At 66.9% G+C, this 57671-nt stretch carries 38 protein-coding genes and 2 pseudogenes (2 of these 40 running past the window's edge); 27 read left to right on the plus strand and 13 right to left on the minus strand.

Going from position 1 to position 57671, the window contains the following annotated elements:
* On the plus strand, positions 1 to 132 hold the 3' end of the coding sequence (locus PHLH3_RS13705) for a glycogen/starch/alpha-glucan phosphorylase (protein ID WP_213629874.1). Its footprint begins 2337 nt before the window's first position; 132 of the gene's 2469 nt are visible here — the last part of the coding sequence; the start codon falls outside the window, past its left edge; it ends in the stop codon at positions 130 to 132.
* Positions 133 to 341: 209 nt separating this feature from the next.
* Here PHLH3_RS13705 and PHLH3_RS13710 read toward each other — a convergent pair whose 3' ends face one another.
* Entirely contained in the window at positions 342 to 776 is a 435-nt protein-coding gene (locus PHLH3_RS13710; protein ID WP_213629875.1) for a hypothetical protein, read from the minus strand.
* A gap of 17 nt (positions 777 to 793) precedes the next feature.
* Positions 794 to 1030, minus strand: a complete 237-nt coding sequence (locus PHLH3_RS13715; RefSeq protein ID WP_213629877.1) for a DUF1652 domain-containing protein — start codon at positions 1028 to 1030, stop codon at positions 794 to 796.
* Between the two features lie 380 nt (positions 1031 to 1410).
* Between PHLH3_RS13715 and PHLH3_RS13720 the strand changes: the two genes are divergently transcribed.
* Together PHLH3_RS13720 and katE are read left to right on the plus strand one after the other, a co-directional pair.
* A complete protein-coding gene (locus PHLH3_RS13720; protein WP_173174131.1) occupies positions 1411 to 1593 on the plus strand; it encodes a general stress protein in 183 nt (60 codons plus the stop codon).
* A gap of 133 nt (positions 1594 to 1726) precedes the next feature.
* Positions 1727 to 3862 (plus strand): catalase HPII, encoded by a 2136-nt coding sequence (katE, locus tag PHLH3_RS13725; RefSeq protein ID WP_213629878.1) that lies wholly within the window; start codon positions 1727 to 1729, stop codon positions 3860 to 3862.
* Between the two features lie 9 nt (positions 3863 to 3871).
* On the opposite strand, the gene PHLH3_RS13730 is transcribed toward katE, so the two are convergent.
* On the minus strand, positions 3872 to 4525 hold the full coding sequence (locus PHLH3_RS13730; protein WP_213629880.1) for an NAD(P)H-binding protein: 654 nt from the start codon (positions 4523 to 4525) through the stop codon (positions 3872 to 3874).
* 185 nt (positions 4526 to 4710) lie between these two features.
* Here PHLH3_RS13730 and PHLH3_RS13735 point away from each other — a divergent pair, with 185 nt between their 5' ends.
* The 6 genes from PHLH3_RS13735 (at position 4711) to PHLH3_RS13760 (ending at position 10108) form a co-directional block, all read left to right on the plus strand.
* Positions 4711 to 4863: a PSPA7_2676 family Cys-rich small protein gene (locus PHLH3_RS13735; protein WP_213629882.1), complete on the plus strand. Its 153-nt coding sequence runs from the start codon at positions 4711 to 4713 to the stop codon at positions 4861 to 4863.
* Positions 4860 to 5351 carry an MgtC/SapB family protein gene (locus PHLH3_RS13740; RefSeq protein ID WP_213629884.1) on the plus strand — a complete coding sequence of 164 codons (492 nt, stop codon included), beginning with the start codon at positions 4860 to 4862 and terminating at the stop codon, positions 5349 to 5351. The genes PHLH3_RS13735 and PHLH3_RS13740 overlap by 4 nt, the downstream gene beginning before the upstream one ends.
* A 67-nt stretch (positions 5352 to 5418) precedes the next feature.
* Positions 5419 to 5661: a hypothetical protein gene (locus tag PHLH3_RS13745; RefSeq protein WP_173174122.1), complete on the plus strand. Its 243-nt coding sequence runs from the start codon at positions 5419 to 5421 to the stop codon at positions 5659 to 5661.
* Between the two features lie 20 nt (positions 5662 to 5681).
* Positions 5682 to 6581, plus strand: coding sequence for a Ku protein (locus PHLH3_RS13750; protein ID WP_213629886.1), 900 nt, complete (start codon positions 5682 to 5684; stop codon positions 6579 to 6581).
* A 27-nt stretch (positions 6582 to 6608) separates the two neighbouring features.
* A complete protein-coding gene (ligD, locus tag PHLH3_RS13755; RefSeq protein WP_213629888.1) occupies positions 6609 to 9170 on the plus strand; it encodes a DNA ligase D in 2562 nt (853 codons plus the stop codon).
* Positions 9171 to 9250: 80 nt separating this feature from the next.
* Positions 9251 to 10108, plus strand: a complete 858-nt coding sequence (locus PHLH3_RS13760) for an SDR family oxidoreductase (RefSeq protein WP_213629890.1) — start codon at positions 9251 to 9253, stop codon at positions 10106 to 10108.
* Between the two features lie 407 nt (positions 10109 to 10515).
* Here PHLH3_RS13760 and PHLH3_RS13765 read toward each other — a convergent pair whose 3' ends face one another.
* The 5 genes from PHLH3_RS13765 to PHLH3_RS13785 all read right to left on the minus strand — a co-directional run bounded on the left by PHLH3_RS13765 (position 10516) and on the right by PHLH3_RS13785 (position 14104).
* Positions 10516 to 10743 carry a hypothetical protein gene (locus tag PHLH3_RS13765; protein WP_213629892.1) on the minus strand — a complete coding sequence of 76 codons (228 nt, stop codon included), beginning with the start codon at positions 10741 to 10743 and terminating at the stop codon, positions 10516 to 10518.
* A gap of 587 nt (positions 10744 to 11330) precedes the next feature.
* The gene (locus PHLH3_RS13770) at positions 11331 to 11570 is read right to left on the minus strand and encodes a hypothetical protein (RefSeq protein WP_213629894.1); all 240 of its coding nucleotides are present in this window, start codon (positions 11568 to 11570) and stop codon (positions 11331 to 11333) included.
* Between the two features lie 150 nt (positions 11571 to 11720).
* Positions 11721 to 12704 carry an MDR family oxidoreductase gene (locus PHLH3_RS13775; RefSeq protein ID WP_213629896.1) on the minus strand — a complete coding sequence of 328 codons (984 nt, stop codon included), beginning with the start codon at positions 12702 to 12704 and terminating at the stop codon, positions 11721 to 11723.
* Positions 12705 to 12743: 39 nt separating this feature from the next.
* The gene (locus PHLH3_RS13780; RefSeq protein ID WP_213629898.1) at positions 12744 to 13376 is read right to left on the minus strand and encodes a TetR/AcrR family transcriptional regulator; all 633 of its coding nucleotides are present in this window, start codon (positions 13374 to 13376) and stop codon (positions 12744 to 12746) included.
* A gap of 80 nt (positions 13377 to 13456) precedes the next feature.
* The gene (locus tag PHLH3_RS13785; RefSeq protein WP_213629900.1) at positions 13457 to 14104 is read right to left on the minus strand and encodes a DsbA family oxidoreductase; all 648 of its coding nucleotides are present in this window, start codon (positions 14102 to 14104) and stop codon (positions 13457 to 13459) included.
* A 244-nt stretch (positions 14105 to 14348) separates the two neighbouring features.
* On the opposite strand from PHLH3_RS13785, the gene fusA reads away from it, so the two are divergent.
* Positions 14349 to 16451, plus strand: coding sequence for an elongation factor G (fusA, locus tag PHLH3_RS13790; protein WP_173174103.1), 2103 nt, complete (start codon positions 14349 to 14351; stop codon positions 16449 to 16451).
* 140 nt (positions 16452 to 16591) lie between these two features.
* Positions 16592 to 17590, plus strand: a complete 999-nt coding sequence (locus tag PHLH3_RS13795) for a GNAT family N-acetyltransferase (RefSeq protein ID WP_213629902.1) — start codon at positions 16592 to 16594, stop codon at positions 17588 to 17590.
* 146 nt (positions 17591 to 17736) lie between these two features.
* On the opposite strand, the gene PHLH3_RS13800 is transcribed toward PHLH3_RS13795, so the two are convergent.
* The gene (locus tag PHLH3_RS13800; RefSeq protein WP_213629904.1) at positions 17737 to 18315 is read right to left on the minus strand and encodes an RNA polymerase factor sigma-70; all 579 of its coding nucleotides are present in this window, start codon (positions 18313 to 18315) and stop codon (positions 17737 to 17739) included.
* Between the two features lie 313 nt (positions 18316 to 18628).
* On the opposite strand from PHLH3_RS13800, the gene PHLH3_RS13805 reads away from it, so the two are divergent.
* The 4 genes from PHLH3_RS13805 to PHLH3_RS13820 all read left to right on the plus strand — a co-directional run bounded on the left by PHLH3_RS13805 (position 18629) and on the right by PHLH3_RS13820 (position 34850).
* Positions 18629 to 18847: an MbtH family protein gene (locus PHLH3_RS13805; RefSeq protein WP_044404743.1), complete on the plus strand. Its 219-nt coding sequence runs from the start codon at positions 18629 to 18631 to the stop codon at positions 18845 to 18847.
* A 1-nt stretch (position 18848) separates the two neighbouring features.
* Positions 18849 to 19607 carry a thioesterase domain-containing protein gene (locus PHLH3_RS13810; protein WP_213629906.1) on the plus strand — a complete coding sequence of 253 codons (759 nt, stop codon included), beginning with the start codon at positions 18849 to 18851 and terminating at the stop codon, positions 19605 to 19607.
* 84 nt (positions 19608 to 19691) lie between these two features.
* Positions 19692 to 32714, plus strand: a complete 13023-nt coding sequence (locus PHLH3_RS13815) for a non-ribosomal peptide synthase/polyketide synthase (RefSeq protein ID WP_213629907.1) — start codon at positions 19692 to 19694, stop codon at positions 32712 to 32714.
* Between the two features lie 243 nt (positions 32715 to 32957).
* Complete coding sequence (locus tag PHLH3_RS13820) at positions 32958 to 34850, plus strand: methyl-accepting chemotaxis protein (RefSeq protein ID WP_213629910.1); 1893 nt, start codon at positions 32958 to 32960, stop codon at positions 34848 to 34850.
* A gap of 253 nt (positions 34851 to 35103) precedes the next feature.
* On the opposite strand, the gene PHLH3_RS13825 is transcribed toward PHLH3_RS13820, so the two are convergent.
* Complete coding sequence (locus PHLH3_RS13825) at positions 35104 to 35421, minus strand: DUF1484 family protein (protein WP_172433522.1); 318 nt, start codon at positions 35419 to 35421, stop codon at positions 35104 to 35106.
* A 763-nt stretch (positions 35422 to 36184) separates the two neighbouring features.
* On the opposite strand from PHLH3_RS13825, the gene PHLH3_RS13830 reads away from it, so the two are divergent.
* From PHLH3_RS13830 to PHLH3_RS13850, 7 genes and pseudogenes are all read left to right on the plus strand, one after another.
* Positions 36185 to 37078: a hypothetical protein gene (locus PHLH3_RS13830; RefSeq protein WP_213629912.1), complete on the plus strand. Its 894-nt coding sequence runs from the start codon at positions 36185 to 36187 to the stop codon at positions 37076 to 37078.
* Positions 37079 to 37751: 673 nt separating this feature from the next.
* Positions 37752 to 40726, plus strand: a pseudogene (locus PHLH3_RS30390) (calcium-binding protein); the annotation flags it as partial.
* Positions 40658 to 40806, plus strand: a pseudogene (locus tag PHLH3_RS30395) (hypothetical protein); the annotation flags it as partial. The pseudogenes PHLH3_RS30390 and PHLH3_RS30395, both read left to right, overlap by 69 nt.
* A gap of 67 nt (positions 40807 to 40873) precedes the next feature.
* Positions 40874 to 45487, plus strand: coding sequence for a calcium-binding protein (locus tag PHLH3_RS13835; RefSeq protein ID WP_213629913.1), 4614 nt, complete (start codon positions 40874 to 40876; stop codon positions 45485 to 45487).
* 110 nt (positions 45488 to 45597) lie between these two features.
* Positions 45598 to 46554, plus strand: a complete 957-nt coding sequence (locus tag PHLH3_RS13840) for a hypothetical protein (RefSeq protein WP_213629915.1) — start codon at positions 45598 to 45600, stop codon at positions 46552 to 46554.
* 76 nt (positions 46555 to 46630) lie between these two features.
* On the plus strand, positions 46631 to 47023 hold the full coding sequence (locus PHLH3_RS13845) for a lysozyme inhibitor LprI family protein (RefSeq protein ID WP_213629917.1): 393 nt from the start codon (positions 46631 to 46633) through the stop codon (positions 47021 to 47023).
* A 266-nt stretch (positions 47024 to 47289) separates the two neighbouring features.
* Positions 47290 to 49506 (plus strand): ankyrin repeat domain-containing protein, encoded by a 2217-nt coding sequence (locus PHLH3_RS13850; RefSeq protein ID WP_213629919.1) that lies wholly within the window; start codon positions 47290 to 47292, stop codon positions 49504 to 49506.
* Between the two features lie 2 nt (positions 49507 to 49508).
* Here the strand turns inward: PHLH3_RS13850 and PHLH3_RS13855 are convergent, their stop codons facing one another.
* The 3 genes from PHLH3_RS13855 to PHLH3_RS13870 form a co-directional block, all read right to left on the minus strand.
* Entirely contained in the window at positions 49509 to 50246 is a 738-nt protein-coding gene (locus tag PHLH3_RS13855) for a transporter substrate-binding domain-containing protein (RefSeq protein ID WP_213629920.1), read from the minus strand.
* A 46-nt stretch (positions 50247 to 50292) separates the two neighbouring features.
* Positions 50293 to 50778 carry a hypothetical protein gene (locus PHLH3_RS30400; RefSeq protein ID WP_244863033.1) on the minus strand — a complete coding sequence of 162 codons (486 nt, stop codon included), beginning with the start codon at positions 50776 to 50778 and terminating at the stop codon, positions 50293 to 50295.
* A gap of 237 nt (positions 50779 to 51015) precedes the next feature.
* Positions 51016 to 51786 carry an AraC family transcriptional regulator gene (locus PHLH3_RS13870; protein WP_213629926.1) on the minus strand — a complete coding sequence of 257 codons (771 nt, stop codon included), beginning with the start codon at positions 51784 to 51786 and terminating at the stop codon, positions 51016 to 51018.
* A gap of 277 nt (positions 51787 to 52063) precedes the next feature.
* Here PHLH3_RS13870 and PHLH3_RS13875 point away from each other — a divergent pair, with 277 nt between their 5' ends.
* The 5 genes in view from PHLH3_RS13875 to PHLH3_RS13895 are tightly spaced (at most 57 nt apart) and all read left to right on the plus strand, a layout consistent with a single transcriptional unit that may run on beyond the window.
* Entirely contained in the window at positions 52064 to 53686 is a 1623-nt protein-coding gene (locus tag PHLH3_RS13875; RefSeq protein ID WP_213629928.1) for an APC family permease, read from the plus strand.
* Positions 53687 to 53725: 39 nt separating this feature from the next.
* Complete coding sequence (locus tag PHLH3_RS13880) at positions 53726 to 54772, plus strand: Ldh family oxidoreductase (RefSeq protein WP_213629930.1); 1047 nt, start codon at positions 53726 to 53728, stop codon at positions 54770 to 54772.
* Positions 54769 to 55695, plus strand: coding sequence for a 4-hydroxyproline epimerase (locus tag PHLH3_RS13885; protein ID WP_213629932.1), 927 nt, complete (start codon positions 54769 to 54771; stop codon positions 55693 to 55695). The genes PHLH3_RS13880 and PHLH3_RS13885 overlap by 4 nt, the downstream gene beginning before the upstream one ends.
* A gap of 46 nt (positions 55696 to 55741) precedes the next feature.
* On the plus strand, positions 55742 to 56689 hold the full coding sequence (locus PHLH3_RS13890; protein WP_213629934.1) for a dihydrodipicolinate synthase family protein: 948 nt from the start codon (positions 55742 to 55744) through the stop codon (positions 56687 to 56689).
* A 57-nt stretch (positions 56690 to 56746) separates the two neighbouring features.
* Positions 56747 to 57671, plus strand: partial view of an aldehyde dehydrogenase (NADP(+)) gene (locus tag PHLH3_RS13895; protein WP_213629936.1) — the 5' portion only. It continues 653 nt past the right edge of the window; 925 of the gene's 1578 nt are visible here — the first part of the coding sequence; its start codon is at positions 56747 to 56749; its stop codon lies off the right edge, out of view.

Consider the following 57671-nt stretch of genomic DNA (forward strand, 5'->3'; position numbering starts at 1 on the left):
GCCTGGCAGAAGCCCGCGCAATGGTGGAAGTCCGCGGTGCTCAACACCGCCCGCGCCGGCTGGTTCTCCTCCGACCGCACGATCGGCGAATACGCCGCCGACATCTGGAAGGTGCCCACCAACCGGGATTGACCCGGAACAAGGGGAGGGCGGCGGGCGTCTGCAACAGGCACTGCCGGTGGAGGTGAAAAGCGACCTCCACCCTACGCAGTGGTCACGCCTCGGGCGGGGTTGCCTGCAGGGGCGACTTCAGTCGCCAAGCGGCGCACAGCGCCGCCAACACTTCATCCGTCCGCCGTCCGAAGCCCCCGTTGGCACGTCTGGAGAGGTGAAATGCAGCCCTACCAGAACCCCGCCTGGCGGCGTTCGGTGACGTAGTCCAGGGGCAGGGCGAAGGCCTTGAGGAAGAAGGCGGCGAGGCGGGTGTCGATCACCGTTTCGTTGATCGAGGCCAGTTGGGCGGGGAGGGTGCGGGTCTCGTCGTTGCAGGCGTAGAACTCTTCGTGCACCACGCCCCGGTTGCCCACGTCGGCGATGATCCGGTAGCTGCTGGTGCGCGTCCCCGGGTTGCTCGCGGCGAGGCGCAGCTGGGGTTGCAGCGGGTCGCTGCTGTCCATCTCCACGGTCACTTCGACGCCGCCACGGCGGGCGTGGCGCGCCGCCTCCTCGAACAGCGGCAACGCCTGGTCGACCAGGGCCGCCTCGAAGTCGCGGAGAAAGTGGCGGGCGTCCTCGGGGAGAGGGGAGTTGCTCGGTTCCGGGGCGGCTGGATTCATGGCGGTGCTCCGTCGGGTCATGGCCTGAGGGCCTGCCACTCTTCGAGCAGCGTGGGCCCCAGTTCGAATAGAGCCTCGCGGTCGGCATAGGTTTCACGCGTGATGCCCACCACCGTCAGCTGGCGGTCGCCGTCCTGCAGGCGGATGGTCAGGGTGCCGTCCGCTTCGATCACGCAGCGGCCATGGTGGATCGGCTGCAGGCGCTGGTTGAAGCGGTCTTCGATTTCCCGGGCACTGGGCGGATTGCTGGGCACGGCAGCCACCTCGTATCGCTGGGTGAGTGAAGGCTTCCATGCGCTGTGACGTTGCCTCCCAACCTTAAACCCCCAGGCCCGGGCGTAAATGCTGGCCAACGGCCCAATGACCGGTAGGGCCGGGAATCGCCCCTGTTTACATCGGCTTGCGTGGGTGAAAAAAAGCCTGGCGGTTAATTGGCGGCGGCGCCTGTGATTGCGCACGCCTATCGGCCGCTCTGGGCCCGCCATTGAGCCGCTCAATCGTGGCCGCGCGCCCCGGGGCTGCGAGGCGCAAATAGATAGAACCTCTGCGCAGCGGTGCCCTCAGACCTAGTAGGCGCCGGATTGGCGTCTGCTCCACGACAACGTCAGATCAATGACCAGAGAGGACTCGTGCAATGGCTCAACACCGAGGTGGCAAAGGCAACTTCGCAGAAGACCCGCAACGCGCATCCGAAGCCGGCAAGAAGGGCGGACATGTAAGTGGCGGCAATTTCAGGAACGATCCGGCGCGCGCCTCCGCGGCCGGCCGCAAGGGAGGACAGCGCAGCCACAGCAATAGCAACAGCAGCAGTGACTGACGCCCAACGGGGGGCGGCGGCATGCGGCCGCCGCCCCCCACCCTGCCGCACCACGCCGTGATTCGCCGAGCACGCGCAACGCGTCGCCAGAATGAGCGCCTGACTGGGCGCCGTATCCCGCCAGGAGATCCCCATGCCCACCCAGAAGCAGACCGTTAGCCAGCTCGCCGGTACCGACACCCCCGACCGTGAGAACGACAATCGCAAGCTCGAGCAGTTGGAGGCGTTCCGCGAGGACGCCACCGACGAGGCGCTGACCACCAACACCGGCACGCGCATCGCCGACAACCAGAACAGCCTGAAGGCCGGCGAACGCGGGCCCTCGCTGCTGGAAGATTTCATCCTGCGCGAGAAGATCACCCACTTCGACCACGAACGCATTCCCGAGCGCATCGTCCATGCGCGCGGCGCGGCGGCCCACGGCTACTTCCAGGTCTACGAGCCGCTGGCCGAGCTGACCAAGGCCGACTTCCTCAACGAGCCGGGGAAGAAGACCCCGGTGTTCGTGCGCTTCTCCACCGTGCAGGGCCCGCGTGGCTCCGCCGATACGGTGCGCGACGTGCGCGGCTTCGCGGTGAAGTTCTATACCGATGAAGGCAATTTCGATCTGGTGGGCAACAACATGCCGGTGTTCTTCATCCAGGACGCCATCAAGTTCCCCGACTTCGTCCATGCGGTGAAGCCCGAGCCGCACAATGAGATCCCCACCGGCGCCTCCGCCCACGACACCTTCTGGGACTTCGTCTCCCTGGTGCCCGAGTCCGCGCACATGGTGCTCTGGACCATGTCCGACCGCGCCATCCCGGTGGCCTATCGCGGCATGCAGGGCTTCGGCGTGCACACTTTCCGCCTGGTCAACGCCGAAGGGCGCAGCGTCTTCGTCAAGTTCCACTGGCGGCCGCTGTCGGGCGTCTATTCGCTGGTCTGGGACGAGGCGCAGAAGCTCGCCGGCAAGGACCCGGATTTCCAGCGTCGCACGCTCTGGGAAGACATCGAGAAGGGCGACTACCCGGAATGGGAGCTGGGCCTGCAGGTGATCCCCGAGGAGGATGAGCACAAGTTCGACTTCGACCTGCTCGACCCCACCAAGCTGGTGCCCGAGGAGCTGGTGCCGGTGCGCAAGGTGGGGCGCATGGTGCTCAACCGCAACCCGGACAACTTCTTCGCCGAGACCGAGCAGGCGGCCTTCCACCCCGGCCACCTGGTGCCGGGCATCGACTTCAGCAACGACCCGCTGCTGCAGGGGCGGCTGTTCTCCTACACCGACACGCAGCTCTCGCGCCTCGGCGGGCCGAACTTCAACGAGCTGCCCATCAACCGCCCGCTGTGCCCGTTCCACAACAACCAGCGTGACGCCCAGCACCGGCAGACGGTGAACAAGGGGCGAGCCGCCTACGAGCCCAACTCCATCGATGGCGGCTGGCCGAAGGAGACGCCGCCGGCGCCGCGCCATGGTGGGTTCAGCAGCTACCCCGAGCCGCTGTCGGGCACCAAGCTGCGCAAGCGCGCCGATTCCTTCGCCGATCACTTCTCCCAGGCCCGGCTGTTCTACAACAGCCTGAGCGAGACGGAGAAGGATCATGTGGTCGCCGCCTACAGCTTCGAATTGGGCAAGGTCGAGCGGGTGCACATCCGCGAGCGCCAGGTGCACGATATCCTCGCCAACATCGACCTCGACCTGGCCCGGCAGGTGGCGGAGAACCTTGGCCTGACGCCGCCCCAGGCGCCCACGGTGCAGGTGCCGGAAGGCTCGTTGAAGGCCTCGCCCGCGTTGAGCCAGATGAACCTGCTGTCGGGTGACATCAAGTCGCGCAAGGTGGCGATCCTGATCGCCAACGGCGTGCAGGGCAGTGACGTCGAGTTCCTCCAGGGCGAGCTGGCCAAGGCCGGTGCCAGTGCCAAGCTGCTGGCGCCCAGCTCGGCGCCGGTGAACACCGCCGAGGGCAAGCAACTGGTTCCCGACGCCACCATCGCCGGGTTGCCTTCCATCGCCTTCGACGCGGTGTTCGTGCCCGCCGGCGACAGCGCGGCGAAGACCCTGGGCAAAGATGGCGATGCGCTGCACTACGTGCTGGAAGCGTACAAGCACCTCAAGGCCATCGCCCTCTGCGGGGCGGCGGGCGACCTGGCCAGCCAGCTCTACCTGGAGGCCGACGAGGGGCTGATCAGCGGTGCGACCGCCAAGGATGTGGTCAAGCCGCTCTTCGAGGCCATCGCCCGGCACCGGGTCTGGGCACGCGAGCCCAAGGCCAAGGCGGTGCCGGCCTAGCGCCGGCCATCACGGGGCGGCGCGAGTCGCCTCGTGTTCCACCTGGACGTGCACGCGCTGGCGCACGTGTGCGGACAGGCGGGCTTCATCCAGTACCGCAGCGGCGAAGCGGCGCAGGGCGCTCACGGCGTCCGGCTCGTTGCTGTGCGCTGGCTTGAGGAAGTCGTCCTGGCCGAACAGGTCGTCGCCACCGATGCCGGGTGCGTCCACCAGGGTCCAGTCGATGTCGCTGTCCACCAGGCGTCGCTGCAACTGCTCGCCGGGCTCGGCGGGGTGGCCCGATTCCTCGTCCAGCCAGTGGAAGTCGGCGATCACCAGCAGGCGCCTGACGCCGGCCACGGCCAGGCCGTCGAGCAGGGCGGTGATGGCGCTGAATTCCACATCGAAGCCGGGGCCATTGCGGCGTGAGGCGAGCAGGGGCTGGCTGCACAGGTTGCACAGCACCAGGTCCATCCCCGCCACCGCGTGGCTGACGCCGAGGGCGTCGAACGGATCGCCGGGCTTGGCGCGGATGCCGGGCCGCGAGGGGATGGCGTTGAGGTCGTCGAGCAGCGCCATCGTTTCCCACTGACGGCTCAGGGCCTCGACCATCAGTGCGCTGCCCAGGCTGCCGAGCGCGCCGAACAGGGCGACCTTGCAGGCGGGTGTTTCGAGGTTCTTCATCAGGGTTCCTCGGTGGGTTGCGGAGGCGTTGCATCTAGACCCCGGCCCCCGCTGCATTGGTTCAGCCAATCGCCCCATGCGGCGCGCGGCGCGGCCTGGCGGAAAAAAGAGCAAACCTTTCGAGGCGCCGCCCCGTCGAAAAAGATGAGTCCGGTTTCATACGGCACCCTGCCGGTGGAGGTGACATGACTCTCTTCTGTCTGATCGGTGGTTGTTCCTGGTCGCCCAGCACCTCGGTGCACATCGGCAAGGAAGACTTGCTGTGCCAGGTCTGCGCACGTTGCGGTGCCTGCCGCTACACGCCCGCCAACGCCGTGCTGGAGCGCGGTGGGTCGTGACCTGGTGGGACCAGGTGCTGGCGACGCTGGCCAACGAGTTCTCCGACCTCGACGACCCGACCCAGGCGACCCGGGTGACCCTGCGCGTGTTGCTGGCCGCGCTGCTGGGCGGCCTGCTCGGGTTCGAGCGCGAGCAGCACGGCAAGGCCGCCGGCATCCGCACCCACATGCTGGTGGCGCTGGGCGCTGCGCTCTTCGTCCTGGCGCCGCAGATGGCGGGGGCCGAATCCGATGCCCTCAGCCGGGTGATCCAGGGGATCGTCGCCGGCATCGGCTTCCTCTGTGCCGGCACCATCCTCAAGCGCGACAGCGAGGCTGAAGTGAAGGGGCTGACCACCGCCGCAGGGCTGTGGCTGACGACGGCCATCGGCGTCACGGTGGGCCTCGGGCGAGAGGCCACCGCAGTGCTGGCGACCCTCCTGGCCCTGGTGATCCTTAACCTGCTGCCGCACCTGGTGTCGCGCCTGGATGGGCGCGACAAGCGATAGGCGAAACTCTTTTCCATCGTCGCGACTCAGAACCTTGTGTGGCAGCCAGCAACAAGGAGTTTTCGCCATGTTCAGAGACTTCAAGCACTGCACCGCGTGGACCGATGCCATGAAGGAAGGGCAGAGCTACGTCGGCCTGATCGAGTACCAGCCCAAGCGCGAGGGCGCCGGCGTGCGGGTGCTCTGGGTGGTGGCACCGGGCTGCGTGTGCGAGAACGAGGCGGAGACCGCCGCCGACAACATGCTGCGGCAGATCCGCGACATCACCGTGGAAGGCAGCGTGATCTACAGCGACGGCGTGGCGCTCTGAGCGCCCCCGCGAGGTGACCCATGGCACGTGCGATCTGGAAGGGCGCCATCAGTTTCGGCCTGGTGCATATTCCCGTGGCGCTGGTTTCGGCCACGTCGTCCCAGGGGGTGGACTTCGATTGGCTGGACAAGCGCAACATGGACCCGGTGGGCTACAAGCGGATCAACAAGCGCACCGGCAAGGAAGTGACCAAGGACGACATCGTCAAAGGCGTGGAGCTGGAGAAGGGCCGCTACGTGGTGATCAGCGAGGAGGAGATCCGCGCCGCCCACCCGGAAGCGACCCAGACCATCGACATCTTCGCCTTCGTCGACAGCGCCGCCATTCCTCTGCAGAACATCGATACCCCCTATTACCTGGCGCCGGTCAAGCGTGGCGAGAAGGTCTACGCCTTGCTGCGCGAGGCGCTCGCCGGCACCGGCAAGGTGGCCCTGGCCAACGTGGTGCTGCACACCCGCCAGCACCTGGCGGCGCTGATGCCGCTGGAGTCGGCCCTGGTGCTGGTGATGCTGCGCTGGCCCGCCGAGGTGCGCGGCCTTGAGAGCCTGGAGCTGGGCACTGCGGTGACCGAGGCCAAGCTGGCCAAGGCCGAGCTGGACATGGCCAAGCGGCTGATCAAGGACATGAGCGCGGACTGGCAGCCGGAGGAGTACGTGGACACCTTCACCGACCGCATCATGGAACTGGTGGAGCGCAAGGCCAGCCAGGGCCGCATCGAGGCGGTGGAAGCAGCGGCCGGCGAGGAGGAGCGGCGCAGCGCCGACGTCATCGACCTCACCGACCTGCTCAAGCGCAGCCTGGGCGGCAAGCCAGGCGCCAGGCCCGCCGCCAAGTCCGAGGCCAAGGCGGCCAAGGGCGCTGCCAAGCCGGCGCGCAAGACCCGAGACAAGCCCACGCGGACCAAGGCCAAGGCCGGTTGAGTCCGCATCCACGCCGAGGTGTCCGCCATGGCCCGCCGTTCCAGCGACTACAACCGCAAGCGCAATTTCGACATCACCTCCGAACCTTGCGAAGAGGCGCGGCCCCGCGGGCGCAGCAAGGCCGGCGCCCTCGGTTTCGTGATCCAGAAGCATGACGCCCGCCACCTGCACTACGACTTCCGCCTCGAGCTGGACGGCACCCTGAAGAGCTGGGCGGTACCCAAGGGCCCGAGCCTCGACCCCAAGGACAAGCGCCTGGCCGTGCACGTCGAGGACCACCCGCTGGGCTATGCCGATTTCGAGGGCAGCATTCCCGCCGGGCAGTACGGCGCGGGGGATGTGATCGTCTGGGATCGCGGCATCTGGCAGCCCCATGGCGACCCCAGGGCCGCCTATGAAGCCGGCAGGCTGAGGTTCACCCTGGTGGGCGAGAAGCTCAGTGGCGACTGGAGCCTGGTGCGCACCCGCCTGCGTGGCAGCGGCGACAAGGAGCAGTGGCTGCTGATCAAGCAGGACGACGAGGTGGCGCGCCCGGCGGAGGAGTACGACATCGTTTCCGCCGAGCCGGCCAGCGTGCTCAGCGGGGCCGATGTCGGCAGCGACGCGCCAGGCGCACGGCCGGGTGCCACACGGCGCGCCGCGAAGGCTGGTGGCAAGACACGCAAGGCTGCGGCGAGCGAGGAGCGCATGCCCGACAGCCTGGCGCCGCAACTGGCGACGCTGGTGGATGCGCCGCCGGCGGGTGACTGGCGCTACGAGATCAAGTTCGACGGCTACCGCATCCTCGCCCGCATCCGTGACGGCGAGGTGCGGCTGTTCACCCGCAACGGCAACGACTGGACCGCGCGCCTGCCCCTGCAGGCCCGTGACCTCGCGGCGCTGGAGCTGGGCGACAGCTGGCTGGATGGCGAGGTGGTGGTGCTCGACGAGGACGGCCTGCCGAGCTTCCAGGGCCTGCAGAACGCATTCGACATCGGTCGCAGCCACAGCATTCTCTATTACCTGTTCGATGCGCCCTTCCTCGATGGCCGTGACCAGCGCCAGCTGCCGCTGGAGGAGCGCCGTGCCGCCCTGGAGAAGGCGCTCAAGGGTCAGCGGCGCAGCCTGCTGCGCTTCTCCGAGGCCTTTTCCGCCAGCCACGAATCGATCCTGGAGAGTGCCTGTTCCATGTCCCTGGAAGGGGTGATCGGCAAGCGCGCGGGAAGCCCCTATCGCTCGGCCCGCAGCCCGGACTGGATCAAGCTCAAGTGCCGTCGGCGCCAGGAGTTCGTGATCGTCGGCTACACCGCGCCCAAGGGCAGCCGCAGCGGCTTCGGTGCCTTGCTGCTGGCCGTCCATGACGAGCCGGGTGGTGAGGAGCTGCGCTATGCCGGGCGTGTCGGCACCGGCTTCGACGAGGCGCGTCTGGCCGACATCCACGGCCGCCTGCAGGCCATCGCACGGGATGACAGCCCGCTGACCAGGGCTCTGCCGGCGGCCCAGCGCCGTGGCGTGCACTGGGTGGAGCCGCAACTGGTGGCCGAGGTGGAGTTCGCCGAGTGGACGGGCGATGCCATCGTGCGCCAGGCCGCGTTCGTCGCCTTGCGCAGCGACAAGCCGGCGGAGCAGATCGTCCGCGAGCAGCCACGCAGGGTTGCCAAGCCGAAGAAGGCCCCCGCGCCCGCCGCCGAGAAGGCCGGCGAGGGAGGGCGCCAGACGCTGGCCAAGGTCTCCATCAGCCACCCGCAGCGGGTCATCGATGACCAGAGCGGCACCCAGAAGCTGGAGCTGGCGCGTTACTACGCGGATGTCGCCGAGTGGGTGCTGCCGCACCTGAAGGGGCGCCCGGTGTCGCTGCTGCGGGCGCCGGAGGGCGTCGGTGGCGAGCTGTTCTTCCAGAAGCACGCCGAGCGCCTGGCGATCCCCAATATCCGCCACCTCGACCCGGAGCTGGACCCGGGGCACGCGCGGCTGATGGAGATCGACACGCTGGAGGCTCTGGTGGGCGCGGTGCAGATGGGCGCCATAGAGCTGCACACCTGGGGGGCCACCAGTGACCGCATCGAACGGCCGGACCGTCTGGTGCTGGACCTGGACCCCGACCCGAAGCTGCCCTGGAAGACCATGCAGGAGGCGACGCGCCTGACCCTATCCGTACTCGACGAGCTGGGCCTGCAGGCCTGGCTCAAGACCAGCGGTGGCAAGGGCATGCACCTGATCGTCCCGCTGGCACGGCATGCCGGCTGGGACGAGGTGAAGGGATTCGGCAAGGCCATCGCCTCCTTCCTCGCGCGCCAGTTGCCGGAACGTTTCGTCGACAAGATGGGGCCGAAGAACCGTGTCGGGCGCATCTTCGTCGACTACCTGCGCAACCAGCGTGGTGCCAGCACCGTCTGCGCCTATTCGGTTCGGGCCCGGCCGGGCCTGCCGGTGTCGGTGCCCATCGAGCGCGATGAACTGGAGCGCCTCAAGGGGTCGGCGCAATGGACCCTGGCCACGCTGCGCCAACGCCTCGACGGCCTCGAGCGCGATCCCTGGCACGACTACCTCGCCCGTCAACGCATCACCCGCGCCATGTGGGATCGCCTGGAAACCGGCCCTGAGGAGTGATGCCGCTGGAGGGGATTTCCTGAACCCCCTGGCGCGGCGCCAGTCCTGTTGAGTAGCAGGCAACGATTCAGGAGATGACCATGAGCGACGAACAGACCCTTCCACCCCAGCACCAGGACCGGCAGCCGGGTCACGAAACGGAGATGCGACCACAGCCGCTGACCATTGGCGAGTACTACCAGGCGGCCGGCAAGCTGGAGGGCATGACCGCGATCGTCACCGGCGCCGACAGCGGCATCGGCCGCGCCGTGGCGGTGCACTACGCCCGTGAAGGGGCCAATGTCGCGGTGCTCTACCTGGACGAGGTGGAGGATGCCGAGCAGACCCGCCTGGAAGTGCAGGCGGCAGGGCGCGACGCGCTGCTGTTCGCCGGGGACGTGGCCGACGGCGGGTTCTGTCGCGCGGTCCTTGAGGCGGTGATCGCCAAGTGGGGCAGGGTGGACGTGCTGGTCAACAATGCCGGCGAGCAGCATCCCCAGGAGCGCCTGGAAGACATCAGCGAGGAGCAGTGGGAGAAGACCTTCCGCACCAACATCTTCGCCATGTTCCAGCTGACCAAGGCGACGTTGCCGCACCTGCGCCCGGGCGCCAGCATCATCAACACCACCTCGGTGACGGCCTACAAGGGCAACCCGACGCTGCTGGACTATTCCTCCACCAAGGGGGCGATCACCTCCTTCACCCGCTCCCTGGCGCTGAACCTGGCCAAGCGCGCCATCCGCGTGAATGCCGTGGCTCCGGGGCCGATCTGGACGCCGCTCATCCCCTCGACCTTCGATGCCGAGAAGGTCGGCCATTTCGGTGCCGAAACCCCGCTGGGCCATCCCGGCCAGCCGGCGGACGTGGCACCGGCCTACGTCTACCTGGCGAGCGCGGACTCGGCCTACGTCAGCGGCCAGGTGCTGCACGTGAATGGCGGCATCGTGGTGAACGGTTAGGGCACTGCGCGTGGGTTGGCGCCGCGAGGTCCAACGCAGCGAAGTCCGCAGTTACAGGCCCTCCCCGTGGGAGCGGCCTCAGCCGCGAAAGACCCGGCGCAGGCACTGGGCCGCGAGCTGGCCGGGCACTCCATCGCGAATGAATTCGCTCCCACAAATTGGCACCGCGCGTAGGTTGGTGCCGCGAGGCCCAACGCAGCGACGTCCGCAGTTGCAGGCCCTCTCCGTGGGAGCGGCTTCAGCCGCGAAAGACCCGGCGCAGGCACTGGGCCGCGAGCTGGCCGGATGCTCCATCGCGAACGAATTCTCCCTCACAAGATGCACCACGCCCGGCGGCACCGAGCGGGGTAAATCGCAGGCAATAAAAAGCCCCGCTCATGCGGGGCTTTGGGTCGACGTGCCGGGCGTCAGGCGGTGAGGGCGCGCTGGGCGCGGTCGATCACCTGCTGGAGCTGGCTGGAGTTGCTGTACTGCTCCGGGTAGAGGCGCTGGCTGTGGCAAGCGACACCGTACTCGCTGACGATGGTGAAGCTGAAGCCGCCCTTGCGGGAAGGCGCGTTGATCTGGCACTGGAGCGGTGCGAAGGCGCGGGTGAGTGCGCTGATGGCTTGTTCTGCCTGGTGATGGATAGTCATGTGGTTAGGTCCTGCAAAATGCGGCAATCGGGCCGCGAAATAAAACTCCGAATCCGTCGCCCACCGTGGGCACACAGGATGATCCTTATCGGAGCGAATGAGCTGGCGGAAAGTTCCGCCTGTCAGCGGAGCGAGCCAGCCAAGTACTTTGGATGCCAGGTTGTAATCGTGGGCAAGGTTCTGGCCCGTTGATTGTCCTGATCAGACTTCTGGATGGGAGGCCAGGACGGATGCGTTGCCAGTGGGTGGCGGGGGCATCGGTCAGGTAACCATCAAGGAGACCGGTATCGCGTTGCGCCTGGGTGGCGCTGCCTGCGAGTGGCCGGATTGACTTACAGCTAGGTACTAGGTGCGAGATCATACGGCAAGCTCCGATGATTGGATAGGGCCACAGGAGCCCGGTTGTATCCGAATCCTTCTGTTTTTTAGCGCCTCTTCATGACAATCCGTCGATTCTGGCTTCCGTGCCCCCTGCTGCCCATCTGACTTGTCCGATTCGCGGGCAAAAAAAAAGCAGCTCGGGGGGCGAGCTGCATATTGGCCAAAGGGGGGGATGGCCATGGGAGGAGCATGCAATCTGGGGTGACTCAGCCCTTGCTGGGCTGCATGTCGCGGATGGCGTTGGACATCCCTTGATCCTGTTTCACCAGCGCCCGCCGGACCTTGGCCAACTGCTCGGGCGGCAGGCCGCTCTTGCCGAACATCTCCAGGGCGAACTGGCGGACCTGCGCATCGGTGTAGGGCGTCTCCTCGCTGTACTGCGGCGAGGTGCAGCCAGCCAGGGCGAGGGCGGCGAGCAGGGCGAGGCGTGTGATCGACGTGTGCATCCGGCCCTCCTGTTCGGCTGTCTGCGTGGCGATGGGCGCAGATTAGCCAAGCGGCGGCGGAGGCAGAAATCATCAGGCTTGATAGTGATTATCGGGGTGGCGCATCGCGCGCCGGGGGAGGGTGCCGCCGGTTGGCGGCACCCGGCGGGATCAGCGGTTGACGTCCACCACCACGCGGCCGCGCACCCGGCCTTCGAGCAGCTCGCCGGCGGTGAGCACCGCCTCGCCCAGGCCGATCTCGCGGGTGATCGCGTTCAGCAGCGCGAGGTCGAGGTCACGGGCCAGGCGATCCCAGGCCTCGATGCGGTCGGCGCGCGGGCGCATCACGCTGTCGATGCCCGCCAGGGTCACGCCACGCAGGATGAAGGGCGCGACGCTGGCGGGAAAATCCATGCCCTGGGCCAGGCCGCAGGCAGCGACCGCGCCGCCGTAGCGGATGCCGGCGCAGACGTTGGCCAGGGTGTGGCTGCCGACCGAGTCGATGGCACCGGCCCAGCGCTCCTTGCCCAGCGGGCGGCCGGGTTCGGCGAGGCTGGCGCGGTCGATGATCTCGCTGGCGCCCAGGCGCTTGAGGTAGTCCGCTTCCTGCGGTCGGCCGGTGGAGGCCGCCACCTGGTAGCCGAGGCGGGCGAGCAGGGCGATGGCGAAGCTGCCGACGCCGCCGTTGGCGCCGGTCACCAGCACCTGGCCCTTGTCCGGGGTCACGCCGTTGCGCTCCAGGGTCAGCACCGAAAGCATCGCGGTGTAGCCGGCGGTGCCGATGGCCATCGCCTGGCGCGAGGTGAAGCCGGCCGGCAGCGGGATCAGCCAGTCGGCCTTGAGACGCGCCTTCTGAGCCAGGCCGCCCCAGTGCGTCTCGCCCACGCCCCAGCCGTTGAGCAGCACCTTGTCTCCGGCCTTGAAGGCGGGGCTGTCGCTGGCCTCCACGGTGCCGGCCAGGTCGATGCCGGCGACCATGGGGAAGCTGCGCACCACCGGGCCCTTGCCAGTGATGGCCAGGCCGTCCTTGTAGTTCAGGGTGCTGTAGTCGACCTTCACGGTGACCTCGCCCGCGGGCAGTTGCGCCTCGTCCAGCTCGGCCAGCGTGGCGCGGTAGCCGGTGTCGTCCTTGTCGATCAGGATGCCTTTGAACATCGGGTGTCTCCTCATGCGGAACCTAGGGAAAGGGACGGGCTAGCGCGGCAGCCCGGCGAGAAATCCTTCGATGAAACAGTCCAGCGGCGCGTTGCCCTGCACCAGCCGGGCGCGCAGCACGGCGCCTTCCCAGCCGATCCAGAAGAACGCGGCCCAGCGCTCGCAATCCGTGTCCGGAGCCAGCTCGCCCTCGGCCTTGGCGGCCTCCAGGCACAGGGCCAGGCGCTGCTGCCAACTGAGCAGGATGGCCTCCAGGGACTCGCGGAAGGCCTCCGGCAGCTGGGTCACCTCCTGGCCCAGGTTGCCCACCAGGCAGCCTCGGCGGAATTCGAAACGCAGCATGCCGGCCTTGGCGTCCTCGACGAAGGCGGCGATGCGCGCCAGCGGAGGGCGCGACGCGTCCAGCAGGCAGCGGTCCAGCTTGCGCGCGAAGTAGTCGGCGTAGTTCGCCAGCACCGCGTGGCCGAAGTCTTCCTTGCTCTGGAAGTAGTGGTAGAACGAGCCCTTGGGCACGCCGACGCGGCTCAGCACCGCATCGATGCCGGTGCTGAGGAAACCCTGCTCGGTGAGGATCTCGGTGCCGCAACGCACCAGGGCGTCGCGGGTGTCGGGGTTGTCGCGATTGACCTTGGGCGGTCGGCCGCGACGGGGCGGGGGTATGGAATCGGTCATGGCGGGGGGATATTAGACCGATTGTCTATAAAATCAATGGCGGGTGCGTCGCATCGCTCGCACCCGCCTCGCGCAGCCCCTTATCCGGCAGCGACGAGCTGGCGGATCGCCTGTTCGAAATACTCCGCCGGCTGGCCACCGCTGATCAGGTGGCGGCCGTTGAGGATCACCGACGGCACCGAGCGGATGCCGTGGCTCGTGTAGAAGTGTTCCTCCTCGCGCACCTCCTCGGCGAAGCGGCCGGACTCCAGCACCTCGCGCGCCGCCGCCGCGTCCAGCCCGGCGGCTGCGGCCACTTCCACCAGCACCGCGCGGTCGCTGGGGTTGCGCCCCTCGCTGAAGTAGGCGGCCAGCAGGCCCTGCTTGAGCGCCAGTTGGCGGCCTTCCAGCCCTGCCCAGTGCAGCAGGCGGTGGGCGTCGAAGGTGTTGTAGATGCGCCCGCGCGCCTGCATGTCGAAGCGGAAGCCCACCTCGGCGCCGCGCTGGCGGATGTGCTCGCGGTTGGCCGCCACCTGCTCCGGCGTGCTGCCGTACTTCTGCTGGATGTGCTCGACGATGTCCTGGCCTTCCGGCGGCATGTCCGGGTTCAGCTCGAAGGGCTTGAAGGCGAGCGTGACCTTCACCTCGTCGCCGAGGTTGGCGATGGCCTGCTGCAGCGCGCCCAGCCCGACCGCGCACCAGGGGCAGACCACGTCGGATACGAAGTCGATGCTGATGGCCTTGCTCATGGGAAATGCTCCGTGATGGGGGAAGGCGCCCAGTCTATGCCTCGAAAGCGTGCACCGCGACGTATCGCACGACTGTCATCGGCCGGCGGTAAAAAAACAGCGGCCTGACGACGCTTCCAGGCTTGCGTCGGCGGCATCTTCAACCATGCTTGGTAATCCGCCCCGGCTGCTTCGCCGCTCGCGTCCCCGAGCGGCCGTGCCGTTCCCGTTCCGAACCCATCCCGACCATTACGAGGTGTAGACAATGGCCCGCGCGACCCCCATCAACCGCTACCGCAACATCGGCATCGTGGCCCACGTGGATGCGGGCAAGACCACCACCACCGAGCGGATCCTGTTCTACACCGGGGTCAACCACAAGATGGGCGAAGTGCACGACGGCGCCGCCACCATGGACTGGATGGTGCAGGAGCAGGAGCGCGGCATCACCATCACCTCGGCCGCCACCACCGCCTTCTGGTCCGGTTCGGCCAAGCAGTTCGACAAGTACCGCTTCAACATCATCGACACCCCCGGGCACGTCGACTTCACCATCGAGGTGGAGCGCTCCCTGCGCGTGCTCGACGGCGCGGTGGTGGTGTTCAGCGGCGCCGACGGCGTCGAGCCGCAGTCCGAGACCGTGTGGCGCCAGGCCAACAAGTACGGCGTGCCGCGCATCGCCTACGTCAACAAGATGGACCGCGCCGGCGCCAACTTCCTCTGGGTGGTCGGGCAGATCAAGCAGCGCCTCGGCCACACCCCGGTGCCCATCCAGCTGCCCATCGGCGCCGAGGAGAACTTCGAGGGCCAGATCGACCTGCTGAAGATGAAGGCCATCTACTGGAACGATGCCGACCAGGGCACCAGCTTTCGCGAGGAGGAGATCCCCGCCAACCTGCTCGCCGAAGCCCAGGAATGGCGCGAGAAGCTGGTCGAGGCCGCCGCCGAGTCCAGCGAAGAGCTGATGAACAAGTACCTCGAGGGCGAGGAGCTCTCCATCGAGGAGATCAAGGCCGGCCTGCGCCAGCGCACCATCGCCTGCGAGATCGTGCCCGCCGTGCTCGGCTCCTCGTTCAAGAACAAGGGCGTGCCCCTGGTGCTCGACGCGGTGATCGAGCTGCTGCCGGCGCCCATCGAGATCCCCGCGATCAAGGGTACCCACCCGGACGACGAAAACCGCCACGACGAGCGCCATGCCGACGACGACGAACCCTTCTCGGCGCTGGCCTTCAAGATCGCCACCGACCCCTTCGTCGGCACCCTGACCTTCACCCGCGTCTACTCCGGCGTACTGAGCTCCGGCGACTCGGTGCTCAACTCGGTCAAGGGCAAGAAGGAGCGCGTCGGCCGCATGGTGCAGATGCACGCCAACACCCGCGAGGAGATCAAGGAAGTGCGCGCCGGCGACATCGCCGCGCTGATCGGCATGAAGGACGTCACCACCGGCGACACCCTGTGCGACCTCGACAAGCCGATCATCCTCGAACGCATGGACTTCCCCGAGCCGGTGATCTCGGTGGCGGTGGAGCCCAAGACCAAGGCCGACCAGGAGAAGATGGGCATCGCCCTCGGCAAGCTGGCCCAGGAAGACCCGTCCTTCCGCGTGCGCTCGGACGAGGAGTCCGGCCAGACCATCATCTCCGGCATGGGCGAGCTGCACCTGGACATCCTCATCGACCGCATGAAGCGCGAGTTCAACGTCGAGGCCAACATCGGCAAGCCCCAGGTCGCCTACCGCGAGAAGATCCGCAATCGCTGCGAGATCGAAGGCAAGTTCGTCCGCCAGTCCGGCGGCCGCGGCCAGTTCGGCCACTGCTGGATCCGCTTCGAACCGGGCGAGGAGGGCAAGGACACCCTGGAGTTCGTCAACGAAGTGGTGGGCGGCGTCATCCCGCGCGAATACATCCCGGCGATCCAGAAGGGCATCGAGGAGCAGATGAAGAACGGTGTGCTCGCCGGCTACCCGCTGCTCGGCCTCAAGGCCACGGTGTTCGACGGCTCCTACCACGACGTCGACTCCAACGAGATGGCGTTCAAGATCGCCGCCTCCATGGCCACCAAGCAGCTGGCGCAGAAGGGCGGCGCGGTGCTGCTGGAGCCGATCATGAAGGTCGAGGTGGTCACCCCCGAGGACTACATGGGCGACGTCATGGGCGACCTCAACCGCCGGCGCGGCCTGATCCAGGGCATGGACGAAGCGCCGGCCGGGCGCATCATCCGCGCCGAAGTGCCGCTGGGCGAGATGTTCGGCTACGCCACCGACGTGCGCTCCATGTCCCAGGGCCGCGCCAGCTACTCCATGGAGTTCTCCCGCTACGCCGAAGCCCCGGCCAACATCGCCGACGCCATCGTCAAGAAACAGGGCTAGCCTCGCGCATGGCCCTCTCCACGGGGAGGGCCATCCTGTAGCCCGGGCTTCAGCGCGGGAACTCCCCGCGACAATCCCCTAATTTTCCCTCGCGCCCCGACGTCATCTGTTGCACAGACCTCCCATTTCGCGAGCCTCCCATGCCCCAGCTGACCCCCCTGTCGAACCTCCCGCTGCCCGGTGGGCAGAGCCTCGGCGCCGACGAGACCGACACCCGCCTGCACCTCACCCTCGACGGCCGGGCGCTGATCGACCTGGTGCTGCAACGCGGTGCAGAACCGCGCCTGCAGGTGCTCGGCACCCAGCCGGATGTGCACGCCCTGCACGCCGCCTGCTACTGGTTGCTGGCCCGCGACCCGGCCTGCCAGCGCCTGCACTGGCAACTGCCCCAGGTGCCCACCGAGGCCCTGGCCAGCGGCCTGCTGCTGGCCAGCGGGGCAGGGGAGTACCGCTGCGAGCGCGGCCAGTTCTGGCAGCTGCCGGCGCCCTGGATCGCCGCCGCCAGCCCCTACCCGGAGCGCATGGTCGTCAGCGACGGCAAGCGCCACCCGCAGCGCCCGCCCAAGCCCGGCGGCGAGCTCTACCGGCGTTTCGACGCGCGCCTGGGCAGCTGGATTTCCCTGCGCGCGCTGGATATCGACAGCGACCTGGAACGCTTCAACCGCTGGCAGAACTCGCCCCGCGTGCTGGCGTTCTGGCAGGAAGGCGGCGACCTCGACCAGCACCGCGCCTACCTGCAGAAGCTGCACGACGACCCCCACGCGCTGACCCTGATCGGCTGCTTCGACGACCAGCCCTTCGCCTACTTCGAAGCCTACTGGGCCAAGGAAGACCGCATCGCGCCGTTCTACGCGGTGGACGACTACGACCGCGGCATCCACATGCTGGTGGGCGAGGAGAGCCATCGCGGCCCGCACAAGGTGGCCAGCTGGCTGGCGGCGCTGACCCACTTCCTCTTCCTCGACGACCCACGTACCCGCCGCGTGGTGGCCGAGCCCCGCGCCGACAACGCGCGGATGATCGGCCACATGCAGCACCTGGGTTACTACCGGGAGAAGGAGTTCGACTTCCCGCACAAGCGCGCCGCACTCATGGCCATCGGCCGCGAGCGCTTCTTCGACCATTGCGTGCTGGCCTGAGCAAGCAACGTTCTCCCTAGGTAGCCCGGGCTTCAGCCCGGGACCGTGGTCGCAGCAATCCCCGGACTGAAGTCCGGGCTACGGGGCTGGCCTGAGGCGTGGAATCTCCGGGGCCTTCGCCCCGGGATGACGATCCGGGGGAAGGATCAGGCGGATTTTTCGCGGCGCTCCCCGTCGTTGCCGGCGGCCTTCTCGGCTTCGGCGCGGGTCACCTTGCGGCAATGCACCAGGGCATCGCGGATCATGAAGTTGACCAGGGTCGGGGAGACGCCCAGCTCCTTGGCGATGTCCTTCTGCGGCACGCCGTGCAGGCGGTACATCTCGAAGGCGTAGCGGGTGCGCGCCGGCAGTTCGGCCAGGGCATCGGCTATGTGTTCGAGGGTCGCGTAGTTGATGTGCGAAGCCTCGGGCGAAGCCCCCAGGGTCACCACCACGTTGAGGCCCTCCTCCTCGGTGCCGGAATATCTCTGCTCCAGGGCCTGCTTGCGGTAGTGGTCGATGGCCAGGTTGCGCACGATCTGGAACAGGTAGCTGAGCTGCGCCTTGAACGACGAGGTGATCTGCGGGGCCGAATGCAGCCTGAAGAACGCATCCTGCACCACATCCTCGGCGCGGGAACGGCATCCGGTGATACGCGCGGCGATCTTCACGAGGATCGAGCGGTTATCGATGAATGCCTGGAGTAAGGGTGAATCGCACCTGCTTGTGGACAGTTGATCCGTCATGGAAATCACCTTGCGCTTGGGGAGGCAGAGGGCGCCGGGAAGGGGGCGGCCTGTTCAGCGGGGTAACAAATTATGTCCAATGATAATCATTGTCAAATGCGATGAATAATTAATATTCGACTTTCTGCAGCAGAGCACGGGCAGGCTTCAGCTCTGTTGCAGCGCCGCTCTGCGTCGGCACTTCCGATCAACGGCGCAGCGCGGCCCCGGGGCGGGGACGATCCGCTAATTATTTTCGGGCTCCATCCGTTCTCCTCTGTGAAAGCGCGGGCAGGTGGCCCCGCTGCATGGGTTTCGCAGACAGGAGAACGACATGGTGTTCGATCGTGATGACGTGGTGTTCCAGGTGGTCATCAACCACGAGGAGCAGTACTCGATCTGGCCGGACTACAAGGCCATCCCCGCCGGCTGGCGCGCCGCCGGCAAGAGCGGGCTGAAGCAGGAGTGCCTGGCGTACATCGAGGAGCACTGGACCGACATGCGCCCCCTGAGCCTGCGCAAGCAGATGGAACAGGCCGAAGGGGTGGCCTGAGGTGAGCGCGCCGATCAGCCTGCGCCTGTTCTGCCTGCCGTACTCCGGCGCCAGCGCCATGGCCTACAACCGCTGGCGGCGCATCCTGCCCGCCTGGCTGGTGGTGCAGCCGCTGGAACTGCCGGGGCGCGGCATGCGCATGGACGAGCCGCTGCACACCCGCCTCGACACGCTGGTGGCGCAGCTCGCCCGCGAGGTCGCGCCCCAGGTGCAGCAGCCCTACGCGCTGTTCGGCCACAGCCTGGGCGGGCTGCTCGCCTTCGAGCTGGCCCACGCCCTGCGCGAGAAGGGGCTGCCCGAGCCCCTGGCGCTGTTCCCCTCGGCCACCGCCGGCCCGGCCCGGCGCAATGTCGATGACTACCGCGACGCCAAGAGCGACGCCGAGCTGATCGCCAGGCTGCGCAGCCTCCAGGGCACCCCGGAGGAGGCCCTGGCCAACGAGGAGCTGCTGCGCCTGACGCTGCCCATCCTGCGCGCCGACTTCCTCGTTGCCGGCAGCTACGCCTACCGCCGGCGCGAGCCGCTGTGCTCGCCCATCCACGTGCTCGGCGGCAAGGCCGACGAGCTGCGCGTGGACCAGCTGCTGGACTGGCAGGACGAGACCGCCACCGGCTTCTCCCTCGATATGTTCGAGGGGCACCACTTCTTCCTCCAGCAACAGGAGGCCGCCGTGCTGCGCACCCTCAAGCGCTACGCCGAGCAGCACCTGCTGCGCCTGCGCGCCCGCACGTCGCGCCAGGTTCCGCTGGCGGCCGGCTGAGCCGCCCGGCGCGGCCGTCGTGCCGGGCGCGCCCCTTCGTTTCAACGAACCCCGAATTCAAGCCGCATCAGGCAGGACGACAACATGATGGACGCCTTCGAACTCCCCAGCACCCTGGTCCAGGCCCTGCAGCGCCGCGCTGCCGAACAGCCGGAACGCCTCGCCCTGCGCTTTCTCGAAGGCGAGGGCGACGGCGTGGTCATCAGCTACCGGGAGCTGGACCGGTGCGCCCGGGTGATCGCCGCCGCCCTGCAGGCGGAAGCGGAGTTCGGCGACCGCGCGGTGCTTCTGTTCGACAGTGGCCCCGATTACGTCGCCGCGTTCTTCGGCTGCCTCTACGCCGGCGTCATCGCCGTGCCCGCCTACCCGCCGGAGTCCGCACGCCGCCATCACCAGCTGCGCCTGCTGTCGATCATCGACGACGCCGAGCCGGCCCTGGTGCTGACCAGCGCCGCCCTGCGCGAACCCCTGCAGCAACTGAGCACCGACCTGGGCACTGCCGGCCCGGCGCTGCTCTGCGTCGAGGACCTGCAGGACGAACTGGCCGACGCCTGGTGCGAGCCGGTGCTGGCCGCCGACGACATCGCCTTCCTGCAATACACCTCCGGCTCCACCTCGCTGCCCAAGGGCGTGCAGGTGAGCCACGGCAACCTGGTGGCCAATGAGCTGCTGATCCGCCGTGGCTTCGGCATCGGCGCGGACGACGTGATCGTCAGCTGGCTGCCGCTCTACCACGACATGGGCCTGATCGGCGGCCTGCTGCAACCTATCTTCAGCGGCGTGCCCTGCGTGCTCATGTCGCCGCGCTACTTCCTCGAACGCCCGGTGCGCTGGCTGGAGGCCATCGCCCAGTACGGTGGCACCGTCAGCGGCGGCCCCGATTTCGCCTACCGCCTGTGCTGCGAGCGGGTCAGCGCCGCGGCCCTGGCGCGGCTGGACCTCAGCGGCTGGCGCGTGGCTTTCTCCGGCTCCGAGCCGATCCGCCAGGACAGCCTCGAGCGCTTCGCCGGCCAGTTCGCCGCCTGCGGCTTCTCCGCCGCCAGCTTCCTCGCCTGCTACGGCCTGGCCGAGGCGACCCTGTTCGTCACCGGCGGTGTGCGCGGCCAGGGCATTCCCGCCCTCGGCGTGGACGGCGCCGCACTGGCTCGGAACCGCATCGAGCCGGGCGCCGACAGCCTGCTGATGAGCTGCGGCTTCGGCCAACCCGGGCACGCGGTGATGATCGTCGAGCCGGCCACCGGCGCCACGCTCGGCGAGAACCAGGTGGGCGAGATCTGGGCCAGCGGCCCGAGCATCGCCCACGGCTACTGGCGCAACCCGGAAGCCACCGCCAAGGCCTTCGTCGACCGTGACGGCACCAGTTGGCTGCGCACCGGCGACCTGGGCTTTTTGCGCGACGGCGAGCTGTTCGTCAGCGGCCGCCTCAAGGACATGCTCATCGTCCGGGGCCACAACCTCTACCCGCAGGACATCGAGCGCACCGTCGAGACCGAGGTGGCGCAGGTGCGCAAGGGCCGCGTCGCCGCCTTCGCCGTGGAACAGGACGGCGAGGAGGGCATCGGCATCGCCGTGGAGATCGGCCGCAGCGTGCAGAAGGCCCACGCACCGGAAACCCTGATCCGCATGATCCGCCAGGCCGTGGCCGAGGCCTGCCAGGAGGCGCCGCGCGTGGTGGTGCTGCTCAACCCCGGCGCCTTGCCCAAGACCTCCAGCGGCAAGCTGCAACGCTCCGCCTGCCGCAGCGGCCTGGAAGACGGCAGCCTCGACGCCTACGCCTGCTTCCCCGATGCCGCCGCCAGCGCCACGCCGGTTGCCAGCAGTGAGGCGGCCGGTGACCTGCAACAGCGCATCGCCGCCCTCTGGTCCGAGCAGTTGCAGGTGCCGGTGGTGAACGCCGACGACAGTTTCTTCCTGCTCGGCGGCAACTCCATCGGCGCCGCCCAGGTGATGGCGCGCCTGCGCGACGAACTGGGCCTGGAGCTGGAACTGCGCCAGCTCTTCGAGGCCCGCTCCCTGGCCGAATTCACTGCTGCGGTGCAGGCCCAGCAGGCCAGCGGTGCACCGCGCCAGGGCACCATCCCGCGCCTGCCGCGCAACCAGGACCTGCCGCAATCCCCGGCGCAGAACCGCCTCTGGTTCCTCTGGCAGCTGGACCCGCAGAGCGCCGCCTACAACATCCCCGGCGGCCTGCGCCTGCGCGGCGAGCTGGACGAAGGCGCCGTGCTGCGCAGCTTCCAGCAACTGGTGCAGCGCCACGAAGCGCTGCGCACGCGCTTCCTCGAACGGGACGGCGTCGCCCTGCAACGCATCCTGCCGTCCCAGGAACTGGGCCTGTCGCGCCTCGACCTCAGCCACCTCGACGGCGCCGAGCGCGACGCCCGTGTCGCCCAGCTGCGCGAAGAGGAAGCCCAGGTGCCCTTCGACCTGGAGCAGGGCCCGCTGCTGCGACTGACCCTGGTGCGCCTGGACGACGAACAGCACCAGCTGTGGCTGACCCTGCACCACATCGTCGCTGACGGCTGGTCGCTGAACCTGCTGCTGGACGAATTCTCCCGCCTCTATGGCGCCGCTTGCGGTGGCCCGGCGGCGGACCTGGCGCCCTTGCCCCTGGGCTACGCCGACTTCGCCGCCTGGCAGCGCCAGTGGCTGGCCGAGGGCGAGGCCGAGCGCCAGCTGGCCTGGTGGCGCGAGCAGCTGGGCGACGAGGCCCCGGCCCTGCAACTGCCCACCGACCGCCCGCGCACCGCCCAGCGCAGCCACGCCGCCGCGCGCCACAGCCTGCGCCTGGACGACGACCTGGCCAAGGCCCTGCGCACGCTGGTCCAGGCCGAGCACTCGACCCTGTTCATGGTGCTGCTGGCGGCCTTCCAGGGCCTGCTGTTCCGCCTCAGCGGGCAGGCGGACATCCGCGTCGGTGTGCCCGGCGCCAACCGCCAGCGCCTGGAAACCCAGGGCCTGGTCGGCTTCTTCATCAACACCCTGGTGCTGCGTGGCCAGCTCGACGGCCGCCGCACCTTCGGTGAACTGCTGGCCCAGGCCCGCGAGGCCACCCTCGGTGCCCAGGCGCATCAGGACCTGCCCTTCGACCGCCTGGTGGACGCCCTTGGCGGCGAGCCGTTCCAGGTCATGTTCAACCACCAGCAGCGCGACCTCTCAGCGCTGCGCCGCCTGCCGGGCCTGCTCGCCGACGAGCTGCCCTGGCACAGCCGCGAGGCCAAGTTCGACCTGCAACTGCACAGCGAGGAAGACGCCCGTGGCCGCCTGACCCTGGCCTTCGACTACGCCACCGAACTGTTCGACGCCGGCAGCGTGCGCCGCCTGGCCGAGCGCTTCGTCAGCCTGCTGCGCCAGGTGGCCGAGCAGCCTGAGCTTGCCCTGGGCGATATCCAGTTGCTGGACGAGGCCGAGCGCAGCCAGCTTGCCGGCTGGGCCCGAGCGCCACAGCCCGCCGCCAGCCGCTGGTTGCCCGAATTGCTGGAACGACAGGCCGCCGCCGACCCGCAGCGCATCGTCCTCCAGTGGGCCGAAGGGCAACTGGACAGCGCCACGCTGCACCGCCGCGCCAACCGCCTGGCCCATCGCCTGCAGGCCCTTGGCGTCGGCCCCGACGTGCCGGTGGCCATCGCCGCCGAGCGCTCGCCGGAACTGCTGGTCGGCCTGCTGGCCATCATCAAGGCCGGCGGCGCCTATGTACCGCTGGACGTGGACTACCCCCGCGAACGTATCGCCTACATGCTGCAGGACTGCGGCGCGCGCCTGCTGCTGACCCAGTCGCAGCAGGTGGAGCGCCTGCCGATTCATGAGGGCGTCCGCGTCATCGAGCTGGACCGGGAGGAGGGCGACTGGCCCGACAGCCCGCCGAATGCCGCCGTGCACGGCGACAACCTCGCCTACGTCATCTACACCTCCGGCTCCACCGGCCAGCCCAAGGGCGTCGGCAACACCCACGCCGCCCTGGCCGAGCGCCTGGCCTGGATGCAGGCGCAATACCGCCTGGATGCCAGCGACGTGCTGCTGCAGAAGGCCCCGGTGAGCTTCGACGTCTCCGTCTGGGAATGCTTCTGGCCGCTGGTCACCGAGGCGCGCCTGGTGCTGGCCGCGCCCGGCGAGCACCGCGACCCGCGCCGCCTGGTGCAGCTGGTGCGTGACCACGGCGTGACCACGTTGCACTTCGTGCCGCCGCTGCTGCAGCTGTTCATCGAGGAGGCGGGCGTCAGCGAATGCACCTCCCTGCGCCGCCTGTTCTCCGGTGGCGAGGCGCTGCCCGCCTCCCTGCGTGACCGGGTGCTGGAGCGCCTGCCGGCGGTGCGCCTGGACAACCGCTACGGCCCCACCGAAACCGCCATCAACGTCACCCACTGGCAATGCCGCGTCGAAGACGGCGAGCGCTCACCCATCGGCCAGCCCCTGGGCAACGTGCTCTGCCATGTGCTGGATGCCGAGCTCTCGGCCCTGCCGGTCGGCGTGCCCGGCGAGCTGTGCATCGGTGGCGCGGGCCTCGCCCGTGGCTACCTGGGCCGCGCGGCACTCACCGCCGAACGCTTCGTGCCCGACCCCTTCGGCGAGCCGGGCGCGCGCCTGTACCGCACCGGTGACCGCGCCCGCTGGGGCACCGACGGCGCGCTGGACTACCTCGGCCGCCTCGACAGCCAGGTCAAGCTGCGCGGCTTCCGTGTCGAGCCGGAAGAAATCCGCGCCCGCCTGCTGGCCCAGCCCGGCGTCGGACAGGCCGTGGTGGTGCTGCGCGACGGCCCCGGCGGCCCGCGCCTGGTGGGCTACTACTGCGCCAACGGTGCCAACGAAGAGGAAGCCCGGCAGACCGAGCGCCTGCTGCAGGCCCTGCGTGACGAGCTGCCGGAGTACATGGTGCCGGCGCAGCTGATGCGCCTGGAGGCACTGCCGGTCGGCCCCAGCGGCAAGCTGGACCGCCGCGCGCTGCCCGAGCCGGCCTGGCAGCAGGCCGAGCACCGTGAGCCTGCCACTGAGCTGGAGCAACGGGTCGCCGCCATCTGGCGCGAGGTGCTGGGCAGCCAGCGCATCGGCCTGGACGACGACTTCTTCGCCCTCGGTGGCCATTCGCTGCTGGCCACCCAGATCGTCTCCCGCACCCGCCAGGCCTGCGACGTCGAGCTGCCGCTGCGCGCGCTGTTCGAGGCCAGCACCCTGGCCGGTTTCTGCGCCGAAGTGGCGCGCATCCAGGCCAGCGGCCAGGTGGACAGCCAGGGCGTGATCGCCCGCGTCGACCGCAGCCGCCCGGTGCCGCTGTCCTATTCCCAGCAGCGCATGTGGTTCCTCTGGCAACTGGAGCCGGACAGCCCCGCCTACAACGTCGGCGGCCTCGCGCGCCTCAGCGGCCCGCTGGACGTGGCCCGCTTCGAGGCCGCCTTGCAGGCACTGGTGCAGCGCCACGAGACCCTGCGCACCACCTTCCCCAGCGAGAACGGCGTGCCGCGCCAGCAGGTGGCCGAGCAATCGAACCTGGTCATGGGCTGGGAGGATTTCTCCGCTCTGGACGCCGACACCCGCCAGGCCCGCCTGCAGGCGCTGGCCGATGACGAGGCCCATCGCCCCTTCGACCTGGAAACCGGTCCGCTGCTGCGGGTGGTGATGGTCAAGGGCGGCGAGCGCGAGCACCACCTGGTGGTGACCCTGCACCACATCGTCACCGAAGGCTGGGCGATGGACATCTTCGCCCGCGAACTGGGCGCGCTCTACGAGGCCTTCCTCGACGACCGCGAATCGCCCCTGGCGCCGTTGCCGGTGCAGTACCTCGACTACAGCGCCTGGCAGCGCCAGTGGCTGGAGAGTGGCGAGCGCCAGCGCCAGCTGGACTACTGGACGGCCCAGCTGGGCCACGAGCACCCGCTGCTGGAGCTGCCGACGGACCGCCCACGCCCGCCGGCCCAGAGCCACCGGGGCGAGCTGTACCGCTTCGACCTGCCGGCCGCACTGGCCGAGCGCGTGCGCGCCTTCAACGCGGCCAACGGCCTGACCCTGTTCATGACCATGACCGCCACCCTGGCCGTGCTGCTGCACCGCTACAGCGGCCAGCAGGACCTGCGCATCGGCGCGCCGGTGGCCAACCGCATCCGCCCGGAAAGCGAAGGGCTGATCGGCGCCTTCCTCAATACCCAGGTGCTGCGTTGCCAGCTCGACGGGCAGATGAGCGTCGCCGCGCTGCTGGAGCAGGTGCGCCACACCGTGATCGAGGGCCAGTCTCACCAGGACCTGCCCTTCGACCAGCTCGTCGAGGCCCTGCAGCCGCCGCGCAGCAGCGCCTACAACCCGCTGTTCCAGGTGATGTGCAACGTGCAGCGCTGGGAGTTCCAGCAGACCCGCGAGCTGGCAGGGATGAAGGTCGAGTACATCGCCAACGACGCCCGCGCCACCAAGTTCGACCTCAACCTGGAAGTCACCGACCTCGACCATCGCCTCGGCTGCTGCTTCACCTACAGCTCCGACCTGTTCGACGAGCCGCGCATCGCGCGCATGGCCACCCACCTGTGCAACCTGCTGGCGGCGCTGCTGGGCGACCCCGCGCGGCGCCTGGCCGAGCTGCCGCTGCTGGGTGAAAGCGAGCGCCTGGCGCAGCTCGAAAGTCTGGGCGAGGAGCCCGGCGAGCACCGCCTCGACGGCTGCATCCATCATTTGTTCGCCGCGCAGGCTGCGCGCACGCCCAGGGCGCCGGCCCTGACCTTCGCCGGCGAGACCCTCGACTACGCCACCCTGGACGCCCGCGCCAACCGCCTGGCCCACCTGCTGCGCGAGCGTGGCGTCCGCCCCGAGGTGCGCGTCGGCCTGGCCCTGGAGCGTTCGGCGGCGATGGTGGTCGGCCTGCTGGCCATCCTCAAGGCCGGCGGCGCCTACGTGCCGCTGGACCCGGAATACCCCACCGAGCGCCTGCACTACATGATCGAGGACAGCGGCATCGTCCTGCTGCTGGGCCAGGCCGCGCTGTTCGACACCCTCGGCGAGCTGCCGGGCGGCGTCGACCGCTGGTGCCTGGAAGAGGACGAGGCCGCGCTGGCCGCATACCCCGCCAGCGCACCGGTGGACCTCGCGCGGCCGCAGCACCAGGCGTACCTGATCTACACCTCCGGCTCCACCGGCAAGCCCAAGGGCGTGGCGGTCAGCCACGGCGAGATCGCCATGCACTGCCAGGCGGTGATCCGCCGCTTCGGCATGCGCGCCGACGACTGCGAGCTGCACTTCTATTCCATCAACTTCGACGCCGCCAGCGAGCGCCTGCTGACGCCGCTGCTGTGCGGCGCGCGCCTGGTGCTGCGGGCCCAGGGCCAGTGGGGCGCCGAGGACATCTGCCAGCTCATCCGCGAGCAGGGCGTGACCATCCTCGGCTTCACCCCCAGCTACGGCAGCCAGCTGGCGCAATGGCTCGGCGCGCGGGGCGAAACCCTGCCGGTGCGCCTGGTGATCACCGGGGGCGAGGCGCTCACCGCCGAACACCTGCAGCGCATCCGCGCGGGCTTTGCGCCCCAGGCCTTCTTCAACGCCTACGGCCCCACCGAAACGGTGGTCATGCCCCTGGCCGCCCTGGCCCCGGCGCAGTTGGAGGAGGGCGCCGCCAGCGTGCCCATCGGCCGCATGGTCGGCGCGCGGGTGGCCTGCATCCTCGACGCTGACCTGGCCCTGGTGCCGCCCGGCGCCATCGGCGAGCTCTATGTCGGCGGCGCCGGCCTCGCCCGTGGCTACCACCGGCGCCCGGGCCTCACCGCCGAACGCTTCGTGCCCAACCCCTTCGCCACCGACGGCGGGCGCCTGTACCGCACCGGCGATCTGGTGCGCCAGCGCGACGACGGCCAGCTGGAATACCTCGGCCGCATCGACCAGCAGGTGAAGGTGCGCGGCTTCCGCATCGAGCTGGGCGAGATCGAAGCACGCCTGCTGGAACACCCGGCGGTGCGCGAGACCGTGGTGCTGGCCCTGGACAGCCCCAGCGGCAAGCAGCTGGCCGGCTACGTGGCCTGCGCGGCGGCGGAAGAGGGCGCCGATGCGCAACAGGCGCTGCGTGAAACCCTCAAGGCGCACCTGCGTGCCCAGCTGCCGGAACACATGGTGCCGGCGCACCTGGTGCTGCTCGCCAGCCTGCCGCTGACGCCCAACGGCAAGCTCGACCGCCGCGCCTTGCCGGCGCCGGACCCGGAGCACAACCGCCAGCAGTACCTGGCGCCCGGCAGCGAGCTGGAGCAGAGCCTGGCGGCCATCTGGCGCGAGGTGCTCAACGTCGAGCAGGTCGGGCTCGCCGACAACTTCTTCGAGCTGGGCGGTGACTCCATCCTCTCCATCCAGGTGGTCAGCCGTGCCCGCCAGCAGGGCATCCACTTCAGCCCGCGCGACCTGTTCCAGCACCAGACGGTGCAAACCCTGGCCGCCGCCGCCCGCCGCGAGGCGCTGACCCAGGTGGACCAGGGCCCGGTGACCGGCGCCATGCCGCTGACGCCGATCCAGCACTGGTTCTTCGAGCAGGCGCCGGAAAACGTCGCCCACTGGAACCAATCGCTGCTGCTGGAAGCGGGCGAGCGCCTGGATGCGGGCCATCTGGAGCAGGCCCTGCAGAGCCTGGTGCAGCACCACGATGCCCTGCGCCTGTCCTTCACCCGTGACGGCAACACCTGGCATGCCGAACACCGCGCACCCGCCAGCGAGGCCGACGGCCTGCTGTGGCAGGCGCAGGTGGGCGATTTCGCCGAGGCCGACACCCTGCTGGCCGACGCCCAGCGCAGTCTCGACCTGGCCCATGGCCCGCTGCTGCGCGCCTTGCTGCTGGAAGGCCCCGACGGCCGCCAGAAGCTGCTGCTGGCCATTCACCACCTGGTGGTGGACGGCGTCTCCTGGCGCGTGCTGCTGGAGGACCTGCAAGCCGGCTATCGCCAACTGCAGGCCGGGCAACCCCTGGCGCTGCCGGCGCGCACCAGCGCCTTCAAGGCCTGGGGCGAACGCCTGGCGGCCTACGCCGGCAGCGAACCCCTTCGCGAAGAACTGCCCTGGTGGCAGGCGCAGCTCGGCGGCGACGACGCGCCGCTGCCCTGCGACCGCGATGCCGAGCAGGACCTGGAACGCGACGCCCAGCGCCTCACCCTGCGCCTGGATGCCGAGCGCACCCGGCAACTGCTGCAACAGGCGCCGGCCGCCTACCGCACCCGCGTCGACGACCTGCTGCTCACCGCCCTGGCCCGCGTGCTGTGCCGCTGGGCTGCGCGTGACTCGGTGTTGGTGCAACTGGAAGGCCACGGCCGCGAGCCGCTGTTCGACGACATCGACCTCAGCCGCACCGTCGGCTGGTTCACAAGCGCCTATGCGCTGCGCCTGGCGCCGGCCGAGGGGCTCGGTGCGGCCATCAAGGCGATCAAGGAACAGCTGCGCCAGGTGCCCCACAAGGGCCTCGGCTTCGGCGTGCTGCGTTACCTGGCCGACCCGGCCACCCGCGCCGCCATGGCGGCGCTGCCGCCGGCGCGCATCACCTTCAACTACCTGGGCCAGTTCGACGGCAGCTTCGCCGAGGGCGCGCTGCTGCGCCCGCTGGAAGAGAGCGCGGGCCCGGCCCACGACGCCGACGCCACGCTGCCCAACTGGCTGAGCGTGGACGGCCAGGTGTTCGGCGGCGAGCTGCTGCTCAACTGGACCTACAGCCAGGCGCGCTACGACCGTGCCACGGTGCAGGGCCTCGGCGAGGCCTTAATCGCCGAGCTGCAGGCGCTCATCGCCCATTGCCTGGAGCAGGGCGCCGGTGGCCCGACGCCGTCGGACTTCCCCCTGGCGAACCTGAGCCAGGAGCAGATCGACCAGCTGCCGGTGCCGGCCGCCGCCATCGACGACATCTACCCGCTGACGCCCATGCAGGAAGGCCTGCTGCTGCACACCCTGCTGGAACCGGGCACCGGCATCTACTACATGCAGGACCGTTATCGCATCAACAGCGCGCTGGACGTCGAGCGCTTCACCCGCGCCTGGCACGCCGTGGTGGCGCGGCACGAGGCGCTGCGGGCGTCCTTCGTGTGGAACGCCGGCGAGACCATGCTGCAGGTGATCCACAAGCCCGGCGCCACCGAGGTGGACGTGCTGGACTGGAGCGACCTGCCCGAGGAGGGCCACGAGGAGCGCCTGCAAGCGCTGCACCGCACCGAGCGCGAGGCCGGCTTCGACCTGCTGCACCAGCCGCCCTTCCACCTGCGCCTGATCCGCCTGGGCGAGGCGCGCTACTGGTTCATGATGAGCAACCACCACATCCTCATCGACGCCTGGTGCCGTGGCCTGCTGATGAGCGACTTCTTCGAGGTCTACGCCGCCCTGGGCGAGGGCCGTGAGCCGCAGCTGCCATTGGCGCCGCGCTACCGCGACTACATCGGCTGGCTGCAGCGCCAGGACCTGGGTCAATCCCGCGCCTGGTGGCAGGGCAACCTGGCGGGCTTCGAGCGCACCACGCACCTGCCCAGCGACCGGCCGATCCTCCGTGAGCACGCCAACGACAGCGGCGGCATGCAGGTGGGCGACCGCATCACCCGCCTGCACGCCGCCGATGGCGCGCGGCTGCGGGAACTGGCGCAGCGTCACCAGCTCACCGTCAACACCCTGGCCCAGGCGGCCTGGGCCCTGGTGCTGGCGCGCTATAGCGGCGAGCGCGACCTGGTCTTCGGCGTCACCGTGGCCGGGCGCCCGGTGGGCCTACCGGAGATGCAGCGCACCGTCGGCCTGTTCATCAACAGCATCGCCCTGCGGGTGAAGCTGCCCGCACCGGGCCAGCGCCTGGGCGTGCGTGACTGGCTGCAGGGGCTGCTGGCCAGCAACCTGGAGCTGCGCGAGCACGAGTACCTGCCGCTGGTGGCCATCCAGGAATGCAGCGAGCTGCCCAAGGGGCAGCCGCTGTTCGACAGCCTCTTCGTGTTCGAGAACGCGCCGGTGGACGTCGCGGTGCTGGACCGGGCGCAGAGCCTTTCCGCCAGCTCGGATTCCGGCCGCACCCACACCAACTTCCCGCTCACCGTGGTCTGCTACCCGGGCGATGACCTGGGCCTGCACCTGTCCTACGACCGGCGCTACTTCGAGGAAGCGACCATCGACCGCCTGCTGGGCGAGTTCAAGCGCCTGCTGCTGGCCCTGGGCGAGCACATCGAGGCCGACATGAGCGCGCTGCCGCTGCTGGGGGATGCCGAGCGCGAGCTGCTGCTTGATGGCGTTAACCAGAGCGCCCGCGACTACCCGCTGGAGCAGGGCTACGTGCGTTTGTTCGAGGCCCGGGTCGCCGCGCACCCGCAGCGCATTGCCGCCCGCTGCCTCGACCGCCAGTGGAGCTATGCCGAGCTGAACCGCCACGCCAACCGCCTGGGCCATGCCCTGGGCACCGCCGGCGTCGGCCTCGACCAGCCGGTGGCGCTGCTGGGCGAACGCGGGCTCGACCTGCTGGGCATGATGGTCGGCACCTTCAAGGCCGGCGCCGGCTACCTGCCGCTGGACCCGGCGCTGCCCACCCCGCGCCTGACGCGCATCCTCGAACTCAGCCGCGCCCCGGCGCTGGTGGCCAGCCGTGCCTGCCGCGACCAGGCGATGCTGCTGCTGGAGGAACTCGGCTGCGGCCAGCGTCCGCGCCTGCTGGTGTGGGAGGACGTGCTGCAAGGCGCCTGGCCGGAGCAGGACCCGGGCATCCACAGCGGCCCTGGCAATCTGGCCTACGTGATCTACACCTCCGGCTCCACCGGCCTGCCCAAGGGCGTGATGGTCGAGCAGGCCGGCATGCTCAACAACCAGCTGAGCAAGGTGCCGTACCTGGCGCTGACCGAGGCGGACGTGATCGCCCAGACCGCCTCGCAGAGCTTCGACATCTCGGTCTGGCAGTTCCTCGCCGCGCCGCTGTTCGGCGGCTGCACCGAGATCGTCCCCAACGCCATCGCCCACGACCCGCAGGCGCTGCTGGCCCATGTGCGCGAGCGCGGCGTCACGGTGCTGGAGAGCGTGCCCTCGCTGATCCAGGGCATGCTCGCCGAGGCCCTTGCCGTGCTCGGCGCCCTGCGCTGGATGCTGCCCACCGGCGAAGCCATGCCGCCGGAGCTGGCGCGACAGTGGCTGGAGCGCTACCCGCAGGTGGGACTGGTCAACGCCTACGGCCCGGCGGAGTGCTCGGACGATGTGGCCTTCTTCCGCGTCGACGCCGCCTCCACCGAGGGCACCTATCTGCCCATCGGCAGCCCCACCGACAACAACCGCCTGTACCTGCTGGACGACGGCTTCGAGCTGGCGCCCCTGGGCGCCGTGGGCGAACTCTGCGTCGCCGGCATCGGCGTCGGCCGTGGCTACGTCGGCGACCCGCTGCGCACCGCCTTGGCCTTCGTGCCCAACCCCTTCGGTGCGCCGGGCGAGCGCCTGTACCGCACCGGCGACCTGGCCCGCCGCCGCGCCGATGGCGTGCTGGAGTACGTCGGCCGCGTCGACCACCAGGTGAAGATCCGTGGCTACCGCATCGAACTGGGCGAGATCGAAGCCCGCCTGTTCGAGCGCCAGGACGTGCGCGACGCCGCTGTCAGCGTGCAGGAAGGCCCCACCGGCAAGTACCTGGTGGGCTACCTGGTGCCGCGCGAGGCCGAGCGCTTCGCCAATGCCGCCTCGCCGGCCAGCCGCCTGGCGGAAGAGGGCGCCTGGTTCGAAGCCATCAAGCAGCAGCTGCGTGGCGACCTGCCGGACTACATGGTGCCGCTGCACTGGCTGGTGCTCGAACGCCTGCCGCTGAACGCCAACGGCAAGCTCGACCGCAAGGCCCTGCCGCCCCTGGAGTTCGGCCCGCTGCAGGCGCAGGACTACCTGGCCCCGCGCAACGAACTGGAAACCACCCTGGTCGGCATCTGGGCCGAGGTGCTCAAGGTCGAGCGGGTCGGCGTGCGCGACAACTTCTTCGAACTCGGCGGCCACTCCCTGCTCGCCACCCAGATCGCCTCCCGCGTGCAGAAGACCCTGCAACGCAACGTGCCCCTGCGGGCCATGTTCGAGTGCACCACGGTGGAGGAACTGGCGAGCTACATCGAATCGCTGGAAGGCAGCGTCGTCACCGAGGAGAAGGCCGCACGGCTGGAGGACCTGATGGCCAGGCTGGAGATGCTGTAGCGGCAACGGGGCACGCGGAGCGGGGAGGGCTCCGCGTGCGTCGGCTGGATGGGGTGGCGCAGGGGCATTTCACACAATCCCTGAACGCACGCACATAAAGGCCTGAAAAACCTACTTAAGTAGAACCCGCCGCCGCCGATACCAGAGGACGGCCCAGCGTCCGTGCCCGGTCGATTGCCGACCGGGCGCCGACAACGCCTGTGGCCACCTCATGTATCTGCACCTTTTTGAGCGAGTTCCTCCATGCGAACCCTGAAATTCAGCCACAAGATCATGGTGGCAGCCTCCCTGGTGGTGATCGCTGCCTTCGCGTCCTTCGCGCTGTACAACGACTACCTGCAGCGGAACGCCATCCGCCAGAACCTTGCCAACTACCTCAACGATGTGGGCCAGGTCTCCACGGGCAACATCCAGCACTGGCTGGTGGGCCGCATGCAATTGCTGGAGAACCTGGCCGAGTCCATCGAGGACGACGCCAGCGAGGCGGCGTTGGCCAAGAGCCTGCAGCACCGCAGCATCGCCGCCGCCTTCCTCTATGCGTACTACGGCCAGGCGAGCGGCACCTACACCCAGTTCCCGCCCAGCGAACTGCCCGCTGGCTACGACCCGCGCCAGCGGCCCTGGTACAAGCAGGCGGCGCAGACCAGCGGCCCTGGCCTGACCGAGCCCTACCTGGCCGCCGACCCGCGCGACGGCCTGCTGATCACCATCACCCGCCCGGTGAATGCCTCCGGCGCCCTGCAGGGCGTCGTCGGCGGTGACCTCAAGCTGAAGACGGTCGACGAGATCCTCAACTCCTTCGACCTGGGCGGCATGGGCTATGCCTTCCTGGTGGACGACAAGGGCACGGTGCTGGTCCACCCCGACCAGCAGTTGGTCCTGAAGAAGCTGCCGGACCTGTTCGCCGGCACCGCGCCGCGCCTGGAGTCCGCCCTGCAGAGCGTGAGCGACCGCAACGGCGAGGCGCGGATCGTGACCTTCCTGCCGGTAGAAGGGCTGACCGGGGTGCGCTGGTACGTGGGCCTGTCCGTCGACGAGTCCAAGGCCTTCGCCGCCCTGCAGGAGTTCCGCGTTTCCGCGCTGATGTCGACCATCATCGGCGTGGTCGCCATCCTCCTGCTGCTGGGCGGGCTGATCCGCATCCTGCTGCGCCCGCTGCACGTGATGAGCCACGCCATGAGCGGCATCGCCGAGGGCGAGGGCGACCTGACCCAACGCCTGTCGATCGACTCCCGTGACGAGTTCGGCGAACTGGCCGATGCCTTCAACCGCTTCGTCGAGCGCATCCACAAGTCGATCCGCGAAGTGGCGTCCGCCACGCGCGAGGTGCACGAGCGGGTGAGCACCGTGGTGCAGGCGTCGAACGCCTCCATGACCAACTCCAGCGAACAGGCCGCCCGCACCGACAGCGTGGCCGCCGCCATCAACGAACTGGGCGCTGCCGCCCAGGAGATCGCCCGCAACGCCGCCGACGCCTCGGTGCAGGCCAGCGACGCCCGCCGCGATGCCGAGGAAGGGCAGGGCATGGTCGAGCGCACCCTGGTGGCGATGGGCGAGCTGTCGGAGAAGATCCAGGCGTCCAGCAACCACATCGAAGTGCTCAGCCAGAAGAGCAACGACATCGGCCAGATCCTCGACGTGATCAAGGGCATCTCCGAGCAGACCAACCTGCTGGCACTCAATGCCGCCATCGAAGCGGCCCGTGCCGGCGAGGCGGGACGCGGCTTCGCCGTGGTGGCCGACGAAGTACGCAACCTGGCCCAGCGCACCCAGAGCTCGGCGCTGGAGATCCAGCAGATGATCGAACAGCTGCAGACCGGCGCCCGCGAAGCCGTGGCGACCATGGGCGAAAGCCGCCACTTCAGCGACGACAGCGTGCGCATCGGCGGCCAGGCCGGCGAAAACCTGCGCGGCGTCACCCGCCGCATCGGCGAGATCGACGGCATGAACCAGTCCGTGGCCACCGCCACCGAGGAACAGACCTCGGTGATCGAAAGCCTGAACATGGACATCACCGAGATCAACGTCCTCAACCAGGACGGCGTGCACAACCTGCAGGCCAGCCTGAAGGCCTGTACCGAGCTGGATCAGCAGGTCAGCCGGCTGAAGCAGCTGGTGGATACGTTCAGGATTTGATGGGGTGGTACCGTTCTGCCCTGGGCCGAGTGGATGCCGACTCAACGCGGATAGACATCTGCTGCGCTGTGGTCATGGCTCAGGCCAGAGAACCCTCGCCTGAACCCGTAGGGCGTGACGCGACAGACCGGCTGGGTGCCGGTCTGTCGCTTCGCTGATCAAGCGCGAAACGCTCGGTGCCGCACAGGCCCCGCAGCCCTCTGTAGCTAAAAGCCCCTGCAACATCGAAGAAAAGCCGCGTGCCCTGGCGACCCTAGATGACCTGTTCCAGCGTCTCTTCCGCCTGGGTCAGCCCCCGTGCCAGCAGTGACAGCAGGCAATGCAGGTTCGCGCAGTCCGGTTTGTGGGTGTCGGCTACGAGGAGCAAGCCCAGCAGCAACTCCAGGGCGCCACTCACCCGAGCCAGTTCGTGGCCGACACCGGGCAGGCGCGCCAGGTCCGTGCGGATGGCATCCAGTTCATCGAGCCGTGTATCGAAGTCATTGGATCGGAGCAGGGCGCTATCGGCGCCGCGCAAGGGTTCGAGGTGGTCTTGCAGATCGTCCAGACGCCTAAGCGTGCAGCTGAGCATGGTGAGACTCCTGTGAAACGGTTGGTTCTCCGCTACCCAAACGCCAATTTGGGTGGGCGAAGCCGTGCGGGTTGGCGTACCGGTACACAGGAAACCGGCGTGCCCGAAGGCACCCACGCACGGCCCGCCCATTGAGAGCCAACCATGCCGGGGACACAAAAAACCGCCGAGTGGCGGTTTGAGTGTCCGCCTGTGTTCCGGGACGCCAATCCCAGGCCGCTGGCTAGCAGCGGCGGGCGAACGATAACGAGGGCGAGAAGAAGGGTCAACTACGCGGGGCCTGGGTGCATCTACTGTTGGCTCACTTGGCATGGTCAAGCGTGAATCAGGCTTGGAAGGCTCTGGAATGGGGTTTTCAAGTAGAGTTTGTGGAATTTCAGGGTTCCCTGAACGGCTTCACAAAATCTTCATCGGCCCGATTGACGCTGATCTGCCAAAGGCGTTTTCTACGTCATCTCCCCCGGGAGCCGACAGGATCGTCGGCGAACATTCCGCCTCATGGATGAGTATGCCTACCCAAACGCTTTCTCCAGTAAAAATCTATACCTGCATCGGCTCAATTAAGTTGATGTGCTACGTCTCGTTATTTTTTGTGATGGCTGAGATGTGCTCTGGCGTTGGGTCCATATATCTTTTAGTTTTTCACGGAGTTACTCCATGGGTTGGTATGTCGGTGTTGCTTGTAATTTGAGATAAAGCTACTCCTCTATTTTATATGTTGCGCTCCGAACTAAGCATGATCAAATGACTCTTTGGGGGTTGTATGTGCTGCGTAAAATTGCTGCGAATAAATTTCTCTGTCTTCTTCTTTTTCGTACTTGGAGGGGCAGGCTCTGCGTTCTCAAAGGAAGATGTCGTACTGGCTGAGAAATTCCCCATATGCGAAAAGAGCGTCCCGGTAGAGTGGATAAGCCGGGAAAGAGCTATTGGTTTGGCAGCGTATTCATTAGTAAGCGGCTCTGGAGGAAAAAGAGATGTTAATGCCGTGGTCTATTTGGATAAGAATTATCCAAAAATTGATTATGGTGGGATTGATCGCGATGAAAATCCATTGACCAAATGGGAAGAAAGCTCAGGGGAAATATCCATTTTGAGAAAAGGGCAGGATGGGATAGAAATTTCGAGTGATCAGAAAGATTCTATTCGCTTCTGGGTTTTTTTACCTTTTAATCGAAATGATGGTGCTCTTACTTTTAAAAATAACGGGCGCACTCTGTTGATATATAGAAATATTTGGGATTTTGATGAAAGTCTGGCTGGTTATTCTAAGGTTGTATGCTTGGCGTATCCTGGGGATTTCAAAGCTCTTCTATTGGAGATGCCGCGAGCAGTCAATGTGTATGGTGAGAAGGAGCTATTAAGTCACTACAGAAATGTTGTTGATTCGCTGTCGAAAGAAACAGAGAAAGTCTGGGAGAGCGAATTTAGAAAGTCGTCTGTTATTGATTTAAATGATGATGGATTTGATGATTATCCTTCTCTTGGGATTTATTCAGATGAGGGGGGGTATCGCTCCGTCGACTCTTTCTTGAGGGGTGCTGATATTGAGGGGTGTGTTGACCTTGTTGAGGATTCTTTTTTTATAACCACTGATGGTGATGATTATTTTCTTAATGGAACTTGCAGCTTGAAAAAGCTTACACGGAGAGGTAACTAATATGGCGGCAGTAAATTGGCAGTCGGTGGAGAATTTTATAGATGTTAAGTCTCCGCTAGTTAATAATGTGGAAGGTACGGATTGGATAAGTTTTCTTGATGCTTTGGGGTGGATGGAAAATTCTGGAGGATATGGTGGATACGGTGGTGCTGGTAATAATTATATAGGCATGTATCAAACCGATAGTACCCAACTAAATTACATACATTTTTTTACTACAATAGGCGGGGACTTATTGGGGGTTGGTAACGCTGCTCAATATGAAAGCAGCCCAATAGCGCAAGATTTTTCTGCGATTATGTCCTTTGGGGGGTTGCCGCGTTCATCTCCTTCTACGGCGTTTGTGGGTAGATACACCGCAGTTAAGCTTGCTGCTAAGGCAGAGCATCAGGATTTGTATGATGGCTGGAATTCAATTGTGGGGCGTGAAATCACAATTAATTATGTGGGGGCCAATGATATTGTTGTAGGTACTCATGTTGTTAAATTCACAGCAGCAGCGATAAGTGTTGCTGCGCATTTGATAGGCCAGGGGGCAATGGCGACTGCCATGGCTGCGGTCTATGATGAATGCTTTGGTCAAGATGGGCAGTTAGTCTCGAGTGTGGCTAATCTTAGTTCTGCTGATTATGCAGATAATAATGGTATTGCTTTTTCGGCTTACATGCTTTTGATGCAGGATTTTGATATATCTCCCCTGATAGATGCTGGCAATTCTTTAGAGGAGTTTGAGGGTTTTGCTAGCCAGTTGATTGCTCATCGACAGGAAAAAATCAAGAAGTACCTTATAGACAATGACAGTGAAATAAAATTGGTTCCGGGTGACCGGTATAGGACCACAGCTGCTGCCTTGGTCTCCTCGCTAGGCTTTTCTTCTGAGGGAATTGATAATGTAAACGGGGTGGTGATTATCACTGCTGGTGATGCTAACGAAAATACTGAGGAGTCAGATTTAATATTTACTGTTGACGATGAGGGGGCGCTGCTCAGAGGGGGTGGTGGTAACGATACAGTATTTGGGGGGCTCGGAGAGGATATTATATATGGAGGGGATGGAGCTGATACTGTAAAGGCGGGAGATAAAAATGATCAGATTTATGGCGGTGATGGGAAGAACAAACTATTCGGCGAGGGTGGGTCGGATCTAGTTGTTGGAGGGGTTGATGCTGACTATCTTGACGGAGGGAAGGGAGCGGATACCCTCAAGGGCGGAGGGGGTCGCGATATTTACATTGTAGACGGTGAGGATACTGTCGAAGATGATTTGCTCGGCATGGGAGCAGTCATTCTAGGTAATAAGCTTCTTACAGGGGGGAAGAGGAAGGAGGACGATCCAGAGAATGAGTATAAGGGGGGCGGAAACGTCTATGTCCTGAACGGTACCACACTAGTTATAAATGGTGGTCTCACGATTAACCAGTTCAAGAATGGTGACCTAGGTATCAATCTCGAAACTGAGCCAGAAGAAGAGGAAGAGGAAGAAGAGGAAGAGGTCCCCGAAACCAATGACGCCGAAACTAGAACCTCGCCTATCGTCATCGATCTGGACGGTGACGGGATCGAGACCAAGAAAGTGGGCTCGACCTATTTCGACCTGAACAATGATGGCTTGAGTGAGCGAAGCGGTTGGGTTAGTCCTGATGATGGATTGCTCGTACATGACCGCAATGGAGATGGGCGCATCAGCAATGGCGCAGAGTTATTTGGCAACCACAGCATCCTCAACAATGGCAAGACTGCTGAGAATGGCTTCCAGGCGCTGGCCGAATACGACAATAACGGCGACGGGCTGATCAACGCTGATGACGCTTCGTATTCGTCGCTGCAGGTGTGGCGCGATCTGAACGGTAACGGCGTTAGTGATGCAGGTGAACTGCAGAGCCTGGCCGACGCGGGTGTCGTTTCCATCAGCACCGGATATACGACCTCCAATCAGAAAGACGCGAACGGTCATGAGTACCGGCAGATCGGTAGCGTAACCCTGGCCAATGGAACGGCCTCCGTTGCGGCGGACGTCTGGTTCAAGGTCGACGGTGCACGCCGTATCAATAGCGGCGATATCGTGCTGACGCCCGATATCCATTTCCTCGCCAACGCGAAAGGCTTCGGCAACGTCCATGACCTGCACCAGGCCATGGCGCTGGATCCTGCGCTCAAGGGGCTGCTTGCCCAATATGTATCGGCGACAGATGCAACCAGTCGGGATGCGCTGCTCGATAATCTTATTTACCGTTGGGCCGGTGCTGCTGATGTCGACCCTTACAGCCGTGACCCCAAGAAGGTCTACAGCCATGTGATGGATGCACGTCAGCTCGTCACCCTGGAGAACCTGGTTGGGCGCCCTTACCTGGGTACCTGGTGCTGGGGCGAGCGGGACCCGAACCCCCATGGGCAGGCGGCACCGATCCTGGTGGCCGAATACCTGGAGTTCAAACGCTTCACCGCCGCGCAGATCCTGGCGCAGACCGAGTACGCCAAGGAGCTGAGCATCATCAAGTCGGCGTTCGGCTCTGATGCTCGTAGCATCGTGGTGGATTGGAACGCCTTGCAGGGCACGCTGAGTGGTTTGCTCGCGGAGGGCAAGCCCGAGCGCGTGCGTGAGGTCATCGGTATCCTCACCGACCTGGGTACCTACTCGCCCACGTATCGAGCCAAGCGTGATGCCGCATTCCAGGCCATCACGGCCTCCAGCATCGAACTGGCACCCTTCTTCGATTTCTCTACGCGTATCGGCACCTCAGGTAACGACACGCTTTATGGCATCGACTCCGGAACGATTTTTTATGGTGCGGGCGGCGATGACCGCCTGTATGGCTACTCCGGTGTCGACAGCTATCACTTCGCACGCGGCCAGGGCAACGACGCGATCCTCGACCGGGGCGGCCTCGACCAGATCGTCTTTGGCGCCGGCATCAGCCAGAGCGATCTGGTGTTTTCTCGGAACACCACCACCGTCTGGATCAACGTCAAAAACGCCGACGGCAGCGATGCCGGCTCGGTGCGTATCGACAACTTCTTCGACTTCGATGGTTCGCTGGCCTATGGCGCCATTGAGGCGATCCGTTTCGTCGATGGCGGTGGCCTGAGCCAGCAGCAGATGCTCGATCTGCTGACCGCCTCGTCGCTGACCGCTGGCAATGACCTGGTGTTCGGCACTGCCGCTGGCGACAGCATCGATGCCCTGGCAGGTAACGACAGCATCCATGGCCTGGGCGGCCACGATCAGCTCTCCGGCGGCGCCGGCGATGACGTGCTGATGGGCGACGATGGCAATGACTCCCTGATCGGCGGGGCTGGCAACGATTCGCTGATTGGCGGGCGTGGCAACGACACCTACCTGTTCGATGCTGGTCATGGCAACGATGTGATCGATAACGCCGCCGATGCAGCCGGCGGCAAGATCGACCGCGTGGTATTCGGTGCCGGTATCGATCCCGCCAACGTCGGCGTGAAGCGCAATGGCAATGACCTGCTGCTGCAGACCTCGGCCAGTGACAGTGTGCGGCTCACCAACTACTTCAGCGCCGAAGGCAACAACGGTGTCGCCGTGGACCGCATCGAGTTCCACAACGGCACGGTGTGGACCATCGCCGACGTCAAGAACCTGGTGCTGCAGGCCACGGCCGGCAACGACCGCATCGAAGGCTACGCGACCAACGATCAGCTCTCCGGTCTGGAGGGGACGATCGTCTGTTCGGTTATGGCGGCAACGACACCCTGCTGGGCGGCGAAGGGCGCGACACTCTCGATGGCGGCATCGGCGATGACCGGCTGTTCGGCGAAGCTGGCGACGACATGCTGGAAGGTGGCGAGGGCAACGACTACCTGGATGGGGGAGAAGGCAACGATCGCATCGACGCGGGTGTCGGTGACGATACGCTGGTGGGCGGTGCCGGCAATGACTACCTCAATGGCAGCGCCGGCCGCGACACTCTGCAAGGTGGCGACGGCGACGATACCCTGGTGGGTGGCGCGGGTGATGACTTCCTGGCCGGTGGCAAGGGCAATGACCGCCTCGACGGTGGTAATGGCACCAACAGCTACCTGTTCGCCCGTGGTGACGGCCGGGACGTGATCGTGGACGCCTATGAAGGGATCGTGACGATCTACCTCGCGGACCTGCCGCTGGAAACCCTGGTCTTCCGCCGCAATGGCACCAGCCTTGAGGTTTCGTTCCCTGACAGCCCCGCCGACCTGATCTCGCTGTCTGCCTTCTTCCGCGACGAGGTGCCACTGAGTGGCATTCGCCTGCGCTACGGCGATGGGTTGGAAACCCTCATCGCCGCTACGCAACTGCGCCAGCTCACCCTGGACGGCACGGCTGCGGGCGACCTGATCCACGCCTATTCCACCGACGACCTGATCGACGCGCTGGGCGGTAACGACACGGTCTATGCGGGCGCAGGTAACGACACCGTGCGAGGCGGCGAAGGGGACGACCTCCTGGACGCCGGGATCGGCAACGACCTCGTCGAAGGCGGTCTCGGCAACGACACCCTGCTGGCCGGGGAGGGTGATGACCTGCTGGACGGTGGGGCGGGCGACGACCAACTGGAAGGCGCCGCCGGCAACGACCAGTACCGGCTCACGGCGCAATGGGGTCATGACCTCATCATCGACCGGAGCGGTACCGACAGCGTTCGCTTCGACGGTGTGGCACCGGAGGACCTGCTGCTGCGCCGTGACGGCGAAGACCTGGTGGTGACCCATAAGACCACGGGCGACAGCGTACGGATCCAGGGGCAGTTCTCCTACCAGGCTGGGCAGCCTGGTGTGTACGCCATCGAGCAATTCGTCTTCGACGGCGGGCTCACCTGGGACTTCGACGCCATCAAGCTCAAGGCACTGGAAGGCACCGCCCAGGACGACGCCATCTACGGCCATGCCGACGACGATGTGATCGACGCGGGCCTGGGCAACGACCTCGTCCAGGCGGGCTTCGGCAACGACCAGGTGCTGGGTGGTGAAGGCAACGACACCCTGCATGGCGAAGCGGGCAACGACATGCTCTTCGGCGGTGCGGGTGACGACCAGCTGTACGGCGAAGAGGGTGAGAACCAGCTCTCCGGTGGCGACGGTAACGATGCCCTGTACGGCGGCTACCAGGCCGACCTGCTGAGCGGCGACGCGGGCGATGACCTGCTCGACGGCGGCGATGGCAACGACACCCTGCGTGGTGGCGAAGGCCATGACTCGCTGATCGGTGGGAGCGGCAACGACCAGCTGTTCGGTGACGCCGGCAACGACACCCTGCAGGGCAATGGCCTGCTCGATGGCGGCAGCGGCGACGACCTGCTGGAAGGCTACGGCGAACTGCTCGGCGGCGATGGCAACGACACGCTACATGGCCAGGGCTCCGACACCCTCATCGGTGGGGCGGGCAATGATCTGATCGTCGCGCGCAACGACGCCTGGAGCGGCAACGCCAGCGTGGTCGAAGGCGGCACGGGCAACGACACGATCTACGGCTCCTTCGGCGATGACACCTACCGCTTCAACCTCGGTGACGGCCAGGACCTGCTGATTGAGCGCCGCGCCAACGAAGCCTTCAGCAACATCGCTCCGAGCTTCGACACCCTGAGCTTCGGCGAGGGTATCGCTGCGGCGGATCTGGGCTTCCACCGCCGTGGCCTGGACCTGATCATCGAGCACGCCAACGGTACTGACCGCATCACCGTGCAGAACTGGTTCAAGGAGCCGACCGACCACTTCAAGCTGGACAGCCTGACCTTCGCCGACGGCAGCTCGCTGAGCCAGGCGGATGTCGAAAGCCGCGTGATCCACCACGGTACCGACAATGCCGACAGCATCCTCGGTTACCGCGACCTGGCTGACACCATCCACCTGGGGGCTGGCGACGACAAGGCCTGGGGCCGCGCCGGCAATGACACCATCCTCGGCGAGGGCGGCAACGACTACCTCGAAGGCGAAGACGGCGACGACCTGATCCTGGGCGGCTCCGGCAACGACCAACTCGATGGCGGTGCAGGTGCTGACCGCCTCATCGGCGGCACCGGGGACGACAAGTACGTCTACGCCCTGGGCGACGGTGCGGATGTCATCGACAACACCGGTGGCGGCAACGACGGCGTGTTCTTCTCCGGCGGCATCACCCAGGACCGGCTGAGCTTCCGCCGCGACAGCGACGACCTGTTGATCCTGGTCGACGGCGATGCGCAGCAGTCGGTGCGTGTGCTCGGGCACTTCCTCGGCGGCGACAAGGCCATCAGCTACGTCCAGCCGGATGGCGGCTTCATGCTCACTGCCACGCGCATCGGCCATATGGTCGCGGCGAACGGCGTGGCGGGCGGCTACCAGGCAGTGATCGACGGCGGTACCGCGGCGGATCGCCTCTCCGGCTACGACGGTCGCGACCTGCTGCGCGGCCTGGCCGGCAACGACACCCTGTTCGGCATGGGCGCCAATGACCAGCTGGAGGGCGGTGACGGCAACGACTACCTCTCCGGCGGCAACGGTGGCAATGCGGGCTCGGGTGACGACACCCTGATCGGCGGTGCAGGCAACGATGTGCTCGACGGCGAGGACGGCAACGACCGCCTGGTGGGCGGTGCCGGCGACGACAAGTACTACTACCGCGCCGGTGGTGGCATGGACGTCATCGACAACACCGGTGGCGGCTTCGACGGCGTCTTCGTGCTCAATGGCGTGGCCCGTGCGCGCCTGAGCTTCCACCGCGACGGCAATGACCTGGTCATCCTCGTCGACAAGGACATGAAGAACCAGCTGCGCATCACCAACCACTTCCTGGGTGGTGACTCGGCCATCGACTACGTGCAGCCGGACGACGGCGGCAGCTACCTCACCACTGCGCAGATCGCCAGCCTGATCACCGCCTTCCCCGATGGCAGCGGCACCCCCGGCCCGGTGGACCCGAACCCCACCGATCCCGGTACGCCGACCGATCCGGGCACCGGGCAACCGCCGGTTCCCGGCCTCGGCGGTGCCGACTCGCTGACCGGCACGGCCGGCAACGATGTGCTGATCGGCGGGGCCGGCAACGACACCCTGGCCGGTGGCGCGGGCAACGACCGCCTGCTGGGTGGTGTGGGCGACGACACCTACGTCTACACCGCCGGCCTGGACGTGATCGAGGAGGCGGGCGGCGCAGCGGATACCTTGCGCTTCGCCGGTGGCATCACCTACAACCAGGTGGGCTCGGGCCTGTCCAAGTCGGGCAACGACCTGATCCTCAAGGTCAACGGCAGCACCACCAACCAGGTGACGCTGAAGGACTTCTTCCTGGGTGGCGACAACCTGGTCGAGACCTTCACCTTCGAGACTGGTGGCCAGCTCACCGCTGCGCAGATCTTCGGCGCGTTCGGTATCGCGGTGCCGACCCCGGTGGCGGCCTTCGACAACACCGTGCAGGGCACGGCGGGCAACGACGGTGCCCTCAACGGCACCGCCCAGCGCGACCTGCTGCTCGGCTACAACGGCAACGATTCGCTGTCCGGCGGCGCCGGCAACGATCGTCTGGAAGGGGGCAATGGCAACGACACCCTCGTCGGTGGCCAGGGCAACGACACCCTGCTCGGCGGGCGTGGCGACGACACCTACGTCTTCAGCGCCGGCAGCGGGCAGGACGTCATCGACAACACCGGTGGCGGCTACGACACGCTGCGCTTCGAAGGCATCGCCTTCAATCAAGTCTCCAGTGGCTTGATGAAGAGCGGTAACGATCTGGTGCTCAAGGTTAGCGGTGGCAGCGATCAGGTCACCCTGAAGAACTGGTTCCTGGGCGGTGACGCCGTCGTCGACGTGATCACCTTCGCAGCCGGCGGGCAACTGACCGCGGCCCAGGTGTTCAGCGCCTTCGGCCTCACCAACCCGGACACCGTCGGCTCGCCGAACTACCTGAACGTCCCGGACGACCGATCCTTCGGCACCGTCCTGGCGGGCCAGGTGGGCGATCAGAACATCCTCGGCTCCTCGGACGCGGACCTGATCGACGGCGGCGCAGGCAACGACACGCTGCGCGGCGGCAAGGGCAATGACTACCTGATCGGCGGGGACGGCAACGACACCTACCGCTTCGCCGCCGGCGACGGCCAGGACGTCATCAACAACCTGTCGAACAAGCCCGCCGACAACGATGTGCTAAGCATCGAAGGCATCACCCGCGAGAACCTCTGGCTGTCCCGCCAGGGCAACAACCTGGTGATCGACGTACTGGGTTCGGCAGACGCCATCACCGTGCAGGACTGGTACGCGGGTGCGGCGCAGAAACTGGACGCGGTGCAAGCCGGCAGCTCCACGCTCTATGCCAATCAGCTGGACAACCTGGTCAACGCCATGGCCGCCTTCGGTGCACCCACTGGCGGGGAGATGAACCTGTCCCAGGCCCAGCGGGATCAGCTCAACCTGGTGATCGCCGCCAACTGGCAGTGAGTGTGAAGGTGCAATGAAGTGAAACAGCCCGCCTTATGGCGGGCTGTTTCTATACCGACCTACACGCTTGTGCGGTGTGTCATTTCTGAAGTCGATCACACAGGAGGCGCATGTTTATTTTTCTTGGAGGTCCCGGTATTAGCGCTTCTCCACGGCTTCTTTTTTCTTTGACGGGAATGATTTTTTTCTTGGCGTTTTCAGGTGCTCTGTTTTCAGCAGAGGTGGACCTTGATAAGGACGTGGTCGCTGCAGAACAGCCCCTCGGCACTGCCTCCTATTCGGACATCAGGAAAGCGGTCCTGGTGAAGGATGGTGCGAAGGTCGAGTCTCTTTTATCGACGAAGCGGCCAGCGGGTTTTTATCAACTGGCGGGTGTTCGGGACGAAGTGCTTTGTGCCGAGTTCCTGGAGGACATGAACAAAGAGGGTGGATCGGCGGGCAATCTCGTTGAGTGGCTCTCCAGCTCCAGTCGCAGGTTGGCTTTCCAGCCACTGGAAGAGTCCAGGGCGATGTCTGAATGGACGGGGGTGGAGCGCGCCTTGGAATTCGTGTCGATGGACGTGGATGGCGATGGATCGATTGAGCAGGTCTACAGGAGGACTGGAATTATCCGGGAGCATGGCACTCAGCAGTTGATGATCACGGATGAGGCCCTTCATGAGAGGCCTGGCAAGCTGCTCCCATATGGTCCTGATTGCTTGAAGTGGCAAGGCAAGAGAGGCCGGTGTGGCGCCGCAGCCGGGCTTATTCAGCATGTAATGAATCTACCGGCGAACAGCAGGCTGGCGGAGGAATGGGTTTCCACCCGGCAGGATCCGATTGGACAGGCCACGGGTGATGCGCAGTCCGGGCAGTCGATATATGGGCGGCAGAGGAATCGCCTGGTTAGAAATGTCGGGCTGGGGTCCAGTGCCTATTGGGCGGTGTACCGGCTCCACAAGGGGCCGGTCTTTGTGTCTGTACCGACGCGTACCTTTGCTCCGCCCGAGCTTCTTGTATTTTCAATGCGCCGAAACGGCCCGTCCGAGTTGCAGTGCATCGTCATGCCAGTTGTCTGGGGGAAGTGAAGGGATTGTGACAGCGTCGTGTGCCCGGAATGTCCGAAGTAGGTCCCTGCCTGGTCATGCTTTTTGTTTGCAACGCATGGCTTTGCTCACCCTTGCATGGGCCCTTTGTGGAGCGAGTCAGGCCCGGGGCGCTGAAAGTGCGATCGAGGGCTGCTTCAACCTGAGCAATGATCAGGTCGTGGCGTGCATCGAACCGCTTCATCAACGCTCGGAAGACGAACTCGATGCGACGGTGCAAGGTATTCGCGCTCGTTTGAAGGTGGACCTTCAACTCTTTGATGCGGCCCAACGTGCCTGGCTGGAATTCCGTAGCCGCGAATGTGCCGTTCAGTCAGTTACGGCACGGGGTTATCGCGACCCGGAGAGGCAGAAGGCACTGTTCCTCAAGGCTTGCCAGGTTGAATTGAATAATGCGCGTATCCAGGGGCTCAAGCGGCTCCAGTTGTACTGTGATAGCTGCCTGCACTAGGTCGATGAGCCCAGTATTCACGCTCGGTTCGTCAGGAAGTGGAAAGCATGTTCTGCAAGGCTGGCTGTAGCCAGCGCTGTACCTGCAATCAGGATGGAGTGTCGCGGCCTCGAACTGTGGTGAAGTGCTGACCGAAGAGGATGAAACGGGAGTAGGGACGCGTGATGCCAGACGGCTGTTCTGATTCATTGCCGGCTCGGGGTTGAAAACGCTATACAACGGCCCTGATTTCCTTCTGCACTCGAACTCTCGAACAAGGATGTTCCATGCGCTTTACGCCGTTGCTTTGCCTTCCCCTGATACTTTTGCTCGGCGCCGCACAGGCCGCCGAGGAGCCTGCAGGCCCCTCGCCCGTCAGGCCCTGGTTCACGCCGGTACTGGTCGAAGGCAAGGGTGCGCTCTGCGATGAGGCCATCAAGGCTGCCAAGGCCCATTTCCTGTCGCCGAAGCGCTGGGCGTCGTTCGAGCTGCCTGGGGCGGAGCAAGTACAGCCTTGGGGCAATGATCTTGCCGACGCGAAGGGGCCGATCCACGTCCAGGTGTATACCCATAGCGGTTGTGGCAGCGCATGCGAACGCTATCAGTATGTGGCGAGCCGAGGGCCTGAGCTGAGCCGGGAGCATCTGGAGGCGATGGCGAATGGCTCACCCGCCCCAGCTGCCGACATCGCGCTGTTCAAGGGCGCGGATAAACGACTCTTCAGCATTGCCAGCGGTATTGATGGAGAACCCGACACGGTCGAGGTAAACCGGCTCAATGATGACCTGACCTGGACCGCTTGCCGGATCAGCACGGCTCCAGCGGCGGACAGGGTGATTGATATCGCTCCTGCCGAACTGCGTGCATCGGTCCGCGAACTGAGCGCCCGCACATCGAATATGAGGCAAGGGGCGGGAAGCTGGTGCGGCAGCCTGCGGACCCACGAGCGCTGGAGCGAGCGTATCGGGGCCAGGCTGCAGGAGGGCTATTACCGGCCCTGGGCGGTGCGGGACGATGTCGGTGACGGCTCCTATGAGCAGGACCTGAGCAACCTGCAGATTTGGGCGGCCACGGGTGTTGTCGAGAACGAGGCGTACCGGGTCTTTCTACAGCAGATGACCAGCAGTCAGGCGGCGATGGCGGAGTTCTACAAGCGGCGCTTCGGCTGGAGCGATGGACAGGCCCGGACCATGGCTCGCCAGGCACTGGAGGGAGCGATCAGCAGCGGCATCCGCTTCTACATGTACGAGCCCTTTCCCAAGGACGAAACCGCCCTGCGCAACGCCATCCTCGCCCATCGCCCCATGGACGAGATCCGCACCATCAAAGGCCAGGTCCGTGACCTGTCCATCGCCATCGAATACCCCGAGGCGCTGGCGTACCTGATCGAGAAGGGGGCCGACGTCAACCAGGCCAACGCCTTCGGCAAGACGGCGCTGATGTACGCCGCGCACTACGATCAGCCCGAGTCCGCGCGCATCCTGCTGGCGCGGGGTGCCAACCCCAATTCGGTGACCGTCATCCCCGAGGACGACTGCTACTACAGCATCACCACCCGCAATATGACCGCGCTGCACTACGCGGCGCGCTACGCCTCGCCGGCGCTGGTGCGGTTGCTGGTGGACAACGGCGCGGAGCCCTTCATCCAAGCCCATCGTCAGGAGGAGGAGGGAAGCACGCCCCTGGACTGGCTGCACCGCTACACCGCAGCGAACGCCGAGGAGCCGAACCCGAACATCGCCCCGGCCCAGGTGGCGGAGGTCGAAGCACTGCTGCAGCCGCCTTCCGAAGAGGCGCTGCAGGCGCGTGCCAAGCGGCTGGTGCTGGAGGGCGAGAAAGCCTATGGCGCCGGCGACCTGAAGCTGGCGCTGCGCAAGCTGAACCTGGCGATCAATATCCAGCCGCACGACGAGCGGGCCCTGAGCGACCTCTCCCTGGTGGCGCTGCGCGATGGCGATCTCGGCCTGTCGCTGCAGGCCGGGAAGGCGCTGATCGACAGCAGCCAGGACGCCAAGTTGGTGGCCAATGCCTGGTTCAACCAGGGGCTGGCCTGTGATGCCTCGGACAGTTCATGGCCCTTTTTCTACAACGGCACGCGCTACTGCCGGGCGAGCGCGGTATACGCCTATTACCAGGCGCTGGCGGCCCACCGCACGGAGGTGCGCGCGGCCAAGCTGCTGCAGGCGCTGCAAGCAGTGCCGGACGCCGAGGTGCACAGGTTCCCGTTCGAGGGCAATGAAGTTCGCATGGTGCAGAGGTACGGGCCGGACCATTCGTCCCTTTACCTCTACCTGCTGCATCCCCGCGACCTGGTGATACCCGCCGAGCGCATCGGCTGGACGCTGTCGAGCGAGGGCAAGGGCATACGGGAGATCACGCCCTCGTCAGTGGGGCGCGAGGTGCTGGACGATGATTGGGCTCTGACCGTGCTGCGGCGCGACGAGCGCGTCGATGGCGGTTCGCTGCACATCCGCCCGACAGCGCCGGGTAGCGGGGCCCTGTAACGTTACTTCGGCCCACCCAGCCACTTCTCCTCCAGCGCCACCAGCCGTCCATCCGCGCGCATCTTCTCCAGCGCCTGCTGCCAGCGGGCGACGATGCTGGCGTCGGTCTGCCGGGAGAAGGCGATGTAGTTGCCCTGATGCATCACCGGCGCGGCGTAGTGCAGTTGCTCGGGGGCGAGGCCTTCCTCGCGGGCCATGGTTTCGACGCTGAGGGTATCGGCGGCCACCAGGTCGGTTCGGCCCAGGCGTAGCAGGCGCATCATCTGTTCGGGGGTGTCGACGCCGTAGAGGTTGGCGAAGCCCATCTCCTGCAGGCGGCGATAGACCAGCCATTTGCGCGGGGCGGCGATGCGCTGCACCTTGCGCGCCTCGTCCAGGCCGGTGATGGCGGGGGTGTGGTCGGCGCGGGCGTAGAGTGCGGTCTCGACCTCCAGCAGCGGGCCGACCAGTTGGTAGTCGGCCTCGCGCTCCGGGGTGCGCAGGATGGTGAAGACGGCCACGTCCGGGCTTTCGCGGGTGATCAGCAGGGCCCGCAGCAGCGGTACTCGCTCCAGCTGGAGCTTGTCACCGGTCTCCTGGGCGATCTCGTGCAGCAGGTCGACGGCGAAGCCCACCAGCTCGCCATCGCGCTCGAAATGCAGGGGCGGGTGGTCGTCGGTGAGCAGGCGCAGTTCGGCGGCGCCTGCGGCCTGGATGGCGAGCGCGGTGCCGAGCAGCAATCGGGTGAAAAGCCCTTTCATGAGGCGGTCTCGAAAACTCTCGGATTGAGCGTAGCCGGGCGGCGCGTTATCGGACGCGATGGAGCACCAGGCTGCCGAGGTCGATCAGGCGGCCAGGCTCGTAGCGCTCGATCACCAGCTTCTCATCCCAGCGCTTTTTCCCGAACGCATCCGGCTCGTGGGTCAGGGTCAGCAGGTTGCCCTTGAGGGTCAAGCGCAGGGTCGCCTGGACGCGGTTGCGCACCTCCATGCCCTTGCGGTCCATGCGCACGGTGCTGGAACCGAATACCCAGTAGCCACGCAGGGGCGAGGCGGAGTCCAGGTCCGACCAGGTGCCTTGCAGGTCGGCCAGGGTCATCAGCGGGGGATTGGCCTGCTCGGCCGCCGCGTAGCTCGCCTCGGTGTCGTCTTGCGGCGCGGCATTCGCGGCGGGGCGCTCGGCGCTGCCGGGAGCCGGTGCCGGGGCGGGGGTCTCGTGGGCGATCTCTTCCTGGTTTCCCGGGTGCCGCAGGGGCGATCGGAAAACTGGGTGGCGCCGTTGGCGGCCTTGCATTTGAAGATGGCGGCGGATGCAGGCGCGGTGGGTGCGAGGAGCAGGGCGCAGGCGAGCAGGACGGAAACGAGGGGCGGGCGCATCGAACATCCTTGTGACGGGGCCGGGATGGCGGTGGAGTCTATCCATTGTCCCGGGGCGACGACAGTCTCCTGTCCGCAGGCTGTACCGAGGCCGACCTGTACAGCGGGGGTTGGTTGGGGGCGCTCGTGTTCCCGGTACGCACGCTCATGAGCCTCACTCCATCGCCTGCCGGTACTGCCGTGGCGTAAAGCCGGTGAGCTGCTTGAACTGGCGGCTGAAGGCGCTGTGGTCGGTGTAGCCGCATTGCAGGGCGACGTCGGTGATGGGCAGGTCGGTCTGCAGCAGGCGGTGGGCGTGTTCCAGGCGGGCCTTGGTGATCATCTGCCGGGGCGTCAGCTGGAACGCGCGGGTGCAGTAGCGCTCCAGCTGGGCGACCGAAAGCCCGGCGATGCGGGTCAGGGTGTCCAGGGTGATGGGTTCGTGGAAGTGCGTGCGGATGTACTCGTCCACCTCCGCGAGCCGCGCGTAGGCCGGGTGGGCGGTGGCGACCGACTGCAGGTCCACCGAGATGCCCACCAGGCCGATGATGGCGTCGCTGCGGTCCAGCAGCGGGCGCTTGTGGGTCAGGCACCAGCCGGGTTCGCGGCTGCCGTAGAGGTGCAGCTCCAGCTGGTCTTCCAGCACCTGGCCCTGTTCCAGTACGCGGCGGTCCTGCTCGGTGTAGCCGGGGCCGAGCTGGGCGGGGAAGACCTCCGCGCTGGTCCTGCCCAGCAGCGGCTGCAACTGCTTGAGGCCGCAGCGCTGCACCAGGGTGCGATTGGCCAGCACGTAGCGGGCCTGGGTGTCCTTGATGAAGATCGCCGCATTGGAAATCGCATCCAGCACCGGCAACAGCAGCTCGGCGCTGGCCAGCAGATCGTCCAGGGATGCCGGACGGCGCTGGGGCTCTATCGCGGCCAGGGCCGCCAGTGTTCTGCGCACCATGCCTTGCACCTCTCTCGAAGCCTGATCGCCAGGAGAGTGCCGCAGCCCGGAGGGGCTGTCGAGCGAGCTCGTGCGGGCCCGTCTCATTGTGCTGATTTCGTCATCGGACCTGGGGAAAAGCATCAAGCCCCGCGCCGCCCGGCCAGTCCACTCTATGGCCGTCGCATGCGGCGTGGCGCCGGCGGGCGAAGGGGCATGGCTTGCCCGATTCGTCTTCCACGTAAGCGCTGCAGCGGGATCTTCCAGCCCATCCAATAACGCACAAGAAGGCTACGCCATGTCTGGAAAGTTCAAGAAACAGCTGTCCCTGACGGACCTCACCTTCATCGGCCTCGGGGCCATCTTCGGCTCCGGCTGGCTGTTCGCGGCCAGCCACGTCTCCGCCATCGCCGGCCCGGCGGGCATCTTCTCCTGGCTCCTCGGCGGCTTCGCGGTGCTGCTGCTGGGCATCATCTACTGCGAGCTGGGGGCGGCGCTGCCGCGTGCCGGCGGGGTGGTGCGCTACCCGGTGTTCTCCCACGGCCCGCTCCTGGGCTACCTGATGGGCTTCATCACGCTGATCGCCTTCTCCAGCCTGGTGGCCATCGAGGTGGTCGCCTCCCGGCAGTACGCGGCGGCCTGGTTCCCGGGCCTCACCGAGGCGGGCTCCAGCGACCCGACGCTGATCGGCTGGCTGGTGCAGTTCGGCCTGCTGTGCCTGTTCTTCTGGCTCAACTACCGCAGCGTGAAGACCTTCGCCCGCGCCAACAACCTGGTCAGCGTGTTCAAGTTCATCGTGCCGCTGCTGGTCATCGGCGTGCTCTTCACCTTCTTCAAGCCCGAGAACTTCCAGGTGCAGGGCTTCGCGCCGTTCGGCCTCTCGGGCATCGAGATGGCGGTGTCGGCCGGCGGCATCATCTTCGCGTACCTGGGGCTGACGCCGATCATCTCGGTGGCCAGCGAGGTGAAGAACCCGCAGCGCACCATCCCCATCGCGCTGATCCTCTCGGTGCTGCTCTCCACCGCCATCTACGTGCTGCTGCAGGTGGCCTTCCTCGGCGCGGTGCCGACCGAGCTGCTGGCCAACGGCTGGGCCGGGATGTCCAAGGAGTTCGCCCTGCCGTACCGCGACATCGCCCTGGTGCTCGGGGTGGGCTGGCTGGCCTACCTGGTGGTGGCCGACGCGGTGGTCTCGCCCAGCGGCTGCGGCAACATCTACATGAACGCCACGCCGCGGGTGATCTACGGCTGGGCGCAGACCGGCACCTTCTTCCGCATATTCACCCGCATCGACGAAGGCTCCGGTATCCCGCGCCCGGCGCTGTGGCTGACCTTCGGCCTGTCGGTGTTCTGGACCCTGCCGTTCCCCTCCTGGGAGGCGCTGATCAACGTGGTGTCCGCCGCCCTGGTGCTGAGCTACGCGGTGGCGCCGGTGACGGTGGCGGCCCTGCGCCGCAACGCGCCGGACATGCCGCGCCCGTTCCGCGTGCGGGGCCTGGCGGTGATGGGGCCGCTGTCCTTCGTGATCGCCGCGCTGATCGTCTACTGGTCCGGCTGGGGCACCGTGTCCTGGCTGCTGAGCCTGCAGATCCTGATGTTCGTGATCTACCTGCTGTGCCGCCGCTTCGTGCCCACCGAGCACCTGGGCATCGCCCAGCAGGTGCGTTCGTCCGCCTGGCTGATCGGCTTCTACGCCGTGACCCTGCTGCTCTCCTGGCTGGGCAGCTTCGGCGGCCTGGGCGTGCTCGGCCACCCCTACGACACCCTCGCCGTGGCCGCCTGTGCCCTGGGCATCTACCACTGGGGCGCCACCACCGGAGTGCCGGCCGAGCTGATCCGCCTCAGCGGCGAGGACGAAAGCGAGGAGGGCACCGATGCGGACGCCGCGCCTTCCACCACGGCCTTCCCCGGCCGCGCCTAGCCCACTGTCTGCAACCCGATGACCGGAAGGAGTCTGGCCATGAACGACCTCATCAACCTCAGCCTCGACCAGGTGCATGCCCTGGCACTGCGTGCGCTGACCGTCAACGGCATGGGCGAGGACCATGCCCGCGCCATCGCCGACACCATCACCCGGGGCCAGCGTGACGAATGCCATTCCCACGGCCTGTACCGGGTGCTGGTGTGCGTGCATTCGCTGCGCAGCGGCAAGGTGGACCCGCAGGCCCAACCAAGGGTGAGCCGCCCGGCGCCGGCCATCGTCCGCGTCGATGCGCAGCGGGGCTACTCGCTGCTGGCGCTGCAGACCGGCCTGCCGCTGCTGGTGGAGCAGGCCCGAGAGCTGGGCGTCGCCGCCCTGGTGATCCGCAACTGCTTCCACTTCTCCGCGCTGTGGCCGGAGGTGGAGGCCATCGCCGCTGAAGGGCTGGTTGGGCTGGCCATGACCCCCAGCCACGCCTGGGTGGCGCCGGAGGGCGGCCGCCAGGGGGTGTTCGGCACCAACCCGCTGGCCTTCGCCTGGCCCCGCGAGGGGCGCGAGCCCTTCGTCTTCGACTTCGCCACCAGCGCCATCGCCCGGGGCGATATCGAGCTGCACGCCCGCCAGGGGAAGCCGATTCCCCTGGGCTGGGGGCTGGATGCCGAAGGGCGGCCCAGCACCGATGCGCGGGCCGTGCTGGAGGGCGCCATGCAGACCTTCGGCGGCCACAAGGGCTCGGCCCTGGCGGCGATGGTCGAGCTGATGGCCGGCGCGCTGATCGGCGACCTCACCAGCGCCGAATCCCTGGCCTTGGACGGCGGCGCCGGTGCCACGCCGCTCCATGGCGAGCTGCTGCTGGCCTTCGACCCGGCGCGCTTTCTCGGCAACGAACTGGAGGCCGGCCGGCAGCGGGCCGAGGCGCTGTTCGCCGCCATCACCGACCAGGGCGCGCGGCTGCCGTCGCAACGCCGTTTCGCCGCCCGCCAGCGCAGCGAACGCGAAGGCGTCTGGGTCGGCCGGGCGCTGCTGGACGACATCCAGCGCCTGATCGACCACCCCCATTCCCGACCTGACGGAGCCGCCCCATGAAGCGCATCCATGTCATCGATTCCCACACCGGCGGCGAACCCACGCGCCTGGTGATGGACGGCTTTCCCGAACCCGCCGGCCGCACCCTGGCCGAGCAGCGCGACAGCCTGCGCGAGCACCACGACCACTGGCGCCGCGCCTGCCTGCTGGAGCCCCGCGGCAACGACGTGCTGGTGGGCGCGCTGTACCGCCCGCCGGTGACGCCGGGCGCCACCTGCGGGGTGATCTTCTTCAACAACGCCGGCTACCTCGGCATGTGCGGCCACGGCACCCTCGGCCTGGTGGCGTCCCTCCGGCACCTGGGGCTGATGGCCCCCGGCGAGCACCGCATCGACACCCCGGTGGGCACCGTCAGCGCCACCCTCCACGAGGACGGCCGCGTCACCCTCGGCAACGTGCCGGCCTACCGCCATCGCCGGCAGGTGCCGGTGGAGGTGCCCGGCCATGGCGTGGTCCATGGCGACATCGCCTGGGGCGGCAACTGGTTCTTCCTGGTCAACGACCACGGCCAGCGCCTGGAGCTGGACAACGTCGAGGCCCTGACCGCCTACACCTGGGCGATGCTGCGGGCCCTGGAGGCCCAGGGCATCCACGGCGAGGGCGGGGCGCTGATCGACCACGTCGAGCTGTTCGCCGCCGACGCCGAGGCCGACAGCCGCAACTTCGTCATGTGCCCCGGCAAGGCCTACGACCGCTCCCCCTGCGGCACCGGCACCAGCGCCAAGCTGGCCTGCCTGGCGGCGGACGGCAAGCTCGCCCCCGGCCAGCGCTGGGTGCAGGCCAGCATCACCGGCAGCCGCTTCGAGGGGCACTACGAGTGGGAGGGCGAGCGCATCCGTCCCTTCATCACCGGGCGTGCCCACCTCACCGCCGACAGCACCCTGCTCATCGACGAGCAGGACCCCTTCGCCTGGGGCATCTGAGCCCCCGTTTTCCCGAACCCTGAATCCCTGCTCAAGGAGCGACAGCATGAACATCGATATCTACCGTGGCTGCATCCCCGCCCTCATGACCCCCTGCACCGACGCGCGCCAGCCGGACTACGACGCCCTGGTGGCCAAGGGCCGCGAACTGGTCCAGGCCGGCATGAGCGGCGTGGTCTACTGCGGTTCCATGGGTGACTGGCCCCTGCTCAGCGAGGCCCAGCGCCAGGAAGGCGTGGCGCGCCTGGTGCAGGCCGGCGTGCCCACCATCGTCGGCACCGGCGCGGTGAGCACCCGCGAGGCGGTGGCCCATGCCGCCCATGCCGCCAAGGTCGGCGCCCAGGGGCTGATGGTGATCCCGCGGCTGCTGTCCCGCGCGGCCTCGCCGGCGGCGCAGAAGGCACATTTCACTGCCGTGCTGCAGGCCGCGCCGGAGCTGCCGTCGGTGATCTACAACAGCCCGTACTACAGCTTCTCCACCCGCGCCGACCTGTTCTTCGAGCTGCGCGGGCAGCATCGCAACCTGATCGGCTTCAAGGAATTCGGCGGCGCCGACGCCATGCGCTACGCCGCCGAGCACATCACCTCGCGGGATGACGAGGTGATCCTCATGGCCGGCGTCGACACCCAGGTGTTCCACGGCTACGTCAACTGCAACGCCACCGGCACCATCACCGGCATCGGCAACGTGCTGCCCCGCGAGGTGCTGCAGCTGGTCTCGCTGAGCCGCCAGGCCGCCCAGGGCGATGCCCGCGCACGCCGCCAGGCCCTGGAGCTGAGCGCGGCGCTGGACGTGCTCTCGTCCTTCGACGAGGGCTGCGACCTGGTGCTGTTCTACAAGTACCTGATGGTGCTCAACGGCGACCGCGAGTACCGCCTGCATTTCAACGAGAGCGACGCCCTCAGCGACTCCCAGCGCCGCTACGCCGAGCAGCAGTACGGCCTGTTCCGCCAGTGGTACGCCAACTGGACCGCCGAGCAGAACCTCGCCTGAACCCGACCGCCCCGCCGCCCGTGGGCGGTGGGGCCCACCCGCCATCCAGGATGCCCCATGACCCTCACAGGCAAGATGCTGATCGGCGGCGCAGCGGTGCCCGGCACCCGCGACGCTCTCCACGCCATTGACCCGGCCACCGGCCAACACCTGCAACCCGCCTACCCGGGCGCCAGCCGCCAGCAGGTGGAACAGGCCTGCGCCCTGGCCTGGGCCGCCTTCGACCCGTACCGGGACACCGCACCGGCCGCCCGGGCGGCCTTCCTCGACGCCATCGCCGATGCCATCGAAGCCCTGGGCGAGGCGCTGATCGAGCGCGCCATGGCCGAGACGGGCCTGCCCCAGGCGCGCCTGCAGGGCGAGCGCGGCCGCACCTGTCAGCAACTGCGCACCTTCGCCCGCACCCTGCGCGCGGGTGAGTGGCTGGACGTGCGCATCGACCGCGCGCAACCCCAGCGCCAACCCCTGCCACGGCCCGACCTGCGCCAGCGCCAGGTGCCCCTGGGGCCGGTGGCGGTGTTCGGTGCCAGCAACTTCCCCCTGGCTTTCTCCGTGGCCGGCGGCGACACCGCCTCGGCCCTGGCCGCCGGCTGCCCGGTGGTGGTGAAGGCCCATGGCGCCCACCCCGGCACCAGCGAGCTGGTGGGGCAGGCCGTGGCCCGCGCGGTCGAACGCTGCGGCATGCCCGAAGGCGTGTTCTCGCTGTTGTTCGGCGCCGGCCGCGAAGTGGGCCTTGGCCTGGTGACGGACCCACGCATCAAGGCGGTCGGCTTCACCGGCTCGCGCAGCGGTGGCCTCGCCCTGTTCCAGGCCACCCAGGCGCGGCCGGAGCCGATCCCGGTCTATGCCGAGATGAGTTCGATCAACCCGGTGCTGCTGTTTCCCGCTGCCCTGCAGGCCCGTGGCGAGGCCCTGGCGCAAGGCTTCATCACCTCGCTGACCCTGGGCGCCGGGCAGTTCTGCACCAATCCGGGCCTGCTCA

Source organism: Pseudomonas sp. Pc102, assembly GCF_018408275.1.
Taxonomy (GTDB): domain Bacteria; phylum Pseudomonadota; class Gammaproteobacteria; order Pseudomonadales; family Pseudomonadaceae; genus Metapseudomonas; species Metapseudomonas tohonis.

What these genes read in the sequence shown, in the direction of transcription:
- PHLH3_RS13830 (WP_213629912.1), top strand. Translation starts at nt 36,185, where the DNA reads ATGTGCTGCGTAAAATTGCTGCGAATAAATTTCTCTGTCTTCTTCTTT.
- ligD (WP_213629888.1), top strand. Translation starts at nt 6,609, where the DNA reads ATGGCCCGCCGTTCCAGCGACTACAACCGCAAGCGCAATTTCGACATC.
- PHLH3_RS13800 (WP_213629904.1), bottom strand. Translation starts at nt 18,315, where the DNA reads ATGACGGATCAACTGTCCACAAGCAGGTGCGATTCACCCTTACTCCAG.
- PHLH3_RS13885 (WP_213629932.1), top strand. Translation starts at nt 54,769, where the DNA reads ATGAAGCGCATCCATGTCATCGATTCCCACACCGGCGGCGAACCCACG.
- PHLH3_RS13720 (WP_173174131.1), top strand. Translation starts at nt 1,411, where the DNA reads ATGGCTCAACACCGAGGTGGCAAAGGCAACTTCGCAGAAGACCCGCAA.
- PHLH3_RS13840 (WP_213629915.1), top strand. Translation starts at nt 45,598, where the DNA reads ATGTTTATTTTTCTTGGAGGTCCCGGTATTAGCGCTTCTCCACGGCTT.
- PHLH3_RS13760 (WP_213629890.1), top strand. Translation starts at nt 9,251, where the DNA reads ATGAGCGACGAACAGACCCTTCCACCCCAGCACCAGGACCGGCAGCCG.
- PHLH3_RS13890 (WP_213629934.1), top strand. Translation starts at nt 55,742, where the DNA reads ATGAACATCGATATCTACCGTGGCTGCATCCCCGCCCTCATGACCCCC.
- PHLH3_RS13815 (WP_213629907.1), top strand. Translation starts at nt 19,692, where the DNA reads ATGATGGACGCCTTCGAACTCCCCAGCACCCTGGTCCAGGCCCTGCAG.
- PHLH3_RS13710 (WP_213629875.1), bottom strand. Translation starts at nt 776, where the DNA reads ATGAATCCAGCCGCCCCGGAACCGAGCAACTCCCCTCTCCCCGAGGAC.
- PHLH3_RS13770 (WP_213629894.1), bottom strand. Translation starts at nt 11,570, where the DNA reads ATGCACACGTCGATCACACGCCTCGCCCTGCTCGCCGCCCTCGCCCTG.
- PHLH3_RS13880 (WP_213629930.1), top strand. Translation starts at nt 53,726, where the DNA reads ATGAACGACCTCATCAACCTCAGCCTCGACCAGGTGCATGCCCTGGCA.
- PHLH3_RS13825 (WP_172433522.1), bottom strand. Translation starts at nt 35,421, where the DNA reads ATGCTCAGCTGCACGCTTAGGCGTCTGGACGATCTGCAAGACCACCTC.
- PHLH3_RS13870 (WP_213629926.1), bottom strand. Translation starts at nt 51,786, where the DNA reads ATGGTGCGCAGAACACTGGCGGCCCTGGCCGCGATAGAGCCCCAGCGC.
- PHLH3_RS13745 (WP_173174122.1), top strand. Translation starts at nt 5,419, where the DNA reads ATGTTCAGAGACTTCAAGCACTGCACCGCGTGGACCGATGCCATGAAG.
- PHLH3_RS13735 (WP_213629882.1), top strand. Translation starts at nt 4,711, where the DNA reads ATGACTCTCTTCTGTCTGATCGGTGGTTGTTCCTGGTCGCCCAGCACC.
- PHLH3_RS13780 (WP_213629898.1), bottom strand. Translation starts at nt 13,376, where the DNA reads ATGACCGATTCCATACCCCCGCCCCGTCGCGGCCGACCGCCCAAGGTC.
- PHLH3_RS13820 (WP_213629910.1), top strand. Translation starts at nt 32,958, where the DNA reads ATGCGAACCCTGAAATTCAGCCACAAGATCATGGTGGCAGCCTCCCTG.
- PHLH3_RS30400 (WP_244863033.1), bottom strand. Translation starts at nt 50,778, where the DNA reads ATGCAAGGCCGCCAACGGCGCCACCCAGTTTTCCGATCGCCCCTGCGG.
- PHLH3_RS13875 (WP_213629928.1), top strand. Translation starts at nt 52,064, where the DNA reads ATGTCTGGAAAGTTCAAGAAACAGCTGTCCCTGACGGACCTCACCTTC.
- PHLH3_RS13850 (WP_213629919.1), top strand. Translation starts at nt 47,290, where the DNA reads ATGCGCTTTACGCCGTTGCTTTGCCTTCCCCTGATACTTTTGCTCGGC.
- PHLH3_RS13750 (WP_213629886.1), top strand. Translation starts at nt 5,682, where the DNA reads ATGGCACGTGCGATCTGGAAGGGCGCCATCAGTTTCGGCCTGGTGCAT.
- PHLH3_RS13805 (WP_044404743.1), top strand. Translation starts at nt 18,629, where the DNA reads ATGGTGTTCGATCGTGATGACGTGGTGTTCCAGGTGGTCATCAACCAC.
- PHLH3_RS13775 (WP_213629896.1), bottom strand. Translation starts at nt 12,704, where the DNA reads ATGTTCAAAGGCATCCTGATCGACAAGGACGACACCGGCTACCGCGCC.
- PHLH3_RS13845 (WP_213629917.1), top strand. Translation starts at nt 46,631, where the DNA reads ATGGCTTTGCTCACCCTTGCATGGGCCCTTTGTGGAGCGAGTCAGGCC.
- PHLH3_RS13835 (WP_213629913.1), top strand. Translation starts at nt 40,874, where the DNA reads ATGCTGGAAGGTGGCGAGGGCAACGACTACCTGGATGGGGGAGAAGGC.
- PHLH3_RS13795 (WP_213629902.1), top strand. Translation starts at nt 16,592, where the DNA reads ATGCCCCAGCTGACCCCCCTGTCGAACCTCCCGCTGCCCGGTGGGCAG.
- katE (WP_213629878.1), top strand. Translation starts at nt 1,727, where the DNA reads ATGCCCACCCAGAAGCAGACCGTTAGCCAGCTCGCCGGTACCGACACC.
- fusA (WP_173174103.1), top strand. Translation starts at nt 14,349, where the DNA reads ATGGCCCGCGCGACCCCCATCAACCGCTACCGCAACATCGGCATCGTG.
- PHLH3_RS13765 (WP_213629892.1), bottom strand. Translation starts at nt 10,743, where the DNA reads ATGACTATCCATCACCAGGCAGAACAAGCCATCAGCGCACTCACCCGC.
- PHLH3_RS13730 (WP_213629880.1), bottom strand. Translation starts at nt 4,525, where the DNA reads ATGAAGAACCTCGAAACACCCGCCTGCAAGGTCGCCCTGTTCGGCGCG.
- PHLH3_RS13785 (WP_213629900.1), bottom strand. Translation starts at nt 14,104, where the DNA reads ATGAGCAAGGCCATCAGCATCGACTTCGTATCCGACGTGGTCTGCCCC.
- PHLH3_RS13855 (WP_213629920.1), bottom strand. Translation starts at nt 50,246, where the DNA reads ATGAAAGGGCTTTTCACCCGATTGCTGCTCGGCACCGCGCTCGCCATC.